The organism is Proteiniclasticum aestuarii (assembly GCF_017368455.1).
Classification (GTDB): Bacteria; Bacillota; Clostridia; order Clostridiales; family Clostridiaceae; genus Proteiniclasticum; species Proteiniclasticum aestuarii.
The window spans coordinates 113,488-171,158 of record NZ_JAFNJU010000003.1; the positions used below are offsets into that span (position 1 = coordinate 113,488).

The 57,671-nt window shown below is 43.4% G+C and carries 59 protein-coding genes and 1 tRNA gene (2 of these 60 only partly in view); 37 read left to right on the forward strand and 23 right to left on the reverse strand.

All coding sequences use genetic code 11. The features are described from left to right. From J3A84_RS05055 to J3A84_RS05080, 6 genes are all read right to left on the reverse strand, one after another. Positions 1–62: the 5' portion of a phosphatidylserine decarboxylase gene (locus J3A84_RS05055; protein ID WP_207598922.1), read on the reverse strand. The gene continues 826 nt to the left of window position 1, outside the view; only the first 62 of its 888 coding nucleotides appear in the window; the start codon lies at positions 60–62; its stop codon lies off the left edge, out of view. Then, a complete protein-coding gene (locus tag J3A84_RS05060; RefSeq protein WP_281069616.1) occupies positions 55–501 on the reverse strand; it encodes a nucleoside deaminase in 447 nt (148 codons plus the stop codon). Before J3A84_RS05060 ends, J3A84_RS05055 begins: the two co-directional genes overlap by 8 nt. Before the next feature lie 153 nt (positions 502–654). After that, positions 655–1,371, reverse strand: a complete 717-nt coding sequence (gene treR, locus J3A84_RS05065; protein ID WP_207598923.1) for a trehalose operon repressor — start codon at positions 1,369–1,371, stop codon at positions 655–657. Between the two features lie 29 nt (positions 1,372–1,400). Beyond that, on the reverse strand, positions 1,401–3,074 hold the full coding sequence (treC, locus tag J3A84_RS05070; RefSeq protein WP_207598924.1) for an alpha,alpha-phosphotrehalase: 1,674 nt from the start codon (positions 3,072–3,074) through the stop codon (positions 1,401–1,403). A gap of 47 nt (positions 3,075–3,121) precedes the next feature. Further along, entirely contained in the window at positions 3,122–4,366 is a 1,245-nt protein-coding gene (locus J3A84_RS05075; RefSeq protein ID WP_207598925.1) for a PTS transporter subunit EIIC, read from the reverse strand. 194 nt (positions 4,367–4,560) lie between these two features. Further along, complete coding sequence (locus J3A84_RS05080) at positions 4,561–5,832, reverse strand: HlyC/CorC family transporter (protein WP_207598926.1); 1,272 nt, start codon at positions 5,830–5,832, stop codon at positions 4,561–4,563. 155 nt (positions 5,833–5,987) lie between these two features. Between J3A84_RS05080 and J3A84_RS05085 the strand changes: the two genes are divergently transcribed. The 3 genes from J3A84_RS05085 to J3A84_RS05095 all read left to right on the forward strand — a co-directional run bounded on the left by J3A84_RS05085 (position 5,988) and on the right by J3A84_RS05095 (position 7,806). Further along, complete coding sequence (locus J3A84_RS05085) at positions 5,988–6,599, forward strand: guanylate kinase (protein ID WP_207598927.1); 612 nt, start codon at positions 5,988–5,990, stop codon at positions 6,597–6,599. Between the two features lie 93 nt (positions 6,600–6,692). After that, positions 6,693–6,911 carry a hypothetical protein gene (locus tag J3A84_RS05090; RefSeq protein ID WP_207598928.1) on the forward strand — a complete coding sequence of 73 codons (219 nt, stop codon included), beginning with the start codon at positions 6,693–6,695 and terminating at the stop codon, positions 6,909–6,911. Positions 6,912–7,065: 154 nt separating this feature from the next. Continuing rightward, entirely contained in the window at positions 7,066–7,806 is a 741-nt protein-coding gene (locus J3A84_RS05095) for an NlpC/P60 family protein (RefSeq protein WP_207598929.1), read from the forward strand. Between the two features lie 183 nt (positions 7,807–7,989). On the opposite strand, the gene J3A84_RS05100 is transcribed toward J3A84_RS05095, so the two are convergent. Further along, on the reverse strand, positions 7,990–8,991 hold the full coding sequence (locus tag J3A84_RS05100; RefSeq protein WP_207598930.1) for a Gfo/Idh/MocA family protein: 1,002 nt from the start codon (positions 8,989–8,991) through the stop codon (positions 7,990–7,992). A 236-nt stretch (positions 8,992–9,227) separates the two neighbouring features. On the opposite strand from J3A84_RS05100, the gene J3A84_RS05105 reads away from it, so the two are divergent. Beyond that, complete coding sequence (locus J3A84_RS05105; protein WP_207598931.1) at positions 9,228–9,596, forward strand: hypothetical protein; 369 nt, start codon at positions 9,228–9,230, stop codon at positions 9,594–9,596. A gap of 68 nt (positions 9,597–9,664) precedes the next feature. Here J3A84_RS05105 and J3A84_RS05110 read toward each other — a convergent pair whose 3' ends face one another. Both J3A84_RS05110 and J3A84_RS05115 read right to left on the reverse strand, forming a co-directional pair. Continuing rightward, positions 9,665–10,093 carry a YaiI/YqxD family protein gene (locus tag J3A84_RS05110; protein ID WP_207598932.1) on the reverse strand — a complete coding sequence of 143 codons (429 nt, stop codon included), beginning with the start codon at positions 10,091–10,093 and terminating at the stop codon, positions 9,665–9,667. A gap of 111 nt (positions 10,094–10,204) precedes the next feature. After that, the gene (locus tag J3A84_RS05115; RefSeq protein ID WP_207598933.1) at positions 10,205–11,074 is read right to left on the reverse strand and encodes a 2-hydroxy-3-oxopropionate reductase; all 870 of its coding nucleotides are present in this window, start codon (positions 11,072–11,074) and stop codon (positions 10,205–10,207) included. 207 nt (positions 11,075–11,281) lie between these two features. On the opposite strand from J3A84_RS05115, the gene J3A84_RS05120 reads away from it, so the two are divergent. The 5 genes from J3A84_RS05120 to J3A84_RS05140 all read left to right on the forward strand — a co-directional run bounded on the left by J3A84_RS05120 (position 11,282) and on the right by J3A84_RS05140 (position 17,035). Then, the gene (locus J3A84_RS05120) at positions 11,282–11,770 is read left to right on the forward strand and encodes a DUF4358 domain-containing protein (protein WP_207598934.1); all 489 of its coding nucleotides are present in this window, start codon (positions 11,282–11,284) and stop codon (positions 11,768–11,770) included. Positions 11,771–11,838: 68 nt separating this feature from the next. Next, positions 11,839–13,239 (forward strand): MBOAT family O-acyltransferase, encoded by a 1,401-nt coding sequence (locus J3A84_RS05125; RefSeq protein WP_207598935.1) that lies wholly within the window; start codon positions 11,839–11,841, stop codon positions 13,237–13,239. A 12-nt stretch (positions 13,240–13,251) separates the two neighbouring features. Beyond that, positions 13,252–14,373: a DHHW family protein gene (locus J3A84_RS05130; protein ID WP_207598936.1), complete on the forward strand. Its 1,122-nt coding sequence runs from the start codon at positions 13,252–13,254 to the stop codon at positions 14,371–14,373. Between the two features lie 108 nt (positions 14,374–14,481). Beyond that, positions 14,482–15,450 carry a DUF697 domain-containing protein gene (locus J3A84_RS05135; RefSeq protein WP_207598937.1) on the forward strand — a complete coding sequence of 323 codons (969 nt, stop codon included), beginning with the start codon at positions 14,482–14,484 and terminating at the stop codon, positions 15,448–15,450. A gap of 235 nt (positions 15,451–15,685) precedes the next feature. Continuing rightward, entirely contained in the window at positions 15,686–17,035 is a 1,350-nt protein-coding gene (locus J3A84_RS05140; protein ID WP_207598938.1) for an SH3 domain-containing protein, read from the forward strand. A gap of 109 nt (positions 17,036–17,144) precedes the next feature. Here J3A84_RS05140 and J3A84_RS05145 read toward each other — a convergent pair whose 3' ends face one another. Further along, the gene (locus tag J3A84_RS05145; protein ID WP_207598939.1) at positions 17,145–18,044 is read right to left on the reverse strand and encodes a M15 family metallopeptidase; all 900 of its coding nucleotides are present in this window, start codon (positions 18,042–18,044) and stop codon (positions 17,145–17,147) included. A 295-nt stretch (positions 18,045–18,339) separates the two neighbouring features. On the opposite strand from J3A84_RS05145, the gene J3A84_RS05150 reads away from it, so the two are divergent. From J3A84_RS05150 to J3A84_RS05180, 7 genes are all read left to right on the forward strand, one after another. Then, entirely contained in the window at positions 18,340–18,486 is a 147-nt protein-coding gene (locus J3A84_RS05150) for a hypothetical protein (RefSeq protein WP_207598940.1), read from the forward strand. 173 nt (positions 18,487–18,659) lie between these two features. Further along, a complete protein-coding gene (locus tag J3A84_RS05155) occupies positions 18,660–19,868 on the forward strand; it encodes an AI-2E family transporter (RefSeq protein ID WP_207598941.1) in 1,209 nt (402 codons plus the stop codon). A 223-nt stretch (positions 19,869–20,091) separates the two neighbouring features. Beyond that, entirely contained in the window at positions 20,092–20,931 is an 840-nt protein-coding gene (locus tag J3A84_RS05160) for a PRD domain-containing protein (protein ID WP_207598942.1), read from the forward strand. A 139-nt stretch (positions 20,932–21,070) separates the two neighbouring features. Next, complete coding sequence (locus J3A84_RS05165) at positions 21,071–23,059, forward strand: PTS sugar transporter subunit IIABC (protein ID WP_207598943.1); 1,989 nt, start codon at positions 21,071–21,073, stop codon at positions 23,057–23,059. Between the two features lie 187 nt (positions 23,060–23,246). Continuing rightward, positions 23,247–24,074 carry a Cof-type HAD-IIB family hydrolase gene (locus tag J3A84_RS05170; RefSeq protein WP_207598944.1) on the forward strand — a complete coding sequence of 276 codons (828 nt, stop codon included), beginning with the start codon at positions 23,247–23,249 and terminating at the stop codon, positions 24,072–24,074. Positions 24,075–24,278: 204 nt separating this feature from the next. Then, positions 24,279–24,875 (forward strand): general stress protein, encoded by a 597-nt coding sequence (locus J3A84_RS05175; RefSeq protein ID WP_207598945.1) that lies wholly within the window; start codon positions 24,279–24,281, stop codon positions 24,873–24,875. A gap of 741 nt (positions 24,876–25,616) precedes the next feature. Continuing rightward, positions 25,617–28,766: an ABC transporter ATP-binding protein/permease gene (locus J3A84_RS05180; protein ID WP_207598946.1), complete on the forward strand. Its 3,150-nt coding sequence runs from the start codon at positions 25,617–25,619 to the stop codon at positions 28,764–28,766. 680 nt (positions 28,767–29,446) lie between these two features. Here the strand turns inward: J3A84_RS05180 and J3A84_RS05185 are convergent. Then, positions 29,447–30,700 (reverse strand): serpin family protein, encoded by a 1,254-nt coding sequence (locus J3A84_RS05185; RefSeq protein ID WP_207598947.1) that lies wholly within the window; start codon positions 30,698–30,700, stop codon positions 29,447–29,449. Between the two features lie 481 nt (positions 30,701–31,181). On the opposite strand from J3A84_RS05185, the gene J3A84_RS05190 reads away from it, so the two are divergent. From J3A84_RS05190 to J3A84_RS05215, 6 genes are all read left to right on the forward strand, one after another. After that, positions 31,182–31,937, forward strand: a complete 756-nt coding sequence (locus tag J3A84_RS05190; protein WP_207598948.1) for a DeoR/GlpR family DNA-binding transcription regulator — start codon at positions 31,182–31,184, stop codon at positions 31,935–31,937. Between the two features lie 11 nt (positions 31,938–31,948). Next, entirely contained in the window at positions 31,949–32,887 is a 939-nt protein-coding gene (pfkB, locus tag J3A84_RS05195) for a 1-phosphofructokinase (protein WP_207598949.1), read from the forward strand. Further along, positions 32,887–33,330, forward strand: a complete 444-nt coding sequence (locus J3A84_RS05200) for a PTS sugar transporter subunit IIA (RefSeq protein ID WP_207598950.1) — start codon at positions 32,887–32,889, stop codon at positions 33,328–33,330. The genes pfkB and J3A84_RS05200 overlap by 1 nt, the downstream gene beginning before the upstream one ends. Before the next feature lie 34 nt (positions 33,331–33,364). Beyond that, on the forward strand, positions 33,365–34,726 hold the full coding sequence (locus J3A84_RS05205; protein ID WP_207598951.1) for a PTS fructose transporter subunit IIC: 1,362 nt from the start codon (positions 33,365–33,367) through the stop codon (positions 34,724–34,726). A gap of 185 nt (positions 34,727–34,911) precedes the next feature. Beyond that, positions 34,912–35,466, forward strand: coding sequence for a DUF6512 family protein (locus J3A84_RS05210; RefSeq protein WP_207598952.1), 555 nt, complete (start codon positions 34,912–34,914; stop codon positions 35,464–35,466). Positions 35,467–35,675: 209 nt separating this feature from the next. After that, positions 35,676–36,758 (forward strand): NAD(P)H-dependent flavin oxidoreductase, encoded by a 1,083-nt coding sequence (locus J3A84_RS05215; RefSeq protein ID WP_281069617.1) that lies wholly within the window; start codon positions 35,676–35,678, stop codon positions 36,756–36,758. Between the two features lie 113 nt (positions 36,759–36,871). Here J3A84_RS05215 and J3A84_RS05220 read toward each other — a convergent pair whose 3' ends face one another. After that, the gene (locus J3A84_RS05220) at positions 36,872–37,555 is read right to left on the reverse strand and encodes a metallophosphoesterase family protein (protein ID WP_207598953.1); all 684 of its coding nucleotides are present in this window, start codon (positions 37,553–37,555) and stop codon (positions 36,872–36,874) included. 76 nt (positions 37,556–37,631) lie between these two features. Beyond that, complete coding sequence (locus J3A84_RS05225; protein WP_207598954.1) at positions 37,632–38,885, reverse strand: MFS transporter; 1,254 nt, start codon at positions 38,883–38,885, stop codon at positions 37,632–37,634. Between the two features lie 573 nt (positions 38,886–39,458). Between J3A84_RS05225 and J3A84_RS05230 the strand changes: the two genes are divergently transcribed. Next, positions 39,459–39,662 carry a DUF1450 domain-containing protein gene (locus J3A84_RS05230; protein ID WP_207598955.1) on the forward strand — a complete coding sequence of 68 codons (204 nt, stop codon included), beginning with the start codon at positions 39,459–39,461 and terminating at the stop codon, positions 39,660–39,662. 501 nt (positions 39,663–40,163) lie between these two features. On the opposite strand, the gene J3A84_RS05235 is transcribed toward J3A84_RS05230, so the two are convergent. From J3A84_RS05235 to J3A84_RS05245, 3 genes are read right to left on the reverse strand one after another with little or no spacing between them, the layout of a single operon-like run. Continuing rightward, complete coding sequence (locus tag J3A84_RS05235) at positions 40,164–41,165, reverse strand: Abi family protein (protein WP_207598956.1); 1,002 nt, start codon at positions 41,163–41,165, stop codon at positions 40,164–40,166. After that, positions 41,143–42,321 carry a tyrosine-type recombinase/integrase gene (locus J3A84_RS05240; protein WP_207598957.1) on the reverse strand — a complete coding sequence of 393 codons (1,179 nt, stop codon included), beginning with the start codon at positions 42,319–42,321 and terminating at the stop codon, positions 41,143–41,145. The genes J3A84_RS05235 and J3A84_RS05240 overlap by 23 nt, the downstream gene beginning before the upstream one ends. A gap of 15 nt (positions 42,322–42,336) precedes the next feature. Further along, positions 42,337–43,053 (reverse strand): helix-turn-helix domain-containing protein, encoded by a 717-nt coding sequence (locus J3A84_RS05245; RefSeq protein WP_242694015.1) that lies wholly within the window; start codon positions 43,051–43,053, stop codon positions 42,337–42,339. 141 nt (positions 43,054–43,194) lie between these two features. Here J3A84_RS05245 and J3A84_RS05250 point away from each other — a divergent pair, with 141 nt between their 5' ends. The 12 genes from J3A84_RS05250 (at position 43,195) to J3A84_RS05305 (ending at position 49,470) form a co-directional block, all read left to right on the forward strand. After that, positions 43,195–43,401, forward strand: coding sequence for a helix-turn-helix transcriptional regulator (locus tag J3A84_RS05250; RefSeq protein WP_207598958.1), 207 nt, complete (start codon positions 43,195–43,197; stop codon positions 43,399–43,401). A 2-nt stretch (positions 43,402–43,403) separates the two neighbouring features. Next, entirely contained in the window at positions 43,404–43,649 is a 246-nt protein-coding gene (locus tag J3A84_RS05255; RefSeq protein WP_207598959.1) for a hypothetical protein, read from the forward strand. A gap of 119 nt (positions 43,650–43,768) precedes the next feature. Then, on the forward strand, positions 43,769–43,999 hold the full coding sequence (locus tag J3A84_RS05260; RefSeq protein WP_207598960.1) for a hypothetical protein: 231 nt from the start codon (positions 43,769–43,771) through the stop codon (positions 43,997–43,999). Between the two features lie 2 nt (positions 44,000–44,001). Next, positions 44,002–44,301, forward strand: a complete 300-nt coding sequence (locus J3A84_RS05265; RefSeq protein WP_207598961.1) for a helix-turn-helix domain-containing protein — start codon at positions 44,002–44,004, stop codon at positions 44,299–44,301. A 50-nt stretch (positions 44,302–44,351) separates the two neighbouring features. Beyond that, entirely contained in the window at positions 44,352–45,077 is a 726-nt protein-coding gene (locus J3A84_RS05270) for a hypothetical protein (protein WP_207598962.1), read from the forward strand. A 4-nt stretch (positions 45,078–45,081) separates the two neighbouring features. Next, on the forward strand, positions 45,082–46,443 hold the full coding sequence (locus J3A84_RS05275; protein WP_207598963.1) for a replicative DNA helicase: 1,362 nt from the start codon (positions 45,082–45,084) through the stop codon (positions 46,441–46,443). Between the two features lie 11 nt (positions 46,444–46,454). Further along, positions 46,455–46,628: a hypothetical protein gene (locus J3A84_RS05280; RefSeq protein WP_207598964.1), complete on the forward strand. Its 174-nt coding sequence runs from the start codon at positions 46,455–46,457 to the stop codon at positions 46,626–46,628. Between the two features lie 38 nt (positions 46,629–46,666). Next, positions 46,667–46,915: a cold-shock protein gene (locus J3A84_RS05285; protein ID WP_207598965.1), complete on the forward strand. Its 249-nt coding sequence runs from the start codon at positions 46,667–46,669 to the stop codon at positions 46,913–46,915. Between the two features lie 10 nt (positions 46,916–46,925). Beyond that, positions 46,926–47,171: a hypothetical protein gene (locus J3A84_RS05290; protein WP_207598966.1), complete on the forward strand. Its 246-nt coding sequence runs from the start codon at positions 46,926–46,928 to the stop codon at positions 47,169–47,171. A 12-nt stretch (positions 47,172–47,183) separates the two neighbouring features. Then, a complete protein-coding gene (locus tag J3A84_RS05295; protein WP_207598967.1) occupies positions 47,184–47,861 on the forward strand; it encodes a hypothetical protein in 678 nt (225 codons plus the stop codon). Positions 47,862–48,081: 220 nt separating this feature from the next. Continuing rightward, on the forward strand, positions 48,082–48,936 hold the full coding sequence (locus tag J3A84_RS05300) for a sigma-70 family RNA polymerase sigma factor (RefSeq protein WP_207598968.1): 855 nt from the start codon (positions 48,082–48,084) through the stop codon (positions 48,934–48,936). Between the two features lie 87 nt (positions 48,937–49,023). Then, complete coding sequence (locus J3A84_RS05305; protein ID WP_207598969.1) at positions 49,024–49,470, forward strand: hypothetical protein; 447 nt, start codon at positions 49,024–49,026, stop codon at positions 49,468–49,470. Here the strand turns inward: J3A84_RS05305 and J3A84_RS05310 are convergent. The 6 genes from J3A84_RS05310 to lgt form a co-directional block, all read right to left on the reverse strand. Next, positions 49,456–50,367 carry a hypothetical protein gene (locus J3A84_RS05310; protein ID WP_207598970.1) on the reverse strand — a complete coding sequence of 304 codons (912 nt, stop codon included), beginning with the start codon at positions 50,365–50,367 and terminating at the stop codon, positions 49,456–49,458. The genes J3A84_RS05305 and J3A84_RS05310 overlap by 15 nt on opposite strands. A gap of 406 nt (positions 50,368–50,773) precedes the next feature. Next, positions 50,774–50,848, reverse strand: a tRNA-Arg gene (locus J3A84_RS05315). Positions 50,849–50,971: 123 nt separating this feature from the next. Then, entirely contained in the window at positions 50,972–51,382 is a 411-nt protein-coding gene (locus J3A84_RS05320) for a hypothetical protein (RefSeq protein WP_207598971.1), read from the reverse strand. Positions 51,383–51,451: 69 nt separating this feature from the next. Further along, a complete protein-coding gene (locus tag J3A84_RS05325) occupies positions 51,452–51,886 on the reverse strand; it encodes a hypothetical protein (RefSeq protein ID WP_207598972.1) in 435 nt (144 codons plus the stop codon). Between the two features lie 255 nt (positions 51,887–52,141). After that, a complete protein-coding gene (locus tag J3A84_RS05330) occupies positions 52,142–53,572 on the reverse strand; it encodes a bifunctional metallophosphatase/5'-nucleotidase (RefSeq protein WP_207598973.1) in 1,431 nt (476 codons plus the stop codon). A gap of 153 nt (positions 53,573–53,725) precedes the next feature. Continuing rightward, entirely contained in the window at positions 53,726–54,514 is a 789-nt protein-coding gene (gene lgt / locus J3A84_RS05335) for a prolipoprotein diacylglyceryl transferase (protein WP_207598974.1), read from the reverse strand. A gap of 959 nt (positions 54,515–55,473) precedes the next feature. Between lgt and J3A84_RS05340 the strand changes: the two genes are divergently transcribed. Further along, positions 55,474–56,139 (forward strand): FtsB family cell division protein, encoded by a 666-nt coding sequence (locus tag J3A84_RS05340; protein WP_207598975.1) that lies wholly within the window; start codon positions 55,474–55,476, stop codon positions 56,137–56,139. Positions 56,140–56,204: 65 nt separating this feature from the next. Here the strand turns inward: J3A84_RS05340 and J3A84_RS05345 are convergent, their stop codons facing one another. Further along, positions 56,205–56,867, reverse strand: a complete 663-nt coding sequence (locus J3A84_RS05345; protein WP_207598976.1) for a VTT domain-containing protein — start codon at positions 56,865–56,867, stop codon at positions 56,205–56,207. Between the two features lie 390 nt (positions 56,868–57,257). On the opposite strand from J3A84_RS05345, the gene ord reads away from it, so the two are divergent. After that, positions 57,258–57,671, forward strand: partial view of a 2,4-diaminopentanoate dehydrogenase gene (ord, locus tag J3A84_RS05350; RefSeq protein WP_207598977.1) — the 5' portion only. The gene runs 618 nt beyond the window's last position; 414 of the gene's 1,032 nt are visible here — the first part of the coding sequence; the start codon lies at positions 57,258–57,260; its stop codon lies off the right edge, out of view.

The window sequence follows — 57,671 nt, forward strand, 5'->3', positions numbered from 1 at the left end:
CTTCCTCCTACCACCTGTTCCTCTTTCATTCGGTTCTCTTTTCTGTCGTATACTTCAATCATTTCGTCTAAGCTCCTTAAAAAAATTCCTGAGAAGGGCTTCAGAGGCCTCATCATGCAGCCAGAAAGCTTCCACATGATGATCTCTGGGGGGAAGGTCATTGATGGACAGAGCGCTTCCGAAGGCACCCTCACGGGGCTCGATGGCACCGATATAGACTTTTCTTATTCTTGATTTCCGGATCAGGGCGGAACACATGAGGCAGGGCTCCAGGGTCACATAGAGGGTGCAGCCCGTAAGCCGCCATGTACCGAGTTTTTCGGCCGCTTCTCTGATGGCCATGACTTCCGCGTGGCCTGAAGGGTCACTTTTTCCTTCCATGTGATTTCTTCCTCTGCCGATGATCTCGCCGTCTTTCACCACTACACAGCCCACAGGCACTTCATTTTCAGTATAGGCCTTTTTCGCTTCCAGTAGCGCTTCCTTGTAAAAATCCATCATTTCTCTGCCGCTCTTCCTTCCATGAACTGAGCTATGCTCATCAGTTTTTCCATTAGAATCATTGTAATGGAAGTTGGGGTTTTCCGCCACTAAAAGAAAAAGAAACCAGGAACCACATATGCTGTGATGCCTGGTTAGATTCTTTCCTACAGATCAGGGCCGGACTCTTCTTGCCACATCGATGAATCTGAACTTATCGGGACAGTGTCTGGACTGCGTGAACTGAAAAAGTTTCCCGGTTTCCAGATACACCAGCGAATTCACCACGGCCACCACGTCATAGTCCTGGAGATCCAGATTCTTCCGGTCCTCTTCGGTGGCTTTTTCTATGATGATTTCCTTGTGCGCATGTCCGATGGTAATGCCGAGTTCTTTCTCGAAATACTCATATATAGATCCTTTGCAGACTTCCTCTGTAAGCTCACCCACCACATCTTTGTAGAAGTAGTCCTTATCAAGGATTACTCTTCTTCCATCGATGACTCTCACACGGATGAGTTCCCAGATGTCCTTCAGTTCATTCTGTTCCACCGCGTGTACAGGGAAAGCCGATTCCTTCAGGAGCCGGAGCCGGACCACTTCTGTGTAATGGCTCTTCATGTTGGTGCGTTTCGCCATTTCCTTGAAACTGATGAGTCCTGCCACGGGAAAATCGAATCGGTTCATCTCAAGAACAAAAGATCCTTTTCCTTTGATTTTTCTGATATAGCTGTTGGCCGCAAGAAGACCGAGGGACTTTCTTACCGTATCTCTGGAAAGATCATAGGTCTCCATCAGTTCTTTTTCCGATGGGAGTCTTTCTCCCGGTTTCAGGATACCTTCTTCTATATCTTTCTGTATTCTGTTATATAGAGCTGAGTACTTTGCCATTTCATATCACCCAATCCATAATACCACGACTATTTATGAGGCTCAATGCTTAATACCATGGTTTCGTAAGGCCGTACTGAAATTTTACCATTGTCCCAGCTGAGACCATCATAATTTCCGAGGAGCACCTTGTAGTTTTCCGGCATGCCATCAGGCAGTCCGTGGTGTGCAGGGTCAAAATACACCTGTTCCGCATAGAAATTGCTGATTACGAGAACGCGCTTCTTATCCAGAGTTCTCAGATAGGAAAAGAGCTTTTTATGATTCTTGTCGACCATCTTGTAGGAGCCTTTCTGGATCACCGGATTTTCTTTTCTGAGTTGAATGAGTTTCTGGTAATAGGCAAAGATGGAGCTTTCATCCTTCAGGTCCCTTTCTGCACTGACGCCCTCCTTTCTGCTGAAGGGAATCCAGGGCGTGCTACTTGTGAAGCCATGTCCCTCGTCATCGTTCCATAGGATCGGTGTTCGGCCGTTGTCTCTGGATTTGGCCTGGAGAATCTGAAGGATCTTCTCTTCGGCAAGTCCTTCTTCCTTCAGGATATTGTAGTAGTTGGTGCTTTCCACATCCCGATATTCTTCGATTGACGTGAAATAGGCATTGGTCATGCCGAATTCTTCTCCCTGATAGATATAGGGTGTGCCTTTAAGCATATGAAGAGTCGTGGCCAGCATCTTTGCGGATTCTTTAGGATAATTTTCATCATCTCCGAATCTGGACAAGGCTCTGGGCTGATCGTGGTTACTGAGGAACAGGGCCATATTGCCCCCGTGCTCATCCATGCCGGACTGCCAGTGGTCGAAGATATCCTTCAGCTCCTGGAAATCGAAATCCATGAGCGACCATTTGTCGCCTTCATCGTAATCCACCTTCAGGTGATGAAAATTGAAGACCATGCTGAGCTCATCCTCATCGGGATGAGAATACCGGACGCAGTTTTCAAGGGTGGTGGAAGACATCTCACCGACGGTGATGGTGTCCTCCACTCTGCCGAAGCTTCTTCTGTTGAGTTCCTTGAGATACTGATGGATTTTCGGACCATCGGTGTAGAATCTTCTTCCGTCACCGATTTCATCATCCATGAATGAATCGGGTTTTGAGATGAGATTCACCACATCGAAGCGGAATCCGCTGACCCCTTTTTCCAGCCAGAAATTGACGATCCGGTACAGCTCTTCTCTGACCTCCTGGTTTTCCCAGTTCAGGTCCGCCTGGGTCCTGTCGAAGAGATGCAGATAGTATTCATCAAATTCGGGCACGTATGCCCAGGCATTTCCTCCGAATTTCGACATCCAGTTGGTGGGTGGACCCCCATCCTTTCCTTTTCTGAAGATGTAATAATCCTTATATTTCGGATCTCCTTTCAATGCCTTCTGGAACCATTCATGATGGGTGGAAGTATGATTGAACACCATGTCCAGCATGATGCCCATGCCTTTCTTCTTCGCTTCGGAAATGAGATGTTCCAGGTCCTCAAGGGTTCCGAAGGAAGGATCCACCTTGTAATAGTCGGCCACATCGTAGCCGTTGTCGTTCATTGGAGACACAAATACAGGAGTAAGCCAGAGGTAATCCACACCCAGTTTCTCCAGATAATCCAGTCTGCTCGTGATTCCAGGTATGTCCCCAAGGCCATCCCCGTTGGAATCCATGAAGGACTTCACATAGATCTGATAGATGACACTGTCGTTAAAATTCTTCAAGTTCTGTTCACTCCTTTCTTCCAGTTTCATTCGTTTATAAGTGTTTTTTAGAAATACTTCAGTTTAAAGTCCATCCCTTTTCCTTTAAGGATCCCCTTCTTGTCGAAGAAGATGGTGAGGACGAAGGGAACGACCACAGCGATGATCATGCACAGCACGAAGACCATAATGTATTTCGGCTGAATGGACAGGAAGCCTGGAAGACCACCGACACCGATGGAGTTTGCCATGACGCCCGAACTGACCGAAACGATGGCTGCGATGGCTGATCCGATCATGGCTGCCAGGAACGGATAGATGTATTTGATGTTGATACCGAACATGGCAGGTTCCGTGATGACCAGCGGCGCATAGAGGAATCCGAATAGACTTGCAAAGAGCCATCCGAATGCAGAGGTGAGACCACCATAAACAACTGTGGAGATGGCGTCGCCGATGACCCATCCGATGGGGCCCAGGACGATATGAGCAAGAAGCACGGTGGGCACCAGGGCAAAGAACGGCACGAGAATCATGGACAGATAGTCGGGCACGATCTTCTTGAAGAATTTCTCAAGATAGACAAGAGTGAATCCGGCCAGCATGGCAGGGATGACCTGAGCCTGATATCCGATCATATCCACCTTCGCAAATCCGAAATCCCAGAAAGGAGCTTCTGCTCCTCCGGCTACGCCATAGGCGTTCAGAAGCTGTGGAGATACCAGTGTGATACCCAACACGATACCGAGAATCTGTGTGGTGCCGAACTTTCTGGCCACGGACCAGGTGATGCCTACGGGAAGGAAGTGGAATATCGCTTCTCCGATGATCCAGAGGAAGTGATTGACACCAGCCCAGAACTGATACTGGGAGACGATGGTATCCTCTCCGCCATTTAGAATCGGAACTGCTTCAAGAAAATTTCTAAAACCTAAGATAAGACCTCCGACAACCAGTGCGGGAATAAGTGGAGCAAAGATTTCTGCAAGATTTGCCAGCAGTCTCTGAGCGAAATTCATGTTGCTCTTGGCGGACTGCTTCACGACATCCTTGGATACGCCTTCAATACCGGATACGGCCGCAAATTCATTGTAGAAGTTGGCCACATCGTTGCCGACGATGACCTGGAACTGGCCTGCCTGGGTGAAGCTTCCCTTCACGCTTTTCAAGGCTTCAATTTTCGGGATGTCGGCTTTTTTCGGGTCCACCAGAACAAAACGCATTCTGGTCACACAGTGGGTCACAGCGGAAATATTCTCCTTGCCACCAACGAGTTCGAGCATCTTTTGAGCATCTTCTGTGTACTTTCCCATGTTAATCCTCCTTTTTTCTAAGCCTATGCCACAAATTCTCGCAACTTGTACGTATAAGCTATATTACTAAAAATATAACCTGTACGTATAGGTTTGTCAATACGTTTACAGGAAAACCAGCGCATTATTTATAAAACGTTTACAACATGATAAAGGGTTCAGTTTCAATGAAAAAAGGAATCCCGGAGGATTCCTTACTGTGCTTGAGCGGGATTGGTCTTCATGATCATCTTGATTTTCTTGATGCGGTTCTTGTCCACTTCCTCCACGATGAATTTGATGCCATCTGTTTCGATGATTTCACCGTTTTCAGGGAAGGTGCCAAGGATGCCGATGAGATATCCGCCGATGGAATCGAATTCTTCTGATTCGATATCCGTTCCGATGTTGTCATTGAGATCGTCCAGACGATAGGAGCCTGAAACCATATATTCGTTTTTGCGGATGGTCTCGATATCGGTCTCCCGGTCTTCATCGAACTCATCATCGATCTCTCCGACGATTTCCTCAAGAAGGTCTTCTATGGTTGCGATACCCACTGTACCGCCATATTCATCCAGAATGACGGACAGATGGGTTCGCGTCCGCTTGAGTTCCTTGAACAGTTCTGGAATCCGCTTGAATTCATAGGCATAATAGGGTTCTCTGATGTATTTTCTCAGATCGAAGTTTTCCTTCTCTTCATCGGAAAGGAAGAGGAGATCCTTAACGTTGAGCACACCGATGATGTCATCGATGTCTTCCTTGTAGACGGGGAATCTGGAAAACTGTTCCTTCGTGATGATTTCCTTTATTTCCTCATAATCCGCTGCCACATCGATGGCGATGATATCGACTCTCTGGACCATGACGTCCTTCACCTGAAGATCTCCGAAGTCGAAGATGTTGAATACCATCTCCTTTTCTTCCTCTTCAAAAACGCCTTCCTCACTGCCCACATCCATCATGGTTTTCAGTTCAGCTTCTGTGACAAGGGGATGACCCTGGTTGATGTTTCCGCCGAACAGTTTGATGATGGCGGAAGCGATGCTGTAGAAAATGATGACGAGAGGGGTCAGAAGAACCATCAGAATACCGACTGGTCTGGAATAGGCCATGGCGACTTTTTCGGCATACTGCGTAGCAAATGATTTCGGGGTGATTTCACCGAAAATAATGACGACAATTGTCAGTATGGAGGTGGCAATTGCCGTTGCACCTACACCGAATCTGTTAATGGCAACAAGAGTAGCCAGGGCGGATGCAAAGATATTCACGATGTTGTTGCCGATGAGTAGTGTACTGATAAGCTTTGACGGGTTGTCAATGAGACGCAATGTTCTCTTTGCCCTATGGTTTCCTTCTTCCGCAAAATGTCTGAGCTTCATTTTGTTCACTGCAGTGAAGGCTGTCTCTGCAGAGGAAAAAAATGCGGAAAGAAAGACCAGTATGATCAGTAGAATAATCTGCCACGAACTCGGGTCCAAAATAAATCAACTCCTATAAATTTGTTGTTTTTCATGTGCTTAATAATAAGTAATTATAGCAAATAAACAACTAAAGATAAAATTATTTCAGAAATTTGGGAATTGATGGGGCAATAATGATAAAATATGTGAAAAGAGCAAAGGTGGTATGACTTTTGATATACATTATCATAGGACCATCCGGGTCCGGAAAAACGCTGGTAGGAGAATATCTGAAGGAAAAAGGAATACAGGAGCTGATTTCCCATACCACAAGAAAACCAAGACCGGGAGAAGTGGAAGGAATTGCCTATCATTTTGTGGAGGAGCCGGTTTTCCATGCCACAAAGAAAGTGGAGGAGAACTTCTACGCAGGGAACTATTATGGCGTGTCCCTGGACGAAGTCCAGAAGAAGACCAGAGCAGGAGATGTCTTCGCCGTCACCGATATCAACGGGGCAAAGGCCTTCAAAGAGAAGTACAGGGATGATGTGAAGGTGATCTACGTGGAAAGCACACCACGAAAACTGAGAGCACGGATGAAAAGAAGAGGAGACAGCAGGGCATCCATCCGGCGAAGAATCGATGCCTACAGGAAGAATAAGGAAGCAGGGCAGCGTTTCTATGCAGATGTGATATTGGATAATAATTATTCGAAAAAAACCCTCTCGGCAAAGGTGGACCATGCCTTAAAAGTACTTCATCACAGCCGAGGGAAAACGAAGAGAATGCTGAGGTCAACCAAGAAAAAGACTCAGAAGGAAATCTCGATGAACTCCCGAATCTGACAATATTTATCATGTGTTCGATAAAAGTTTAACCTCTGTTTACAATATGCAGGAAATATTCTGCTACCATGGTAGTAGATTGGAGGCGAAGTAGTGGTGGGTAGTTTTAGCAAGACCCTATTGTTCATGATGATGATAAGCGCTGGCCTGTCACAGACGGTGACTGCCAGTGAAGAAGTAGCACAGGCATCCATAGGAAATGCATCGGATGTCTACTTTCAGGCATTCTGCGCCGCCATGGCCACATTACTGGTGGTATTCGTGTTATGGGCAATCATATTCAGACCAAAATTTAAGAGTTCCGCAGAATAGATTTAAAGCTGAGTTAATAATCTTCCATTAGAATGAAGCCTGAGCAGTCAGGTTTTTCTTTTTTGCACAGGTTTTTCACATCACCGTGATATTCTGATGAAAACCGAGAAAGAACTGTTATAATGAAGTGAGTACATACCAACGGGTGAATGAATTGGAAGATAGATTAAGATTTCATGGCAATGAAAGAGTGAAAAGAATACAGGAAATCAGACGAAGAAATCGTCGCAGAAGAAGAATATGGCTGGGGCTTCTCCTCACGGTCCTCATTGTGGTCACAGTGACACTGCTGGACCGCAACGGTCTTTTTGAAATGTTCTTCAATAATAGAGTAAGCTATGCCGGAAACACGGAATATACGGAAATGGTATCGGAGGACGGAACGGCTTCCAGAGAGGATCTTGTTTCCTTATCACAGATTCTCATCAATCATCCCTTTGCGCTGGGGCAGGAGGAACTGATTCTGGGGAAACCCGCCGGGCCCATCGGATCCGGCGCTTTCGTGGACTGGGTTTTCTATAACCTTACAGGAGAAGCGCTCAGCGAGAAAAGCAGCGAAACAGGTCCTCTTTCCACCAGACTCTGGGATCAGTCCACTGCTGTCATGGAGTCGGACTTAGAAGTGGGAGACCTCGGATTCTCCATGGTACCGGAAGGCAGCAAAGTGAATCATGTAGGCATCTACATCGGCGAGATAAACGGAGAAAAAGCCTTTATTCATGCAGGCGGGGTGCAGTACAAGGCAGAAGGACTGGAAGAAGGCAGAGTGGTGATTTCTCTCAACAATACCTTGAAGAGAAACAATGTGGATATGCATGGCAGCAAATTTTCTCCCTCTGCACCATCGACCCAGTTCGTCTATTATAGAAGACCCAATATTGAATTCGTGAAGTAGAAGGAAGGTGTTTATTATGTACAAGAAGCGTGATATGATCACAAAAATCGTGGCCATCGTTATTCTACTAGGTCTGGTAGGATCCGTCTTTGCGGCGGCGCTGATCTAGAGAATTGAGACCCATGGAAGAAGCAGGAAAAGAGCGTCAATGGATGAGCTCTTTTCCTGCTTCTTTTGCATTTCTTATTTTCTGTAGGGTTCATCACCGGGAAAGGAGAGGCCGACCTGTTCTCTGGCTTCATCCATGACTCTGTGGACGGACAGGGCCAGATGTCTGTGATTGATGAGAGAAAAGGACCGTTTTTCCCGGATGGTCTTTGCAAACTCCAGAGCTTCATAGACCATATCCTCTTTCACCGTATCCGGCCTCAGAACTTCTTTCGTTCCATCTCTCAGAATTACCGTGATTTCCCGCGGGCTTCCGATTCTGTCGATGAGAATGCTGCCCTTCTCTCCCTGGATTTCCGAGGGAAGATGGGAATCACTGATCTTTGAGTACATTAGCGCTGCTTCCATGTCCTTGTACTGAAGGAGCATGGAGCCGGATCCGTCCACACCGCCATCTTCCAGAATCGTTGCCTGGGCTTTGACCTTCTCCGGTTCCCCGAAGAGATCCACCAGTGGATAGAGGCAGTAGATGCCGATGTCCATGAGCGCTCCGTTGGAGAACTTCCTCTGGAAGGTGTTCACTGGTTCTCCGGATTTGTGCCGGTCGTATCTTGAGGAATACTGACAGTAGATGCCGATGTATTTTCTGATTCTGCCGATTCTCTCGAGATTTTCCTTCAGCAAGAGATAGGCCGGCATGGTGAGGGATTTCATGGCCTCCATGAATACAAGTCCCTTTTCTTCCGCCAGGTTCATGACTTCCGTGAGTTCCATGGCATTGGATGCCGCAGCCTTTTCCACCAGCACATGCTTGCCGTGCTGAAGAAAGAGCTTTGCCTGGGGTGCATGCATGGAGTTGGGGCTGGCGATATAGACCGCGTCGATGAGGGTGGATGCGGCCAGCTTCTCGAGATCGGTGAAAATCATGACATCCTCGCCATGCTGCCTGGCAAGATGTCTGCCTTTCTCTTCCGTTCGTGAATACACTGCAGCAAGCTTCATCTCGTTGCTTCTTGCGGCTCCTTTGATGAATGCGTCTGTGATGAATCCTGTGCCTATGGTTGCGTATCTGATCATTAGGACATTCCTCCTTGACATTTGATATGCAGGAACCATGTCCTGCTATTTCTTTCATTATACATGAGGTGAGCATAAAGTCTGCGGTCTCATGGCGATATTACGGAAAAACCGGATTCAAAAAGGGACTACAAAGGGAAGAATTCTGCACCCATGGTTTGTTATTTTTTCACAGCAAGGTCACAAAGGGTTCAGAGTTCTATGATAAACTGAGTAAGTAAAGGAAGGTGTTTTTTATGGATCATTATGTGAAGATAAATTATATTGTGGACCTGCCTCTGAATGAAACCTTGAAGGGAAATTTTGAGCGGTATCTGGAAGATATAGGAAAAAGCAGAGAGGGCTATAAAAACTATCTCATGGAACAGTTTCTGAAGGATTCCGTAAGGGATCTGCTTGAAGAAATCAGAGAGGACTATAGAAACTTTGATGGTGCGTTTGTGCTGAATATGCGAAATGAGCGAATAAAGGGTATATTCAAGTCCTCCATGCTGGTGAAGGCATCCGTGGATGAACCTTTGAGAAGAAAGTTCTTTCAGCGTTTCACAGAGCTCACCGGCGGAGAAGATCTGAGAGTGGAGATCAATCTGAACTGCATGATATGAGGCAAAAAGGTCTGCAGCGCACAGGATGTGATGCTGCAGACCTTTCTGGCGCACTGGACCAGGCGGGATCACGAAGTAAGTTTCTTCAGGGAAAGAAGAAAAGCTTCATCATCTTCCGGAGTTCTCTTTCTGATTTTGGTATAGATTCGGCTGTTTTTTCGCATCTTCTGATTGACGTGTCTGCGGTCAAGAAGCGTCATGATGTTGTCGTTGTGAATGAGGAGCCCGTTCTGATTGAGAATAAGGGCTCCTTTGGAGAGCGCCATGGCAGCAAGGCCATAATCCTGTGTGATGAGAATGTCCTCTTTTCGGATCTTGTTGGCGATGTAATAATCCGCAGCGTCGCTGGAGATGTCCACTGTGATGATTTCCGCATAGTCGTCTTCGATGACATGGGCATAGTTCTTCACGATGGTCACAGGAATCCCGTTTCTTCGGGCATAGGAGACGGTGAGCTTCACCACAGGACAGCCGTCGGCATCGATAAAAATTCGCATATTCTGCTCCTTCCGTTTTTCTTCATTATACAGGAATTGAGGGAAGAGGATAAGAAAGAGACCGGAAAACAGCACCGGAAAGGCTTCATGGCTTTTCCGGTGCTGCAGAGTTTAGCTGATGTGATTTTCAAAATAGCGGAAGAGGGCACTATGGTCCTCATCTCCCATGCCGCTTTCACTGAGCTCCCGATACATGCCGATGATCTCTTCGGTCAGGGGCATCGGAATGTGGAGCTTTGTTCCTGTGATCAGAGCATTTCTCAGATCCTTGATATGCAGATCGATCTTGAATCCCGGCTTGTAGTCCTCCTTGAGGATTTTAGGAGACTTGCTCTCCAGCACTGCGGAACCTGCAGAGCCTCCTCGTATGGCATCCAGTACCTTAGTCAGATCCGTACCGGATTTTCTGCACAGAAGAAGTGCTTCGGAAAGAATCGCGATGTTACCAGCCACAATCATGTTGTTTGTAAGCTTGCAGGTGTTTCCGCTGCCCAGAGGACCGACCAGCACATAGGATTTTCCCATGGCTTCAAAAAGCGGCAGGGCTCTTTGGAAGTCCTCCTCTTCGCCCCCTGCCATGATGGCAAGGGTTCCGGCTATGGCGCCCAGGTCTCCTCCGGATACAGGAGCATCCAGCATATGGACGCCTTTCTCCCTGAGCTTTTCGCCTACTTCCACAGACACTTCAGGAAGGATGGAGCTCATATCGATGTAGAGGAGCCCTTCACTGGCATAATCATATACTCCGTCTTCCCCGATCATGACTTTCTTCACATCCGGGGAATCGGGGAGCATGGTGATGAGGGCATCCACTCCCACGGCAGCTTCTCCGTGACTGGATGCGGCTTCTGCGCCTAGAGAAACCAGCTCTTTCACAACCTCCTTGGAACGATTGTAGACCTTCAGCTTGTGTCCTGCCTTCATAAGATTCAGTGCCATGGGTTTTCCCATGATGCCAAGACCGATGAATCCGACTTTCATATCCTATCTCACACCTTTCATCAGAGTTTATATATGAATATTATACCATGAATTTTCCGGGAATTGTTTCCGCCCAAGATAAGCACCTAGGGAAAGAAATCATTTTGTCACTAGGGTGTAACAGGAATGTAACCATCTGAAATGACATCCTCTATATAATTCAGTTTGTGTCATGAATAAAAAAGAGAAAACAATTTGGAGGATAACATGAAGAAGAAACTACTGGGAATACTATTATCAGCAGTGATGGTGGTGAGCCTTGCCGCCTGCGGTGAAAAAAGCGAACCGGAAGAGGGTGGACAGGAAGTCAATGTACCTGTAAAGGAGATTGCAGACCAGATCCGTGAAGAGATTGAATGGAGCGCCATGCTTCTTCTGGAGGATGAGACGCTGCTTCAGTTCTACGAGCTGGATGCTTCCATTCTTGAGGAATATGATGCCAACATGCCCATGATGAATGTGACCACACAGGAATACTCCGTGTTCAAAGTGAAGGATATCAAGGACGTGGAAACAGTCGAGGCAGCCATCGAGAAGCGTGCTGAGGCGGTTCAGAAGAGTTTTGAACAGTATCTGCCAGACCAGTATGAGAACGCGAAGAACTACTACACGGAAACAAACGGAAAATATCTGGTCTTCGTCATTCATGAGAATGTGGAGAAAGCAGAAGAAATCTTCCAGGGATATTTCAAATAACACGCACCGGAAAAGCTTATATCTAGGTATAGGCTTTTTCTCATGATTGCAAGAGCAAGGAGTCTGCTATGGTTTTTTCTAGTGCCGCATTTATTTTCTATTTTCTTCCCCTGACCCTTCTTCTCTACCATATGGTTCCAGACCGCATGAAAAATGGGGTCTTGCTTGCCGTGAGTCTTTTCTTCTATGGCTTCGGTGAGCCGGTCTACATTCTCATCATGGTTCTGTCCATCTTCATCGACTATTTCAACGGACGTCTCATCGAAAAATACAGGCACAGGAAGCATCTTTCCAAAGTGTTTCTCGTATTATCCATCACAGCGAATCTGGGTCTTCTGGGGTTCTTCAAATATGGTGATTTCTTCATCGGAAACACCAATCTCCTGTTCGGAACGGACATGGAGCTTCTTTCCGTGGCTCTGCCCATCGGAATCTCCTTCTTCACCTTCCAGACCATGTCCTACAGTATAGATGTATACAGGGGAGAGATCAGTGCCCAGAAGAATTTCATCACCTTCGGAACCTATGTCTCCATGTTTCCGCAGCTCATCGCAGGACCCATAGTTATATACCGGGATGTGGAGAAGCAGCTGGAAAAAAGAGAAGCGGATTTTTCCCATCTGAAGGAAGGCATCCACAGATTCATACTCGGTTTGGCAAAGAAAGTGCTTCTTGCCAACAGCATCGGGGGGCTGTGGGAACAGGTGAAGATGATTCCGGTGGAGGAGCTCACTGTTCTCAACGCCTGGATCGGGGCAGCGGCTTTTTCTCTTCAGATCTATTATGATTTCAGCGGATATTCGGACATGGCCATCGGTCTTGGCAAACTACTGGGCTTTGATTTTCTTGAAAACTTCAATTATCCTTTTATTTCCAGAAGCATCACTGAATTCTGGCGAAGGTGGCATATCAGCCTCTCGAAATGGTTCAGAAACTACCTCTATTTCCCTTTGGGTGGAAACCGCCGAGGAAAATGGATCACCCTGAGAAACATCGCAGTGGTTTGGATGCTCACGGGATTCTGGCATGGAGCCTCCTGGAATTATCTGCTGTGGGGCGTATACTTTGCAGTGGTTCTGATCCTGGAGAAGACCTTTCTCGGCAAGATCCTTGAAAAATCAGGGGGAATCCTTTCCAGAGTCTACACCCTTCCTGTGCTCCTCATAAGCTTTGCCGTCTTTGCGCTGGAGGATCTTTCTCATCTGTCGGGCTACCTGATGGTCATGCTGGGCAGGGGAGCCTTTGCGGATATCTTCTCCCTGTATCTCGTAGACCGATACGCCCTGCTGTTTCTGCTGCTGGTCCTGTTTGCCACACCATGGCCCTACAGAACCTATCTTCAGTTTCTGGAAAGAAAAGGACATGCAGGAGATGTGGTATCCGCCATCGTCCTTCTGGCTCTATTCATTCTGTCTGCTGCCTATATTGTGGATGGTGCCTACAATCCGTTTCTGTACTTCAGATTTTAGGAGGAAGCGAAAATGAAACAGGAAAAAAAGAAAATGCTTCTGCTGCTGGTTCTGGGGATTCTTCTGATTCCCCTCGCAACCAACATCCTTTTTCCGTCCCGGAAATTTTCAGACCTGGAAAACAGAGTGCTGACCCAGGAAATCAGATGGGATAGGGATCTTTTGAAGTCAGGGGTCCTTGCAGAGCGGGTGGAAGCCTATGTACAGGATCAGTTTCCCCTGAGAGATCTTCTGATCAATCTGAAATCCGATGTGGAAGTGCTTCTGGGAAAAGAAGAGAACAACGGCGTCTATAAGGGGCAGGATGGATATCTGTTCAGAAAGCCCGGTGTATACAAGGAGAAGATCCTGTCGGATAATCTGAAAGCCCTTGATATCCTGTCTCAAAAGCTGGAAGGGAGCCTTTCTGTGATTCTGGCACCACCCTCCTCCATGGTGCTTACGGAGAAGCTGCCCGCATTTGTGAATGCGGATAAGGAAAACGCCTATTATGAACAGATCCTCAATACCTTCGGAGAAAGCCAGGTGGTGCCTGTGCTTCTGAAACTGCTGGAAAAGAACCAGGAGAAGGTCTACTTCAGAACCGATCATCACTGGTCACAGTATGGGGCCTATGTCGCCTATGAAGAGCTTATGCACACTCTTTCACTGGAACCTGTGGACAACAGCTCCTTTGCTGTGTATAAAACTTCCGGTTTTCAGGGAACCCTGTACTCCAGGTTCAGAGGAACCTTCATAGAAGGAGAAGACTTTGTGCACTATGAATCTGAAGGGTCGAGCTACCAGGTGGAGTTTGTCGCAGAAAACCGCCTGGAAGATGGGATTCTCTTCAGGGAGAACCTGAATACAAGAGACAAGTATAAAGTGTATCTGGATGGGAACTATCCGCTGATCCAGATCCGAAACCCAGAGGCCAGATATCAGGAAAAGGTCCTGGTGCTGAAGGATTCCTACGCCAATGCCATGGCCCCGTATCTTGCGGAAAGCTTCCAGGAAGTGCACTATATGGACCTGAGATACAATAATGCGTCTCTTTCAGACTATATCGAGCAGGAAGATTTCACCAGAGTGGTCCTTCTCTACGGTATGGACAGCATAGGAGAAGACCCGAATCTGAGAAAGCTCGGCTACTAGGTTGAGGTGAGAAGCCCTGGCCTGGGGAAGGAGAAGCTGTCAATATGGTTCTGAATCATGGTAGAATGAAAATAAAATGCATTGTCATGCTATGTGAGGAGTGGAATCATGGACTCAATAATTCGACCGGTAAAAAGAAGTCTGGCCTATGCCGCATTTGTGCTGCTCCTTCTCTTTCTTCTGTTTGCAGTGAATCAGACAGCGCAGATCTATGATCTGACCTACAGCATCAATCCCTATTTCGGGTATTTCACGCTGGTGCTGCTTATTATCCTTCTGGGTCTTTCGCTCATCATCCCACTGGTGGGCATTCTGAGTCTTCGCAGAAAACCAGAGGTGCCCAAGTCCCTGGAGGATCCCCTTTATCCTGTCTATCTGGAAACCCTGAAGAAAAGGCTGAGTGGAAATCCTTATCTGAAGGCCAGAGGGTTTGTGTTTGCAGAAGACAAGGAGCTCAGAGACGAGGTGGACAGAGCGCTGAAAGTGCTCGATGTGGAGGCGGGAAGGCTTGTGAGAAATGGTGCTTCATCCGTGTTTCTCACCACAGCCATCTCCCAGAACGGTGCTCTGGACAGTCTGTTCGTATTCACAAGTCTTGGAAAGATGATCTGGGAAGTGGCCCATATCTATAACCAGAGACCAGCACTTCGGGAAATCGTCTATCTGTACGGAAATGTCTTCGGCACTGTCCTCATGGCACGAAGCGTGGAAGATCTGGATCTCATGGATGACCAGCTGGAACCGGTCATCGCATCCATTCTCGGAGGAAGTCTTGGAAGTCTCATTCCAGGTACTGTCCATGTGACGAACATCCTGATCAATTCCATCACGGAAGGATCCGTCAATGCACTGTTGTGTCTGAGAGTCGGTGCCATGGCGAAAAGATACAGCGGAAGCGTCGTGGAAGTGGATAGAAAGCTCATCAGAAGATCCGCCTCCATAGAAGCCATAGGTCTTCTTGGCGGAATCATCAGAGACAATACCGCCGTGGTGGTCCAGTCCTTCGGAAAAGCGGCGAAGGGAGCCACCAGAAAGATTTTCAGACGGAAGCCTGATCCGGATCAGGATGAATCATAGAAAGAAGAATGTGGAAAGCTGCTGCGTGGTGAAGTGCTGGTTGTTATCGGTGCTGCTGTTCATGGAGGCTATAAAAATTTCACAATTGGAGAGTGCTGCCAAAAGCAGCCAGGAACAAGGGCTGCAGGAAGTGGCTCTTTTTTTGTTACCACTCTGTGTTCTATTATTTTCTTCTGGTGCTAGAATGATTAAACAGTAAACGTACGGACAGAAAAATTAGAAGGAGGCGTATACCATGAAAGCCGCAAATGCTTTTTGCAGGGTGCTTGTGTTCACGCTTTTCCTGCTGCTTTCAGCTGCGTTTTTGAGTCCACATCCAGGTCCCATCAGTCTGCCAACTGCGCAGAATCCGCTTATCGTAGAAGCTTCGGAAGTAAAGATCACTACAGCAAATCTTAATATGAGAACAGGTCCGGGTACAGGCTATGCAGTTATCACTGTGATTCAGAAAGGTTCACAAGTCACGGTGAATGGATATTCCGGAGATTGGGCCAAGGTCACCTACAGCGGTAAAAACGGATATGCTCACAGCAGTTATCTGAAAAACGAATCCAGCACTGTGCGATATACCACGGCGAATCTCAATATGAGGACAGGTCCAGGCACATCCTATGCAGTGATTCTGGTCATCCCCAAAGGAGCAGAGGTCATAGTCACCGATACGAGCAGCACATGGTACAAGGTGAGCTATGCAGGAAAGAGCGGCTACGCCAGTTCCAGTTATCTCACTGCCACTGCAACCTCATCCGCTGAGCTTCCTGTACGATATACCACGGCAGATCTGAACCTGAGAACAGGGCCTGGAACCTCCTATTCCATCATTCTCACCATGCCGAAGGGATCAAAGGTATCCGTACTGGATACGAAATATGCCTGGCCGAAAGTAAGATACGGAACCCGGGAAGGTTATGCCAGCCCATCCTATCTGTCCACCACACCACCGGGTGAAACGGCTACAGGAGCACCTGCGGCGGCCATTCGCAAGGGCAACGTGAGCTCCTCCACGAAAAGAATCGCACTGACCTTCGACGATTACGGAAGCGCAGCCCAGATCCGTTCGATACTTTCATCCCTGAAGAGCTATGGCGCAAAAGCGACCTTCTTTCCCAACGGTGATTTTGTAAAGAATAATCCTTCCCTGATCAGAGAAATCACGGCTGGAGGGCATTCCGTGGAAAGTCATACCTATGCCCACAAAGATCTGACCACCCTAAGTGATGCCCAGATAAGAGAACAGATCCGTCTGGCGAAAAATGCCATCTACAGTGTGACAGGGAAATATCCGTCGATGGTGAGACCGCCCTACGGCGCCTATGATACAAGAACCAGAACCATTGCAGGTGAAGAAGGGGTGAGATACTTTGTTCTGTGGTCCGTGGATACCAGTGACTGGGCCACGGTGCGTGACGGAGTGACCATCACCACGGATTACGTCATCAATACGGCCGTGAATAATGCGTCGCAGAACGGAATCATCCTGATGCACATGCATTCCAGTAAGACGGTTTCGGGTCTTCCCACCATATTGAAGCGTCTGAGAGATGCAGGATATCAGTTTGTCACGGTGAATGAGATGGTCAACTAAAGGTCAGGGTACGCCTGTGCTCTCCTTCGGGAGAAGAACATCAGAAATAAACAGGTACTGGAAGAGATGCTCTCTGGCGTCATCTTCTGGTACCTGTTACGATATTCAGCTAGTTGAATACAGCAAAATCAACATCCAGCAGGGGATAGGTTCTGCTCTTGTCATCAAAGTGCCACCATTCGCTGGGAAGACCTTTGAAGCCCGACTCCTCCATGATTCGGGTCAGATACAGCATGTTTTCTCTCGCTTTTTCACTGCTGCCCTGATAGTTTCTGGAAGCCTTCTCCGAAAAATCATCATAGTCTGTAGGCATCTCCAGTACATTTCCCTGGAAATCCTCCAGGGTGACGTCTACGGAAGCGCCTCTGTTGTGGATGGAGCCTTTGGAAGGGTCTGCCACGTATCTCGGGTCTGGAACCAGATTCCAGAAAATATCCTGGACCGATCTGGGTCTGTATCCGTCCCAGATCCGGATCCGGTAGCCGTCTTTTTCGAAGCGCTCATTGGCGATTTTCAGCTTGAGGGCCGTCTCCAGGGCGAGCAGGGCAGGTGCGTCTTCCGGATAGACTCTCTGACCGGTGAAGTTGTCGTCTGTGGCATACTTCAGGTCTATGGAAAGAGAGGCGTCGATGTCCATTACCCTCACAAGACCTTTGTAGACGAAGAGTTCTCTCTTTTCTTTTTCGCTTCTGAGCGCTGCGGAAAGTTTCAGGTTCTCCTCTTTCAGGGTCAGGCTTTGCTTTTCCTTCTCCTTCAGTGTTTCATTCAGCTCGCTGACTGTATTCTCCAGCTGCTTCTTTTCCGTACTTAGTTTTTCGTTTTCTGAGGTGAGCACCTTCAGCTTCTCACCAAGCTCTTCATGAGACGTCTGAAGGTATTCCAGTTTCTTCTCCGCAGAGGAAGAAGACCTGTTTTCCTTCAGGATCACTGCAGCTGCGGCAACAAGAAGAATCAGCAGAAGGGTAGCGATGATATAGGGTACTCTGCTGGTTCTGTTCGTATTTTTCAACTCAAATCATCTCCTTCGAGGTTCTCTATTAAGTATGATACGACTCTGTAGTATTATATGAGGCTGGACTATTCAATAAATATATTATTTTTTTCTGAACACTATTGCTATAGGATACTGTTATTTGGTATAATTTCTAATTGTTGCAATATATTTTGCTTGAGGGGTGAAAACACCTATACATTTCTGGATGTTCTATTAACATTTAAAGATATCTATAGTATAATAGTAACTGACAGAGTGATTTGATTAAACATATAGTAGCAAATAGAAACTATAAAAAGGAGACAAAACGATGAAGAACAAGAACGAAAAGACAAAAATATTATTCACCATGCCTGTTGAACTGAAGGAAGAGCTTTCCAAGGAAGCGGAAGCGGATTTCAGATCACTGAACAACTATATTCTCTGGGTGCTTCTGAACAGAAACGAAAAGAAGTAGAATAGATAAGAATGGATTGAGGGAAGAAATTCTCCTCAATCCGTTTTTATTTGCTGTGAATGGAGCGTTTCATGAATCCCTGAAATCTCCTTATATTTGCCTTAATATTAGGACTGATTTAAGTTTATGGCTTATACTTAAGGGAGTGAAAGTGTCTGGAGGCTGTAAAACAAATGAAAATAGACTGGAATTCCAAATATAACACCATCGCTGCCTATGCATTCATCGTTCTGTCCTCGGTGATTCTGTTCTTCATCATCCTGTCCGGACTGAATGGGTTCACCAGAGCGGTGGGAAACTACATATCTGTGCTCTATCCCTTCCTGTATGGATTTGTCATCGCATACATTCTCAACTTCTTCATGACCTTTGTGGAGAAGCAGATGAACAGGACAGCCATGAAGGATGAAAAATATGACAGGTTGAGAAAAGTCGTGGCTTTGATTTTCTCCTACATCATCGCCATCGCATTCATCGGGCTGTTCTTTGCAGTGATTCTGCCTCAGCTCATTTTAAGCATCACAGGTCTTGTGATGGAGCTGCCCCGATACATCGGGGACATCAGTGAGTACATCAACGAATTCACGGAAATCTACACCTTTGATCCCAGAGTGGTGGACTTCATCAATACCAGATGGAATGAGCTGGGAGAATCCATCAACAATCTGGCTGTGGGACTGCTGCCTGCAACCATAGGCTTTATAAGAAATACGGCCACGTCCATCTGGAATGTATTCCTGGGGATCATCATTTCACTGTATATGCTTTCAGACAAGAAGAAGTTCATTTCCACAGGGAAGAAGATGATCTATGGACTCCTGAAACCTTCTGCGGCCAGAAGATTTCTGGAGCTTCTGGGCAGAACCCAGAAAATCTTCAGCCAGTTTCTGGTGGGAAAGGTCCTGGATTCCATCATCGTGGGTATCATCGCATTTCTAGGACTCAGTCTCTTTAAGATGCCCTATGTTCCCCTGATCAGTTTCATCATCACCGTGACGAACATCATACCCTTCTTCGGGCCGTTTATCGGAGCGATTCCGTCGGTGATCATCATATTCTTCGTCTCACCCATCAAAGCGGTCTGGTTCCTTGTGTTCATCCTGCTTCTTCAGCAGCTGGATGGGAATGTCATCGGACCGAAGATCCTGGGTGAATCCATGGGGATCTCCTCTTTCTGGATTCTGTTTGCCATTCTTGTGGCAGGCAAGATCATGGGGGTCACCGGACTGATTGTAGGTGTGCCTCTCTTTGTCCTTGTCTACTCGGTGGTCAAGGAGATCATCGAATCCAGACTGAAACAGAAAGGTCTGCCGGAAGAGACGAAAGCCTATGAGAAGGAAGGATATGTGGAGCCTCTGGAAACACCGCAGGAAAACGGATAGATAGAAAAAAGATCACTTCGGGAAACAGCTGAAGTGATCTTTTCATATAGGACATCATCCGAGTGGTATCCTTATGGTCATTTTCTCTATCTGCAGGTTCCCTGTCGCCTTTCAATGACCATAAGACCAGAAGTCCTATGACTCTCATAGTCAATTCATGTTGACAAGTGCCAGATGTAATTATAGAATCAGATATGCTGAATCTATCCAGGGAGGGATATGCATGAAAAGCTACATGGTGAAGAAAACCTTTAATAACAATGCAGTGCTTGTGACATCAGAGCAGATGGAGTATATCCTCATCGGGAAAGGCATCGGATTCAACAAGAAAAAAGGCTCCATCATCTTCGAGTCTAATCTCATCGAAAATGTCTTCATCCATGTGGATGAGACCAACCGAAAGCAGTACGAGCATCTGCTGGAAAATGTCGATGAAGAGATCTTCAAAGTGGTGGAGGAGATCATTCAGATGGCGGAGAAAGAGCTGGGAGAGAAGCTTCATACGGATATTCATTTCGGTCTCATCGATCACATCAATTTTTCGCTGAACAGAATCAGAGAAGGCGTGGAAATCGTGAATCCTTTTCTGCTGGAAACCCGTATGCTGTATAAGCGGGAATACGCCATTGCGGAAAAAGCCGTGGAGATCCTGAAGAAACGCATGGATATAGAGATGCCGGAGAGTGAAATCGGCTTTATCACCTTTCATATCCATGGCGGCAGAATGGGCGGACGAAAAGGGGATTCTCTTCAATACGTGAAAGCCATCAATAAGGTGATTCCCTATATTGAAGACAAGCTGGGACTGACGCTGGAGGAGAATTCCTTCGACAGTGTAAGACTGGTGTCGCATCTTCGAGGACTTATTGAACGCTGCACCAGGGAAGAGACCATCGAGAATCTTCTTCTGGAGAGGATGAAGAAGGATTTTCCTTTCGAGTATAAAATTTCTGAAAATATTGCCTTGATTTTGAAGAAGAATATTGGTATAGTGGTTCCAGAAAATGAAATCGGGTACATCGCCCTTCATCTTTACAAATTAAATCACACAAAACTGCATTAACGTGTAACTGATTCGATCAGGCATGAGTTTATACTGAAGGACAAGCTCCATCCAATAAGGATGGCGGTCTTTTCTTTGAGTATGAATTCATGCCTTTTATATTGCCCGATTTCAGAAAAAATTGTAGGAGGAACAATCCATGTCTAAAAAATCCAGTAAATCCGGGGGATTCTTTGCAGTCCTTCAGAAAGTCGGAAAGTCCCTTATGCTTCCTGTATCTGTGCTTCCAGCAGCAGGTCTTATGGTTGCTCTGTCCCGTATCATCGAACAGCTTGTAGGTGTTGAGGCTCTGGCTGAGAGTCCCGTACTGAGCGTGTTTGTCGATGTCCTGTTCAGCGGAGGTCTCATCGTGTTTGAGAATCTGCCCCTGATTTTTGCCGTTGGCGTGGCCATCGGATTCACTGCCGGTGAGGCGGTATCCGGTCTTGCTGCCGTGGTAGGATATGTGGTGCTGATTAAAGTGCTGGACATCATGTCCATTGCCCAGAACCTGACAGACCCCATCAACATGGGTGTATTCAGCGGTATCATCATCGGTATCATTGCAGCAAAGATCTACATGAGATTCTATAAGACCAAGCTGCATCCGGTGCTCGGATTCTTCGAAGGAAAGAGACTGGTCCCCATCATCATGGTGGTGGTTTCCATTCTTCTTGGTGTAGCCCTAGGATTCATCTGGCCTCCGATTCAGGATGGAATCAACAGCTTAGGACAGATGGCCATCGACGCGGAAATCTTCGGATTCAGACTGGGTGGAGCCATCTACGCTTTCGGTAACAGAGCGCTGATTCCAACAGGACTTCACCATGTGTTCAAGACTCCGTTCACCACACAGTTCGGAACCTTTACAGCAGCAGACGGTCAGGTCTATGTGGGTGAAATCGCAAGATTCTTTGCGGGAGACCCCACAGCAGGAGCCATCACTGCGGCGGAATACCCGCTGAAGATTTTCGGACTGCCAGCGGCAGCTCTTGCCATCTATTTAAGAGCCCTTCCTAAGAACAAGAAAGCCATTGGTGGTGTCATGCTTACAGCTGCGCTTACCTCCATCATCACAGGAATCACTGAGCCCATCGAGTTCGCATTCATGTTTGTGGCGCCCATCCTGTACGTGGCGCATATTTCTCTGGCCTTTGTGGGGGGAATGCTGATGAATCTCTTCCAGGTGAGACTGACAGAGACCTTCACCTCCTCTCTCATTGACTATATCGTAAGTATCTCCACAGGAAATGCAGGAAATCCATGGGCGCTTCTGCCAGTGGGAATCGTCATCGGACTTGCTTACTTCTTCGCCTTCTACTATCTCATCAGGAGATTCGACCTGAAGACACCAGGAAGAGATGAAGAAGAAAGGGATAAGGCATCCGTACCGGTCACCGAGAAAGCATTGGAAGTTCTGAAGGCTCTTGGAAACACTGAGAACATCAAAGCCATCGATGCCTGCATCACAAGACTGAGACTGGAAGTCTACGACACGAAGAAAGTGGATAAGAAGAGACTGAAGGATCTGGGTTCACCAGGGGTCATGGAAGTGGGCAGCACAGGAATACAGGTCATCTTCGGAACAGCTGCGGAAGGCCTGAAAGATGAAATCAAGGCCATCATGGAAAATCCTGCGGAAGTCATGGTGGTGGAATCTGCTGCGGTTTCAGAGTCAGCAGTGGAGAGAACAGGGAAGGAAACCATCATGACCTCTCCGATGAAGGGAAAGCTTCTGGATCTTACGGAAGTACCAGATGCCCTCTTTGCTGAAAAGATGATCGGAGATGGATTTGCGGTAGAGCCTCAGGAAGGGTATGTGGTCTCTCCTGTGGCTGGCGAAATCGCTCATATCTTCGAAACCAATCATGCTCTTGCCATCATTACAGATTCCGGTCTGGAAGTGCTGCTGCACATCGGAATCGACACCGTGAAGATGGAAGGCAGAGGATTCACAAGACTGGCTGAAATCGGACAGAAGGTGGAAAACGGAACACCGCTCATGAAGTTCGATCTGGAACTGGTCAGAAAAGAAGCCAAATCCAGCATCACGGAAGTGGTCGTGACCAATATGGACATGGTGAAGGAGATGAAGATCATCGCCTCCGGTGATGTGACGCCTTCCGATGATGTGCTGATTGTAAGATAGAAAGCTCCTATTCCCAATGAATCAGGTCGCTGCCGTAGAAGGTTGTGGCCTGATTTTTCTATGGGAAGGAAGCGGATTAGGAGTATAATTAATTAGGAAAGAATGATAAGGTGATGAAACAATGAAAATGACATTGAAACTTTGAAGTGATGAATGCTTCTTAAGCTTAGGAAAGGAAAGGATCAGATTGGATATCAGAAAAATAACACTTTTAAGCGATGTGGATGGAACACTTCTGTCCAGTGACGGGAAAGTATCCGTGAAGAACAGGGAGGCCATCCGAAGCTTCATTGAAGCAGGAGGCCACTTCGGCATCGCTACGGGCAGAGGACATATCAATGTGCTGGGCTTCATAGAAGGGGTTGCGATCAACGCACCCTCCATTCTCTATAACGGCTCCATGCTCTATGACTTCACTGAAAAAGAAGTTCTGAGCAGTGAGGCGCTGCCCGTGACAAAGCTTTCTGAAGCCATCAGATGGATTCAGAAAGCCTATCCGGGCATCATGATACACATCTATACGCCGGATACCTGTCATCTGGTTTCAGAGGAGGTGCATGCGGATGAGAAGATTCTTTCCGATCATCAGCCGGCTGTGTTTTCAAAGCTGGAGGAAGCCCTTCAAGAGCCATGGATCAAGGTTCTTCTGGCAGGGGAGAACAGTGAGCTCAAAGAAATCGAAAAGAGACTGGAATCAGAGCTAGAAGGCGAGATGAGATGGGTCTATTCCGCCGACATCTATCTAGAAATCCTTCCTCTGGGCGTTTCCAAAGCATCCATGCTGAAGAGACTGAAGGAGATACATGGAGAAGACCATCACATCATCGCGGCAGGTGATTTCTACAACGATCTGGAAATGATCAAGGCAGCTGACTATGGCATTGCCATGGGCAATGCACCGGATGAAATCAAGGAAGCGGCAGACGGAATTGCGGTCTCCAATGATGAGGATGGAATCGCATGGATCATTGAGGCTATCCTCAGCGACGAGCTGGAGGAGCGTGCCGGGAAATAATTGGGACAGGGAGCGTTCAGCCTTCTTTTTAGAAGGGTGGAACGCTCTTTTTCTATTCGATTATGAAAAAGTTATGAAGCTGTTCAGCAAACTTTTCCATAATATTCTTCCAGTGTTCAATATCTGGTCATTCTGAGTTTGAAAATTGCCATTACAATGGCTGTAATACTGAAACACGGAAGATACAGGAGGTAAGTAATTATCATGAAACGAATAGCTGGTATATTCAGCAAAGAAACTCAAGCGCTGAGAGCCATAGAGCGATTAAGAACCGATGGATATCGTGACGATGAAATATCCGTAATCACCAGTGACAAGGAGAATTATGATCGCCTCTCCAGAGTGGTAGGGGACGATGTGATGAGCAGTACGGATATCAAGGCAGAAAATGCAGGAGAAAAGGCGGCATCAGGCAGTGTCATCGGCGGAATCGGAGGATTCCTGCTGGGACTGGGTGCCATGGCCGTTCCAGGCGCAGGACCAGTTCTTGCGGCGGGACCCATTGCGGGAGCCATAACAGGAGCCGTAGCAGGTGGAACCATCGGCGGTGTGGCAGGTCTTCTGACCGATTATGGTATTCCTGAAGAGGAAGCAAGGCAATATGAAGAACGCATCACCGAAGGAGACATCATGATTCTTGTGGACGATGATGAGGAGAGAAGAGAAGCGGTCTATGACAACTTCTATGAGAACGAAAGCTATATCCGGGACGGATACAGAAAGGGAGATCCGGGGCTCAATCTGGATGAAGACAAGGTGGACTTAAATGATCCACTGAATGATCCTAGAAGATTACTTTAACAAGGGATGAAGAAAGATGTTCATACAATAGAGGGAGAAAGCCACGTAGCTTTCTCTCTTTAAGCTAGAAAGCAGATGCAAAAAAGTTGCATCTGCTTTCGTTAAGTGTTACCGGGAATCCAGATTTTTACTCAGGTTTATTCGTATGGGGATTTGAAGAGGAGAACATGGAGACTTAATTCTTGTTAGGAGCCTTTGGGCTGTATTCTTCTCACAATCACTTGATAGGATCATAATTCACATTTAGGGGGGCAGTTCTGGGTTTGTAAATTAAATCAAAAGGAAAATTATATGGCCTAAAGCGTTTTGAGGAAGACTGCAAGAAACTGCTCGTAAAGATTTACATTCAAGGTAAGCATTGGGCTAATAGATTATCTTAAGAATGCGATGCATCTGGGCCTAATTCTTAAGGAGTAAAGGGAAAATGCAAGACAATTCTGAAAGTTAAGCTGTTAATAAGTCTTTGAAGTTACAATTTACATATAAAACAATGTTAGAACATTAGAGTAGCTGCCATTAGAATTGGCATCAATATTTAAAGGCTTAATATCAAATGATTTCATGCATTTTTTTACAATGAAACAAGTTGAATATAAATCACTAAATAGCACTTAATAAGGGAAAGTAGTCCAGCTATTGAATAAAATCTATGTAAGTTGATTTTCGTCTGCTAAAGGTTTGTCGTTCCATTGACCGGTAATCCGCTCCAATTCAGAAGAAAAAATAAAGAAAGGTGTAGAGATGCTAGAACTTAAAAATATAAGAAAATTTTATCGTACAAAAGATTTTGTCCAGAATGCCTTAAATAAAGTTTCCGTTTCATTTAGAGATAATGAGTTTGTTTCAATATTAGGAGCTTCGGGGTCTGGTAAAACCACTATGTTAAATATTATTGGAGGACTTGACCGCTACGATGAAGGTGACGTAATCATTGAAGGCATTTCTACTAAGAAATATAAGTCTGCTGATTGGGATGCATATCGAAACAGTCGTGTCGGCTTTATTTTTCAAAGTTACAACCTCATTCCCCATCAAACCGCTTTAGCAAACGTTGAGCTAGCTCTGAGATTAAGTGGGGTATCGGCAAATGAACGGAAAAAACGGGCCATTGAAGCATTGGAAGAAGTGGGTCTAGGCGATCATATCCACAAGCGACCGACACAGTTATCTGGTGGACAAATGCAAAGAGTGGCCATCGCACGAGCCTTGATCAATGACCCGGAAATCATACTAGCAGATGAACCCACAGGTGCACTAGATAGTACAACCGCTGACCAGGTGATGGACCTATTAGTTGAAATTGCAAAAGATAGACTCATCATCATGGTCACCCATAACTCAGAGCTAGCAGATAAGTATACTAATCGTATTATCCAGCTTAAAGATGGGATGATTATTGGCGATACAAATCCTCATACAATTAAGACTAAGGATGCATCCATAGTGGCTAAAGCCAAAAAGACGAAAATGTCCTTTTTAACAGCGGTTTCACTTTCTGTTAGCAACTTGCTGACAAAAAAAGGTCGAACAATTATCACAGCTGTCGCAGGCTCCATCGGAATTATTGGAATAGCCTCCATACTCGCTTTAGCCAGTGGTATCAATAATTATATTGATAGCGTCGAAGAAGAAACAATGAGCGCTTTCCCTCTAAGTATCGACTCTTCAGGGATTGATATCACAAGTTTTTTAGGTGGCGAAGGAAATGCTGACGAAAATACGACAGAAGTACCTTCAGAAACCATTCCAGAGCCTGCTAAAGATGAGCAAACCCAAGAAGCTGAAAGACCAGTAGATGAAGTTCCCATTTTAAATACGGTGACGTCACTTTTTTCTTTTCAAAATAAAAATGATTTAAGAAGCTTTAAAGAACATTTAGAAACAAATCAAAGCGAAATTGATCCCTACGTTAAAAACATTCAATATAAATATGGGATCACACCCCAGATTTATTTAGAGAATGAAGCTGATGCTGTTCGACAAGTAAACCCTGATACAGTTTTTTCTCAATTTAATTTTGGTAGTCCAGCTGGACTGGATTTAATCTCAGGAGCAGCTGATTTTGGGAGGCAAAACTTTAACGAACTCCCTGGTGATATTTCACTATTTGAAGACCAATACGATGTCCTTGAAGGCAAATGGGCCACAAAAATCAATGAAATCGTGGTTGTCTTAACAGATAGCGGTTCACTCACTGATACAACCATGTACGCATTAGGTCTCAAAAATCGAGAAGATTTGAAAAATTTGTTTGAGAATTTCGCAAATGACGAAGATATCGAAGTGGAAGAAGATAAGAAAGATAAAATTAATTTTCAGGAAATAATGGATGTGACCTTTAAATTAGTGAATCCAGCTGAAAAGTACACTTACGATGAAAGTTTTGACCTTTGGGTTGATCGGTCAGAGGATAAAAAATATATGGATGCTGTGATTGAATCTGCCTTGGAATTAGAGGTTGTTGGAATCGTAAGAGCTAATCCGGATACGAATAACCCTGTCCTCTCTTCAGGACTCTACTATTCTTCTGAACTAACTCAATATTTAATTACAGAAGCTGCACGCTATGATATCGTGCAGCAACAGATAGAAGACGAAGAATTAAATGTCTTTACTGGGAAACGTTTCGATGATGAAGAAGAATTCGTTCCTAGTGAACTCTTCAACTTAGAAGATTTCATTACTGTGGATCAAGAAATGATTCAAAACGCCTTTAGCTTTGATCAGTCCGCACTTAATATTAACTTTTCTAATTTCAATATTAATGTGGATGTGTCGGACTTACCTGCTTTAGAATTAGATGTGCTTGCTGAGAGTATTGCAACACAAGTTAATATACCTGTAGAAGAGATCCAAGTCATTTTAGTCTCAGTACTCCAAGACTTTGTAGCGACTCAAAATGAACAACAGGTTACAGAACTCGGGGACTGGGTTGCTAACTTTGAAGTTTACATTCAAAGTGAAGAAGTACAAGCTCAACTAATCCAAGACTTCGAAAAGGTGAACAGCGATGCAAATATTACGCAAACCTTGGTTGATATTGTACAGAATTACTTTACAACTTACATCAGTACCAGCTTCAATCAATTAATCGGCAAGGTGCAAGCTGATGTTACTAGACAGTTCCAAAGAGAAATCGGGAACTTAGCTGGCAATATTCAAAATGCTGTGAATTTTGATACCAATGCATTGACAGATGCTTTCCAATTTAACATTGAGGAAGATGAATTGTTTAATCTGATTAGTAGTTTTGGCCAACGGGAACAAATTAGCCGAAATTCGAACTTAAATCTCTTAGGTTATCGTGATTTGGATGATCCTACTTCAATTAATTTATATCCAAAAGATTTTACCACCAAAGAAAGTGTAGTGAAATTCATCGAGGACTATAATACAGAAAAGATTAATGCAGGCGAAGTGGATAAAGTTGTTAATTATACTGACTTAATCTCTGCAATCTTGTCTTCAGTGACAACGATTATTGATACGATTTCATATGCTCTTGTGGCCTTTGTTGCAATATCACTGGTGGTTTCATCCATTATGATTGGTGTAATTACTTATGTATCCGTACTTGAGCGAATCAAAGAAATTGGAATTTTACGAGCAATTGGCGCAAGTAAAAAAGATATTCGACGGGTATTTAATGCCGAGACGTTAATCATTGGTTTTGCTGCTGGCACCTTTGGGATTTTAGTCACTTATGGAATCAGCATTATTGCAAATATTATCGTCTATAATCGATTTAATATTACAAACATCGCAAATTTAGAACCTACAGCAGTAGGAGTATTAATTGGTATTAGCATGTTCTTAGCCTTTATTTCAGGTTTAATTCCTTCTTCATCGGCTGCTAATAAAGATCCAGTAGAAGCTTTGAGAAGTGAATAATTGCACAATGAAATACGAACCGAAAAGACTCTATACTCATATTATAAAGTGCTAAATAACCTCTCATGCTGCTATTTACTATAGCCAATATGAGAGGGTTTCCCTAGCGACACAACATCAGATGAAAATTGCTCCTTTTTAGCGATATGAATAATTATGCTTTTGCTAGGTTAAGCCGAATGTGATTATTGAATAAAGCCAAAGGGCTTTACTACTTCAAGAAAACTGTAAAGAAGTAAAAGGAGGGTGAATCCAGGATACAGAAAAGGAGATTCTGGCATGAATCTGGATGATGACAAGGTGGATCCCAATGATCCGCTCAATGACCCCAAAAGGCGACTTTAGAATAAGGGATTATGAAGGATGATCAGACATAAGATGGGTAGTCCATCAGAGAGGGAAAAAACTATGTAGCTTTCTCTCTTTAATATAGAAAGCCGATGCAATTTTTTGCATCGGCTTTCGTATAGTCTAGTTACATTATTTTTTCTTTTTCAGTTCCCTCATGATCAGAGCGGAGAATCCAATCAGATACGCAGCAAAAGGTATGAATCCTACAAGGACACCCTTGGTTTGTTTCTTCAATTTATTCACCTCTTGAAATCATCATAGCCCAATGAGATAAAAACCAGATTAAATCTCTTGAACGCAGGAATCGGATCATTAAGATCTATGCAGACCTATTCAACAAATAGTGTGGTACCGATAAAGAGCGGAAGGTAGCTTTCCTTATCCACGATGAGATACAGGAAAGGTCTGTCGAGATAGACGCTCTTGGGCTCTTCTATGGCGGCGGATTCTTCCGATACTTCCACCACGGTGGCGGCGCCGGCTTTGGTTCCCTTCTCATCCACTTCGATTTTGGTCTTATGGATGACTCTGCTGATATATAGATTGCCCTCTGCCGTGCCCAGGTCTTTAAGATCGGCCTTTTGCTCATCAAAGGCGTCCACCATGCCCATGCTCTTCAGGATATCGGACATTTCCACAGAGTACTCTGTGGTGAATTTTGGCATCATGGTTTTCACTTCAACATTTTCCGCATTCTTTATGAGGCTCTGCAGCTTTTCGCCTGTGAGACCTGCAATATAGGCAGAAAGATGAAGATCTTCTGGTGGCAGCATGGCCACAAAGGCATACTGCCCGCCGGCGTAGTCTTTGATGAAGCCTTTGGCGCCGTCATCCTCGATATAAAGATGCTCTTCGGAATACATCATATCCGCTCTCTGGATGGTGCCGTCATCGGCAGTGAAGATGTCTTCTCGGATACTGCTTTCGTTGTAGATGGTCTGCCATTCTGCATCAAAGGAAAGGGCGTTGATGAGATACATGACGGCTTCGGCTGGAATCTGATCCAGAATATCTACGATCATTCCGTCGGTTTCCTTTTCCACCCAGTCATTGATGGCTTTCAGTGTGCTTTCATCGAAGGGAGATCTGTAGACCCCTGCTTCATAGTAGTTGGCGTTGGTCTGGAGAAACTCCTTGTTCACTTCGATTCTTCCACCTTCTCTGAACCAGATGGAGTTCGCCATGCTGACCTTCAGTTTGTCTTCGTCAGGAAGGTTCCTCATATAGAGGTTCATGAGCTGGTTGATCTTCTCTCTGGGCAGCCCGAAGACCGCCTCCATTTCTGCCAAGGTGTTCTCCCTGGCGCCGTTTGCCGTCATGCCCAAAGCTGAAAGGGCGGATACGGGAGAAATCAGGGTGTTCTGGCAGAGAAGATTCATCTTGAAAAGTTCCAGTGAAAAATCCATGGCAGCGATGTTGTCTTCTTCGATATAGGCATCAATGGTCTCGGCGGACCCCGGTCTGATGTCCTTCATGAGATCATCTCCAGCTGCGGAAGCCTTCTGGCTGCATCCGGTGAAAGTGAAGACCATTATGCCAAGGAGCAGTGTCGTCAGGATTGGTATCAGTCTCTTCTTTTTCATTTTTATCCCCCTCGATTCTCTGGTTGTTCCTGTACCTTCGGGCAGAAAGGCTATTCTGATAATACCCCTAGGGTGTATGGAAATCATTTAAGCATTGTACCCCAAAATAAAAGTGAATTCAATAGCTGCTGTTCAATAGATAAAATGGTGCTGATGAAAATCGATGCTCCTATGACAGAAGCACGGATCTTTTTACTTTATTCCATCGTACTATCATTTTTCTAATGGATGGTTACAATAATGAGACTTTACTTTCGGATAAGGGAAATGTCTCTGCGCATTTTCGTGCGGGCTCCTGCATGAAATGATATGATGGAAGTATATCATGGGCTTTTATGCTCATTTATGATTGAATTAAATGCAAATATTTTATGAAAACGTATTGACTTCTCATAAACGAGTATATATAATGCAATTAATGAGCATAATCGTTCAAGATTAGTTATAAATGAGCAAAATATTATAAAAAGGATGATTGATTATGTTTGCAGAAGAAAGACAAAGAAAAATTATCGAGATGATGGAGGAAAGTTCAAGCCTGAAAGTGGCAGAACTGGCAGCACATTTTGACGTATCAGAGTCCACCATCAGAAGGGATTTACAGGAACTGGAAGAACATCAGATTCTCAAGAGAACCCATGGAGGAGCAGTCAGTATACAGAAGAGAGGGTTTGAGCCTACATTCAAGGAGAAGAAAGAGGAATTCTCTCATGAAAAGAAGAGGATCGGTGAACTGGCGGCGGAGCTTGTAGAAGACGGCTACAGCGTGATCCTTGATACCGGAACCACCACACTGGAGATCGCCAAGAGAATCCGAAACAAGAAGATCACAGTGATCACGAATTCTCTGGATATCGCAGAAGAACTCAGTGAAGTGGAAAACATCGAACTGATCATGACGGGTGGAACCCTTCGAGGAAACACCAGAGCCATGGTAGGGTACCTTACAGAAAACACACTGAAGAATTTCAGGGCTGACATCGCCTTCATCGGGGCCAATGGAATCACCGGAAAAGACGGAGCCACCACACCGAATCATGTGGAAGCCATGACGAAGCGGGCCATGATCGCTTCTGCCAACAGAGTGTATCTGGTTGCAGATACATCCAAGTTCGGAAATGTGAGCTTTGCAGTCATCACACCGGTAAATCAGATAACTGGAATCATCACAGCTGGTGAGATGAATGAAGAGACAGCACTCGTAGAGAAGAATAAAGAGATTGAAATCGTAAAATAGGAGGCGTTTCCATGATCATCACAGTAACACTGAATCCTGCCATGGATAAGACCATGGTGATTGATGGAATAGAGATCGGGGAAGTCAATCGAGCCGATTCCATAAGAAATGACATCGGAGGAAAGGGCATCAATGTATCGAAAGTGCTGAAGTCCTTCGGAACAGATACGCTGGCCACCGGATTTCTTGGGGGCATGATAGAAGAACCGTTCCGTAAGGAACTGAATCGTATGGGTATTAAAGACCAGTTCATTTCCATTCAGGGAAATACAAGAACCAACATCAAGCTTGTAGACCGGAAGAATGAAACCAATACAGACATCAATGAACCTGGTCCGCTCATCAGCGGTGGGGAAATTGAAAAGTTCATCGGTTTCTATAAGGAGACGGTGAAGAAAGGGGATATAGTTGTTCTCGCAGGTGGTCTTCCGCCTAATATTTCTCAGGACCTCTATGGAAGACTGACCAGAATGGCAAAAGATAAGGGTGCCCTTGTGGTCATCGATGCGGAAGGCGAACCCCTGAAGCATGCACTTGTCGAGCTACCTGATATGATCAAACCCAATGAGAAGGAGCTTGCATCCTATCTAGGAAAAGCAGTTCTGACGGAAGAGGAGATCGTGCAGGCTGCCCGGTCCCTGGTGGAAAAGGGTATCCAGAAAGTGCTGGTATCAAGAGGGGAAAAAGGAAGTATATTCGCCACAGAAAGGTCCGTCTTTATGGGTATAGGGCTTGAGGTAGAGGTGAAGAGCACGGTTGGTGCTGGAGATTCCATGGTTGCTGCACTGGTCTTTGCGGAGAAGGAGAAGCTTAGTGATTCTGAAACCCTAGCCCTTGCCCAGGCCACTGGAGCTGCTGCAGTAGCGACAGAAGGAACAGAGGCCTGTACAAGAGAAGATGTGGAAAGATACCTGGCCGATGCCAGAGAGAAAATAAAGGAGGTAAGATAATGACGACCAAGGATATGTTTTCAAGAGAAAGAGTCACGTTCAACTTAAAATCAGAGTCTAAGAAAGAGGTGATCGATGAGCTCATCGATATTCTTATTGCCGACGGTAAAGTAAACGACAAAGAAGCTTTCAGAGCAGCTGTTCTTCATAGAGAAGAAGAGTTCTCAACAGGAATCGGTATGGGCATCGCGATCCCTCACGGAAAGAGCGATGCTGTCAATGAGGCATCCATTGTGTTCGGAAGAAGCGATGCCGGCATTGATTATGAAAGTATGGATGATCTTCCTGCGCACCTATTTTTCCTCATTGCGGTCCCAATGGAGTCCAGCGACCTGCATCTGCGTGCCTTGAGTGAGATTTCAAGAAATCTCATGCACAAGGAAATGAGAGACCAGCTCATGAGCTGCCAGACCTATGAAGAGTTTATCAACGCATTTAAATAAGTGAACAAAAATAAACGATAAAGGAGCAGATTCTATGAAAATTATTGCTGTTACGTCTTGTCCAACAGGCATTGCGCATACCTATATGGCAGCTGAAGCCCTTCAGATCGCTGCCAAGGAAATGGGACATGAAATGAAAGTGGAAACCCAGGGTTCTGTAGGTGCGGAAAATGTGATCACGGAAGCGGATCTCCAGTCCGCTGATGCGGTGATTCTAGCCATCGATACCAACATCGACAAGTCAAGATTCCAGGGAATTCCAGTGGTGGAGGCATCTGTGAAGGATGCCATCAAGGATGCGAAAGGTCTCATTACTAAAGCGCTGGCAGCCAAGCCCGTTTCTGCCAGAGTGGACTATGCAGAGGAGATGAACGGAAACGGAGGCAAAAGCAAGAGCGGAATCTACAAGCATCTCATGACCGGCGTTTCCTTCATGATCCCATTTGTGGTCGCAGGAGGACTGCTCATCGCTTTCTCCTTCGCTTTCGGTATCCATGCGGCGGATGAAGAAGGAACTTTAGCTGCAGCGCTCATGACCATTGGTGGTTCCGCTTTCGGTCTTATGGTTCCGATTCTAGCCGGATATATCGCCTACTCCATAGCGGACCGACCTGGTATTGTTCCTGGTATGGTTGGGGGAATCATCGCCAATTCACTGGGAACCGGATTTTTAGGTGGACTCATTGCTGGTTTCCTGGCTGGATATGTCATTCTTGCAATCAGAAAAGTCATCAAGCTGCCCAAATCCTTTGAAGGACTCATGCCTGTACTTATACTACCTGTCATTTCCACACTGGTTGTCGGACTTATTCTGATCTTTGTTCTGGGTGGCCCTGTGAAATCCATCAATGATGCGATGCTTGCATGGCTCGATGGCATGAGTGGTGCCAATGCAGTAGTCCTAGGTGGAATTCTGGGAATCATGATGGCTGCTGATATGGGTGGACCGATCAACAAAGCGGCTTACACCTTTGGTGCAGCGACCATCGCGCAGGGAGAACCTTCGGGAGTCATGGCTGCGGTTATGGCAGCTGGTATGGTTCCACCACTGGCCATTGCACTCTCCACTGTACTGGCGAAAAACAAGTATACGCTGGAAGAAAGAGAAGCCGGTAAGGCGAACTGGGCACTGGGTGCTTCGTTCATCACAGAAGGAGCGATTCCTTTTGCGGCGGCGGATCCGCTGAGAGTCATTCCATCCATGATGGTGGGTTCAGCGGTTGCTGGTGCACTGTCCATGCTCTTTGGCGCAACCCTTGCAGTGCCTCATGGAGGAATCTTCGTTCTGCCGATCCCCAATGCGGTAGGCAATCTACCCATGTACATTCTCGCGATTGTGGTGGGCTCTGCAGTGGGTGGACTCATGCTGACAGCACTGAAGAAGAAAAAAGCATAGATCGTATCATCAATGAAGAACTGCATCTGAAGAGATGCGGTTCTTTTTCCATGGAGTAGAGATGATGAAGTGAAATCATAGGAGAGCATTTCCGTATTGTTATTGGAAAAATAATAAATTGGAGAAGAAAAATATATATCTCATGAGTACTATGAAAGTACAGATAGAGAAAGGAGATGGAACGCATGGGTATGTATATCCGAAGCGAAGGAACAGAGTACTCCGTAAGGTTTGTCAGGGTCTATCATTTCATCGGTATTTTTCTGATTCTACTCATCGCCGGACCACTTCATTTCGCCTATGAATGGTCGGGTGAGAATTTTTTCGTCAGCCTGGTGGCTCCTGTCAATGAAAGCATCTGGGAGCATCTGAAAATGGTCTACTGGCCTACACTCTTGTGGTGGGTTCTGGGATACGCATTGTTCAGGAGAAGAAGCAGGCTTTCCGGTATGCGCTGGGGACAGTCCATGGCTGTCAGCATCATTTTCGGGATGCTGGTCATCGTGCTCTGGTATTACACCTGGGCGGGAGCCTTCGCCATTGAAGCTTCCTGGATCAATTTCTCGTCCATGGTCAGTGTCGTCATCGGACAGCTACTGGCGATCCATGTCTATCGGGTGGCAAAGCCCAGATGGGTCTACTTTGTGCCTGGGATGATCATTGTGGTCAGTCTGGCATTCATGTCGGGGTTCTTCACCTATTATCCTCCGGCTCTGCCGATGTTTGTGTCGCCTTATTAAGTCTGAGACAATCTCCAGAGGTATTGAATAAGAGAAGTAGATCTCCTGGAGCAGCCCGTCATGAGGCTGAGGTGGGGGATCAGTTATAAGCGGTCCAGGATTTTGCCTGGATAGATGATCCAGGGTTGATTCTTAATTATCTCTTAATATTTTGATTATCAAAGTATACATCTGTATAATGGAGGTATTGAAAAATTGGAGGTAGGAAATTGAATATATTAAATCATCTACGCATCGGAAACCTGGTCGCTAAATGGCCGATCATTCAGGGAGGGATGGGGATTGGCATATCTTTGTCTGCTCTTGCAGGAGCTGTAGCAAAAGAGGGCGGCATCGGAATCATTTCAGGTGTGCAGATCGGATATAGAGAAGCGGATTTTCAGAAGAACAATCTGGAAGCGAATAAAAGAGCATTAAGGGAAGAAATCCGAAAAGCGAGGGAGATTGCGCCGGAAGGGATCATCGGCGTCAATCTGCTGGCGGCCATGACAACCTATGACGAACTGATCCGCACCGCCATCGAGGAGGGCATCGATCTTATCGTGACAGGAGCAGGACTTCCTCTTGATCTTCCTAAAATGGTGGAAGGCACAGAAACGAAAATCGCACCAGTGGTCTCCTCCGGAAAAGCCGCAAGACTGATTTCCAAAGTCTATGACAAGAAGTTCGGTATTCCTGCGGACATGTTCATAGTGGAAGGTCCTCTGGCAGGGGGACATCTGGGCTTCAAGAAAGAGGTCATGGAAAGTGAAAGCTATATGGACCTGGAGGACATCCTGAAGGAAGTGCTGGAGGCAATCCGGCCCTTCGAGGAAAAGTATGAGGTGAAGATCCCGGTGGTCGTTGCCGGCGGAATCTTTGATGGGAAGGACATTGCGCATTATCTTCAGCTGGGTGCGTCAGGAGTGCAGATGGGCACCCGATTTGTCGCCACGGAGGAATGCAATGCGGACCTTGATTTCAAAATGTCCTATGTCCATGCCAGGGCGGAGGACATCAGGCTAGTGAAAAGTCCTGTGGGCATGCCTGGAAGAGCCATCAGTAATTCCTTCACAGAGAAAATGGATGCGGGGAACATTCCCGTGAAGAGATGCTACAACTGCCTGATTCCCTGCGATCCGAGAACGACTCCATACTGCATCTCTGATGCGCTCATCCATTCGGCGGAGGGGACAGAAGGCCTGATCTTTGCAGGGGCCAATGCCTTTAGAGTCAATGAGATCATCTCTGTCAAGGAGCTTATGAGAAAACTCATTGAAGAAACCAGAGATCATATGGATTCATGTAATTAGATTGGAGATCAGAGCTGATTCAGAACGAATGAACCAGATAATAAGGAGCATCAGGAAGACTTCTCAAAGTTTTCCTGATGCTCCTTTAGCATACATGATATATGGATTTCATACTATTTATCGGTTTCCAGGACAAGTCCGTTCTCATAGAGCTGCGTCACATTGTAAGGATAGGTGTTCTCCTGGTGGAGATGCCCGAAATACCAGTGGGTATACTCGGTTTTGTCCATGACCTCCTGAAGAAAGAGATTCAGTTTCAGCTCGGGTGCATGATTGGGGAAGATCATGTTCATGATTTTTTCCGGGGCAGCATGGGTAATGATGTAGTCCACCTGGAAATCATGCGCTTTGAGGTTCTTTCTGGCTTCCTCGAAATCCTCCTCGGACGGAATCTCTTCTTTCCACCAGGAAACCCCTTCTTTCCGAAGGAACTTATCGATGCTGTAGCCTCCACCCATGGTGAAGAAAGTGCGGTTTTCGATGGTGAAGACCTGGCCCCTCATGAGATGGAGGATGTTTTTTCTGATCCGATGGATTTTTCCTCCATGCCACATTTCTATGGGATAACTGTTTAAGACATCGAAATTCTCATGGTTTCCGTCTATGAAGAGGATGGTGAAGGGGAGGTGCTCCAGGTAATTGAGATTCTCCTCCTCAGCCTTGTTCATTCTGAAAAGAAATCCGAAATCACCCGCAACCAGAAAACAGTCCGCTTCCTTAAGTTTACCGATCATGGGTGTTTTTTCCTTTGTAAATCGTTCAATATTGCCATGTACATCACCGGTGATATAGATCATATAGACCTCCTTCGGCTATCAGAGAGCCTTTGAGAAAGTAATCTGACAAAAAATACCTGAATCTGTGTTTCTTGCATCACTGGAAATCCTGTTCATGGTAGTTCAGGAGTCGTTTATTCCTGTAGATGAACAGTGATTGGATGATCATGAGCATTCCTGTAACGGCTAAAATGCTTTCTATTGAAACCACTTCAGCCAGTGGTCCATATAGAAGCATGCCTAGAGGCATCATCATGGATGATGCACTGATCAGGCTGAAGACTCTGCCCAGTTTGTCCTCGGGAACATTCTCCTGAAGGAGCGTGACTATCGGTGTATTGAAATAGGGAATAACCAGTCCGACGAATACCATTGAGGAAATATACAGGAAGAACTGGTTTGTCAGTCCCATAAAAAGTGTAAGAAGCCCGAGAACAGTCAGCGAAACGGAGAAGGTCCGGACTTTATTATGAAATCCCTGCCAGATCGCAATGAGGAAACCACCGAGAATGGTACCGCCAAAGAATGATACTTCATTTAGCGTGAGCCTCCAGTATTCCTCTCCATAGCTTCTTGCGACAAGAAGAGGGGTAAGCATGGCCACCGGGGCGACAAGAAAACTGAGGATAAGCTGAGCAAGGATGAGTGATGCGATAAAACTGTTTCCGATGGCATAGCTGATTCCGTTTTTGAGATCGGATAAATAGTTTTGTTTCTCTTCGGATAAAGCCTGCTTGTGTGTCGGGACTTTAAGAATAAGAAGAAGTACTACTGCAGATAATGCGGTAGCGACGTCGATGAAAAATATTGCGGGAAGGTCTGAGTAGGTCAGAAGAAGTGCACTTAAGGCAGGAGAAAGAAGCATCATGATGGACTGTACACTGGAGTTTATGCCGTTCACCTTCATGAGCTTTTCTTTTGGGACGATTTGTGGAAGCATGGCGGATACTGCTGGTGTCTGGATCCCCGCTCCGATGGATCGAATGAACGAAACGATGAACAGCGCCTCAATTCCTCTGTATCCTGAGAGGAAGATCATAGCCAGTATGAAGGTTGAAGTTGCGATTCCAAGGTCCGACAGTATAATCAGTCTCTTTCGATCATATCGGTCTGCCCATACACCCGCAAAGATCGATATGATGAGCTGAGGCATGAATCCGAATAGAGTCGACAGCGTGAGCATAATGCCTGAATTTGTCGTCAGCGTTATATACCACATGATGGCGTACTGGACCAGAGACGAACCAAAAAGCGAAACGGCCTGACTGGAAAGAAATACTACAGTGTCTCTTTTCCAATGCGGAGGAAGGGGTTCTATCTTTTCTGGTATCTGATCTGTTTCTTTAACCATATAGATTACCTCAATTGTGTTTACTGGTTTCATTATACTTAATGCAGGAAATCAGATTGTAAATAAATGATGAATAATCATTACACTAAGTATCAGGTCCAGACGTCCGTAAAAGTGTAGGAGGCGTCCTGGCCAACGTATCCTTCTATTGGGTGGTCTTTGAGGCAGGAGATCAGGAACATCGGTGATAGTCAGGAGCAGAAGGGGCTTTATTGCTCAGTGCGCTGACGGGGCACTAGGATTATTTTGATGCTGCGATGAATGAAACAAACGGTGCTGATACAGATGTTGCGATGGAGTATGTTGATATTGTATAATGAGGAATAGTTTTATTGCCGGGGCAACTGGTGTTCAATCAGCTAACAGACTATCAGAATTATGAAGCATTATCTTTATAGTCGTTTTAATGTAGTATTATGGAATTCTAATAGCGAAGATTGTCTGCATTTGGAGGACCTAAGATAAAATCCTGTGATAGCTGGAGTGGCTTCTGCAAACAGCTCAATATCGTTGTTGCGAAATGCACTTAGACTTAAGTGATCAAACTATCAATATAATATAAAGGAGAAAATCATGATTAAAGTTTGCGAACATTGTTCAAACATAAATATCGAACAATTAAAGAAAGCCGTTGGTGAAGATATTGTTCAAGTAGGTTGCATAGATAAATGTGCTGCATATGAAACTGAAGCATATGGTTATGTTGATGAGGAACTTGTTGTTGAAAACAACACAGAAGAGTGGATCAAAAAAGTCTCAAATAATATACGTAGGTAACAAAACTGCTGCAGCAAATCATTCTTGAAATTGGCCGAAGCGATGGACCGCAATCACGATAAGAACCTGCCGGTCGTTCTATTCGGTCAATGACCAGATGAGAATTCAAAAAACCCTCTCAAAGTATTATCATTATATAATACTTTGAGAGGGTTTTTTCTATCCATGTAACCATGGGAAAATGCTATATGGTACCCTCAGCGGGAATAATATATCACATATATATGCATTTTGGATAATGGGAATAATGGGACTAAAGCCTTGCAAACCAATGTGAACAGAGATTTATTATATCTTGATGCATAATGATAAAATAGGGCATAATTGAATAAAAGTGTGATGTAAAGTGTGATGTAAATTGAAAGTTGAGACACAATTCATGTGCTAAATATTAAAAGAGAGACCGTCGCAACAGTCTCCCTTAAGTGGGTTCCGAGGAAGCACCACCGCAATTCAATTTAACAACACTATTTTATCATGAAAAATATTGCTTGTAAATGGTCATTGCTGCATTGCTTTAATGAGTTTTGACTTAGTATCAGTTCCTAGAATACTATTAAACACGTCAACTGGGACTGCTTTTCTTAATTTTTCAACTTCAATTTGAAATTGTCTTAATACTTTTGTGATTTCAGATTTATGGAATTTCAATTTTTTGAGGATCAAGGCAGTAAGAATCATATAATCGGTGATTGTGCCAAATTGAACATTTTTACTATAATTTATCCCGCTCTCAATCTCCATAAAATTTTTGAATCTTCTTGAGGGGTTATTAGTCATAAATCTACAATCAAATATTGCGGAATTATGAGCAACTGCATTACGGAGATCTTTAAGCAAGAAAATGATATCCTCTGGGAGGCGGCTGCTATTATCTATTGATGTGTAATGTATATTCATATCCTTTGAATATTGTATCCTTGCATCTTTGTTCATTGTTTTTAGAAACATACCAAACTGTCCTAAAGTAATTATCTCGAAAATAGCCCATAATGGTACTGGTTTATCCTTATGGTGGTAATGCTCAATCATTCTCAATCCACTTTGGTATCTATCACTGATCGTTGAGTAGAGTGTGTTTCGTAAATCTAATCTCAATTTCAGTGTTTTTTTATATTCTTTATCTTTTGGAGTATATTTTTTGTAATCATCAAGTAGACACTCATAAACCTCAGAAAAATTCTCAGAGCATAGATTAATACATGTTTCTAACGCTCTGCTTTTGAAAGCGGTTTCTATATGCATCAGATGAGGATACAGGATGCTTTTTATGTTCATGTCAAAACTGTATATTGCTAAGATCTCATCAAAATTAGTATATGCTATTTGTTTACTTGGATTACCGATATATTTATAACCTTTGTATCCATGGTAATATCCAATATTCAGTAACTGGGTCTTCTGAGTGCTGCCTTGGATGCTTATACCTTTATTGTCTCTCATATATTTCATAAGTGCATTTACACTTTTTTTCTTAGTCCTATTGTTTGTGTTTTTCATCATCATCTTTCCTCATAAACAGATTATCAAGTAGATCAGCGGTTTTTGTTCTGGTCTTTGGCATTACTGAGGCATAGGTATCCATTGTAGTTTTTACTGATTTATGACCTAGTCTCTCAGATATTACTTTAATATTCTCTCCATTATTTAATAATATTGTAGCATGAGTATGTCTCAAATTGTAAGGAGGCATTTCTTTAATGAGCAGATCTTCAATCTCATCTGAGGGATAACCATCCTTGATGAGATTGACTTTTTGTTCTTTACGCAGTTTGTTCAGATATTTATTGAACATAGTCCGGAAAGTATCAGGAGAACTCATTGATCCGGATCTCTTAGTTATAACAAAATCATTACGCTTATTAAAGCTAGTCCTTAATTTATGATCAATTAAAGCATTTGTAAGTGCTTGAGGGATGGTGATTACTCTCTCAGATAACTCTGTTTTAAGTATATCAGTTAATACAAGTTCTTTTGATTCTTTATCGTTGATTACCTGAGCGTTTATTTCTATCAATCTATTATCTAGATCAATCTTTTTCCATTGTAATCCCATCAATTCAGCTGGTCTCATTCCTGTCATACTCATTATGTATACAGGGATATATAGCCAGTTGTTTTTTGTGTATTCCAGAAATGCTGTAAGCTCCTCAAATGTCCAGTATGAAATTTTATTTTTCTTTACAGACTCTTTTTCGATATCTGTAGGTAAATAGGAAATTAGCTGTAGTTTTATAGCGTATCTTAAAGCGTTTGAGAGTGTTTCCATGATTTTTTTCTTAGTTGAGGGTTTCAAGCCTTTTTCCGTGAGTTTATTGTAAAAATCCTGAACAACGGATGGTGTTAATTTATACAGAGGTACATGCCCCAATTCAGGGATTATATGATGATTCATTCTTGATTTGGTGTTATAGCTCGTGTTAATACTTTTTTTTGATCCAATATCCTCATACCACTTATGCATGAAGTCTCTAAGCAGCATCCTACTGTCTGTTACGCTGATTCCTTTTGATCTCAGTATCAATTGTTCAGATACCCATAATTCAGCCTCTTTTTTACTCTTAAATGTCTTAGATGGTCTAACGGGTTTACCATGGCCATCTTTACCTAAATATACAATTGCCTGTATTCCATATGCAGTTTCTCTGTATGTAGCCATGATCTCACCTAACCTTTACTTAATCTCTTTCTCTCTCTTAGTCATATTTTTGATTTTCTCTATTAATTCATCCAAGTCGCTTTGATCAATATTTACAGATGGATGTTCATACTTAATTGTTCTAATAGTGCTCCATGCTTTGTATTTTAAGTACTCGAAATTTCTAGAGGGATGACCTAATTTATAGTATTTTTCTATGCTTGAAGATCCACCATCTCCACCCTCAAACCATTTTACTTGAAACTCCTCGGTAATTGGCTTGTTATTGTTTGATTCCAATTTACTTGAGTACTGAACTATTGATCCTAATACTGAGTTAATCATGCTAACAAATAAATACTTTGTAACTTCGTCATCAGAATAAAAAACATCTAAAGCGGTTTTTTTAAGGGTTTTATCAAAACCATAGTGGTTAAATATTAGTTTAAAAAAAGAGTATGCAGGTTCAATAACTCCGGAATGTATATCTATAGTTTCGCCTGTTACTATCGGTAATTTTGAGCTGTCTAACCATGGATGGCCATTAATTACATCAACGTTCTCCCCTAATAATTCATTGACTTGCACATATAGAGCATCCGCTAATTTTTGTATCAAATCTATACTGGGATTATTCTTTTTTCCTAGTTCAATCATCTGAATATATCCGGTACTTACACCTGTAAGTTCTGCAAGTTCTCTCTGGGTTAGTCCACGTTGCTTTCGGAATTTTTTCAAATTTTCCTTAATCATATTCTCACCTCAATTCATTATACTCCATTAGATTAAAAAAATAAATACTATAGTTTGTCTTTTTACTATTGACACATACCAATAGTTGGTGTAATCTTACGTTAAAGATATACTATAGTTTGCGCGTTGGGAGGTGAGTGTATGACACCAGGAATGAAAATTAAAATTGCAAGAATCCAAAGACACAAAAAGCAATACCAGTTTGCGAGAGAGCTAGGAATTTCAAGAGAGTACCTGAGATTGATTGAGTCTGATAAGGCAAAGAATCCAAGTACTGATCTGATGAAGAAGATTGCAGAGCAGCTTGAAACAAAAGTTGGAGCATTATTTTTTGATGAGGAGGTATAAACATGGATCATATTCTAGAGAGAATTGAAGTCTTTTATGAGATCTATCTTGATGAGTACCTTGATGAACAGGAAAGGAATAATCATAGCAATCTTTCTGATAATCCCGTATACAGAGATTTAAAGGTGATCATAGCCTCTATGAATCCTTTAAGGGAATATCTTGGGCTATCAAGATTGAAGCTGAATCAGGAGGTTAAGAGCGGCCTTGAGAGGAGAGTTGAGTTAAAGTGCATTTCACGAAAATAGAAAAAATAATGATCAGGTTGGCAGAGCTTTTCTATATTGTCGGAGGTGTTTTGATATTAGCAGCAGGAATCTTTTACGCATATAAATTTCTATAACGTTTTGTTTTGGAGGGATAAGTAATGGATAAAAAAGTATTAATGAATAAGGTTGCAGCTCTTGATGATAAGCTTGAAAATCTAAAATCTATGTCGCGTGTAATGTTAGGAGTCAATCTTGGTATAAGACATGGTGAGTGGGATCCAAGAGAATTTGACTCAGCTATTGATTGGATAACATGTGAAATTGAGCAAAGTGTAGATTGCTGCTCTATATTGACTCAGGAGATCCAAGGACTAGTTGAGGAGGTGTAACCATGAATAATGAAATTCATAGAGCTTTGTACAGCACAGAGGATCTAAGCGAAATGTCAGGTCTACCATTAGAGACTATTAGAGGGCTGTACCGTAAAGGTGAAATAGCAGGTCAGAAAATAGGAAAGAGGATATTTTTCAGTGCTGATGAAGTGCAGCGGATCCTACAAGTAGATGATAAATCAGCAAGATATAAGCATCTAACTGAGATCAGAACACTGGAAATTGAAAATCAGTCTCTGAGGAATCAGATTAATGCTCTCAAGGGCATACTGGCATCAGCATCATCAATTCTTGAATAGTTTGAAGAATAAACATAAGAGGAGGTGAGAGCTGATGATGGGCAAGGATCATGGCTGTATCTATGGCAAATAGTGGATGGATAAAACTGCATAGAGAGTTATTAGATAAATCAATATGGCAGACATCAACATCAGATCAAAAAGTAATAATGATCACCTTGTTACTTATGGCAAATCACAAGGCTATTGAATGGGAATGGCAAGGCAAAAAGTATGTTGTGCAGCCAGGGCAATTCATAACAAGTCTTCCATCTATCACAAAAAAATGTGGCAAAGGTATCACCATTCAAAAGGTAAGAACTGCGTTGCTGCGTTTCGAAAAATACGAATTTCTAACATCCAAATCAACAAACAAGAACAGACTTATAACCATTGTAAACTGGGACTCCTATCAATCTGATGAAGAAAATCAACAGGCAAAACAACAGGCATCTAACAAGCAGTTAACAGCTAACAAGAATGATAATAATGAAAAGAAAAATATATACTCTGATGATTTCGAGACATTTTATAAAGTGTATCCAAATCCTAAGGGTAAAGCTCAGACATATAAGAACTGGAAAAAGGTAATCAAGCAGCATGATCCAAATGAAATTATTGAGTGTGCTAAGAGATATCAGAGATCATTAAGACCAGATACGGAAAAAGCCTATATTACCACAAGCTATAATTTCTTAGGCCAAAAGCAGGCATATCTTGATTATTTACAAGGCTCAGAAAGAGATCAGAGACAGCGAGAGCATATAACCAGAGATATTTTTAGATTTGAGGAGTGAGTAAATGGACAAGTATACATCAGTAAACAATGAAAACCAAATACTTGGGATCATAATGATGGACTCATCCCTCATGGCCATTGCTCTCCAATATGGAGTCCATAAAAGTATGTTCAGAAATAGGATCAATCAGAACATATACGAGAGTATGACAGAGCTATATAGCAATCAGACAGGTATAGATATTACTACTTTGGTTTCAATAAGGGATGAGAAGTTGCTTGGAGGCATCTCATATCTATCAGGATTGATTTCATCAGTATATAGCAATCAAGGGTTTACGGATTACATAAAGATACTGATTAATAATTACCAGAAAGACCAAATCAGAGAGTTAGGACAGTACATAACAAAAAGAGCAGATCAGGAAGAACCACAATCAATCATTACTGAAATCCAAAACAAGACATTAGATCTGCTCTCCATATCGGCATCGGGGAAAAAGGATAAGGCTCAAAGATACGCAAAATATGCAGAGGATAAATATAAGGCATCAAAGGGAGAGATTGAACCGAACATTAAGACTGGATTCAGAGATATTGATACTCATGTTGGAGGATTCAAGAGAGGTAACTATATAACTTTATTCTCTGGATCAGGAATTGGAAAAACAACTTTTGCCATCTCACTGGCTTTAAGTATTGCAAAGAAAAAATACAAAGTAATATATTTCACTATTGAGATGACAGAGACTGAGATCATCGACAAACTGCAATCTCAGATACTTGAAATAGACTATAAAAAGATTACACAAGCAGCTCTGACAGAGGATGAGATCCATAAGATGGATGTAACAGCGAATAGATTACTGAATCTTGATTTAACAATAGAGGATGAGATTACAAGCTCTGAGGAGCTGATAAACCAGATACTATTTAAATCTTTGAAGAATGAGGTTGATGTTGTCATTGTTGATTACCTGAATTTATACATAGGATCCTCAAGTGTCGGAAATACTCTATCAGAAAAATTAGGACAATTAGCTATTGATCTAAAAAAACTTGCACAAAGAAATCACATCTGCATTATCGGATTAGCTCAGGCAAACAGATCAGCAGAGCAGAGGATTAATGAGGACAATCCAGAGTCATTTTTGCTTAGTAAATTTGATATTCAGGATACGAACAGGGTATTTCAGCATAGCAATGTTGTTATAGCTCTAGCAAGAAATGAAAAATTGGATGATCCATTGCATAAAGAAAAATTGCATGAACAGGGATTACTCAATTACAGCTCCAAAGACCTGACAATAAATCCAGAACTGATGATGCTGCAAGTATTAAAAAATAGATCAGGAAGTAAAGCGACTATCCCATTAAAGTACCAAGGGAAATATTCAAAGGTATCTGACTTCCCTAGGATATGAGGAGGTGAACCATGAATCAATTATCTGAGCAGATTATGAGAGTTAAGTGTCTTTATATGGCATCCGATAATAAGGCCTTAAAAAGGCTAATAGGAGCTATTATGGCAGGGGATAATATCCTTACTGAAGATGATCAGAGGAAAAAGGACAAGAATATCAGTATTAAGGGAGATCCGCCTCAGTAAATAACGTTAATAATAAATAAAAAGGAGAGGTGTAAAAATTGGAGAGTGAAAGAAAAAGAGGTATCATTGCAAAAATTTTCCATGACAGAGGTTATGGTTTCATCAATCAAAGTGATGGAAAGTCAGTTTTCTTCCATATTGGAGATCTTGATGGAGTATCCTTTGACAGTCTCTATGTAGGGCAGCATGTTGAGTATAATCCAATTCAAAAACCAAAAGGATTTACAGCGAATGATTTGGAGATCATTGATGGTGTAATGGAGGTGAGTAAAGAGAAATGGAGGTGAGTAAAGAGAAATGGTAAAGAAATTCCAGATGAGAGAGGTCAAGGAGTTTGATCCGATTGAGTATTATGACAAGAGGATTGAAGAAGTCCAAAGAGATAAAGATCTGAATCTGATCCAAAAGACAATGGTAACAAAGTATCTTGAGACCAGAAAAAAGATGATTATGAAGTTGAGTGTAAGAGAAAAAAGCAACAGACAAGAGGCGATAAGAACAAAGGCAGGAAGAGAAAAACAGTCCGAAAATAAGATGATTTAAGGAGATAGAGATATGAGATTAGGTAAGAAAGATGATTCAGCCATGATCCAGGAAGATAAAAAGGTTAAAGAGGCAGCTAAACTGAAACTGACATTTGAAGAAGTTGTATCAGGCAAGGATCCTGTATTTCAGGAGTTACTAGATAAGTATAATCAGGAGGTCAAACGTGCAAAGCATGTTAGAGAAAATTTATCTAAGAGATCTGATGAGATAAAAATAGCAATTCATGAAAACAAGACGAAGGATAATAAGGATGTGGATCTCTCTGATGTATCTAAAGTATTAAGTCATGATTCAATGTTGGATCCTCATCAAGCGAGAAAGTTAAAGAGACTTAGTAAAAAGTCATATGCGAACGATAAAAATGTTCTTGTGGCACGATACAACATACTGACGTATATAAAGCAGTACCTTGAGGATTATGACAAGAGAAATGTTGCAATGTATGATGAACTGAGGAAAACTATGGAGTCAAATAGAAAACATGAGAAAGAGCTAGAGACTCGGATTGAAGAGCATGAGCAAGTTTTCGGGAAACTGTCATCAAGAATAGATATGCAAGTGTGTATGTCACACTACTCGCCAATCAGAGAAATTGAACAAAGGCCAAAAACCAAGGTTTTGGGAGGGAAAACGCTTAGTGCAATAAAACTAAGCCTCTCTATACTTGAAAATTCAATCAATAAATAAGGTGTTTTTCATAAATTTTCCCTAACCCCCCCATTATGCGAGCTGAGAGAGAAATCTCTCTTGGCTTACCCCCTCCTCGTTTCCTGGTTCCCCTAAAAAATCTAATTTATTTACCCCGGGGGTATATTAAATAGTGGGTGATATTACAATTACTGAATTTGTTTAGGGATGGATTTTATTCATCCCTATTGTTTTAGCAGCAATTAAGGAGGAATACTTCTTGGATCAGTTTGATTTCTACAAACTAAATATTTCTGATGTCTTGGTTGATGATCCTGAGATCAGTAATGAGCAGCTCATGATAGAGTATCTAGATGGTGATGATGCAGCAAGAGAGAAACTTATATTAAGAAATACTGGATTAGTCCGTATGATTGTGAACCAATACAATCCTCCTGGATCTATAGGTTCATTGGATGAGGATCTCATGCAAGAGGGAATGATTGGATTAATACAAGCAATAGAAAAATATGATCCATACCTCAGCAATGCCTCAAGATTCAGCTCCTATGCTGTAATATGGATTAAAGCTACAATTTCAAAGTATCAGCGTAATAAAGCTAGTATGATCAGAGTACCGAGCTATAAGTATGATGACTATCAGAAACTCAAAAGTATTATAAAAACCATAGAGGGCAAGATTAATAGAGAGCCTAAAATGTTTGAGATATCCAAAGAGGCAAAGATGGATATTGATAAAGTTCAGAACTTAATTGTGTTGTTCAGTAAGATTGACTCTCTGGATAGACCTATCAGCTCAGATGATGACAGCTTTACAATAGGAGATCTAATCTTGGATTATGATGATGCATACTTGGAGGTAGAGTTAATAGCGTACAATGATTGGTTGAGGGATGAAATAAACAAAGGACTCAATAAACATCTGACTCTGTTAGAAAATAATGTTGTGAGACTTAGATATGGATTGGATGATTATAATGAGATGCAACTTAATCAGATATCAGAGATCCTGGATCTTACAGTCAATCAGGTTTACACAATCCTATTAAATGCATTTACAAAGCTGAGAAAATCATCATGGTATGTGAGGATGAAAATTCAATGTGATTATTGACGAATGATCATTTTTTCTAACTGATTGTTTAATACTTACTGAGATTAGTTTATAATTAATTTAATCAGTTTTAGGAGGTGTAATTATATGTCTATTTCAGATTTTTTAAATAATTGTATAGAATCATTAATGGAAATATTCCGTAAATACTCTCCAGTGATAGTACCAGTATTAGTATTAGTAATTATTGTTATAATTAACTCTATCAACTCTTTTGTAAACGTCAATCAGATTTTACTCCACATCCCAAGCATTTCGGGCACTTTAGCTGGTTTTTTATTTACATTTTTCGGTATATTTACAGCTCTACCGGATAACAATTTTATCAAGGTATTAAAATCCAATGGGTATATGAAAATTATCCACATTACCTTGATTACTGGAATTTCCACACTTTTAGTATCTATGGTACTCAGTATATTTGGTGTGCTTAGTTACCTTTCAATATCACTCTTCATCGTTGGAGTATCCGAAACTATGCTTGCATCGTTTTATTTATTTATTGTAAGTACATACAGCTCAAAATCTAAATGAATCTGCAATTGACTCTGTAAGTGCATCCTTGATTTTAGCAAAGTCAAGGATGTTTTTTAGATGCTTTCGATCTATGTCAATTTCGACTTTTTTTCGCAAAATTGATGTTACAAAATCAAACTCGAATAACTCTTCATCTTCTCCGTATCCTTGTATTTCAAATTTAGAAAAATTTCTTTTTATGTACTCACCTTCTTCAAATTTATTCTTTGCTTCAATACTCAATGGTTGCATTCTATATTTTACATCTACGCTACACTCAATCATATTTGTACTAGATAAATTATACGTGTCGTGTAATGATAGAATTTGACTAACTGCTTCTGAATTGCAGCCAAATTTAATACTGAGATTAGATAGATGGTGGGTTTTTTTCAATTTGTTGTGTATATTAAGATCTAATGTAGGAGATATTTCAATACAATATTGTGAATCGCTCATCAATCCACTCAAAAATATGGTTATTGTATCAATAAACTTTGGTGCTCGTGAATTGAATAATGTAGCTACTCTATTATATCTAAAATCCATCACAAAATATGTGTAATTATCAATTTCTATTTTTATATCATCACTAACACTACTAGTTGAATCATTCTTAGTATCGTTCTTTTTTGTGAGATCTTTATCTTTAGCGCTTTTGATAACCTTTTTAAGAATGCCATCTTCCACATGCTCTCTGTTACTCATAATAACAAAGGCTTTATTGTCATGTACCTCTAAGAAGCGAATAAAGACTCTTTTTCCAGATTTATAAGGAATAGGATATTCCTTGCCCAGTTCTATTTTCTTTACTAATGCAGAAAAATAATCATTAGAAATATCTTCAATTTTTTTATCGTGAGTCATAAGATCTAATGTATAATTTATATCCGAAAATTCAACTCTTTTAATCATAAATCCTCCTTTATAGTTCAGTCAATCTAATACAACTATAACATTTAGAACACATGCATAACAATATAGAATATTATAATATATATTTATAAGTTGTAAACAAATAGTTTCAATAAGACTTGCGTATTTAACTGTATTAATATCGAAATCTGACCATAAATCGGGGGCTGAGGTTGATTTAATGTCTTATGAATACTAATTATCATTAAAAATAAAAAAGCCTTACAGAGGCGATTAAGAGCCTTTGCAAGGTGTTATAAATGATGAATTTATATGTTTTTTTATGATACTACTTCTCAAATATGCTGAGAAACAATTCTGAAAATAAAAGTGTGATTTAAAGTGTGATTTAGGGGCGTTTAGATTCAGTGAAAGTGTTGATTATCAATGGGTTTCGTAATATTAATGGTACCCTCAGCGGGAATCGAACCCACAACTAGCCCTTAGGAGGGGCTTGTTATATCCATTTAACTATGAAGGCTTGAACAATAGTTATTGTAATATATTCAGAGAATGAAGTCAATGAGACTGAGCATGCAATGCAGCTAATTAATGCTTCAGATGAGCAGAGAGGACAGCGATTCTGCTGTCCTCTTAAAAGTATCTACTCTTCATATTCCAGTGCTTTGATGACTTCTCTCATTTCCTCTGTTATGGGGAAGATGGGTGAATTATCATCCGAGGTGTCCTGATTCTCCACAATCAGGACGGCGGCATCTTCACTGAGTGTATGGGTATGCCATACACCTTTTTTCACGTTGTATCCTTTGTGCATTTCCATGGGCACTTTGATGATCTCACCAGGCAGATCTCCTGTCCCGGCGGAATACAGATTGCAGCTGCCGCTGATCAGCACAAATACTTCGTCCGTTTCAAGATGCTTCTGCATGTTTTCAATCTTCTCAGGGATGAGATCATTGCAGAATCTCAGTACGGCTACTCTCCAGGATTCGAAATCGATGATGGGTTTATAGCAGGAATCGGGAAAAGCGACCTTTTCAATATGCTCATTCATGTTGTAACTCCTCGTATAATATATTTGATTATCTGGTGTCTGATTGTTATATGACGGATTAGTCAAGTGTCACTCCTCGATTTTCTGGATGGTGAGACTGTACTTCTTCAGGACCTCAGGGCTGATCTCCTTGTCCACCTCGATGATCTGATAGAGGATTTCAGAGCCTTCCATTTTGTATTCAAGTAGCTTTCCGCCTACAGATGTTCTGAAGTTCGTGTAGGTATAGAAATGTCCGCCACCGGAGACTCTGTATTTCAGACTCTGAGATTCAGTTGAAATTCTTCTTTGCAAGGAAGTGCTGTTCGTTGCCGAAAGGAGCACCTTTTTCTCTTTGAGTTTCTCCAGATTTCCGGTCAGAAGAGCGTCAATGAGATAATGCGCCTGCTCTTTTGTAAGGTCTTCAAGGGGCCGGTTCAGCTTATAGCTTCCATATTGCTTCAGAAGATCTGAAATCTTAAGTCTCTGCAGTTTTGTGCTTTGCTCATTTTTCCAGCTGTTCATGAATACACTCCTCGTGTAACCTATCGTGTTCAATCCACATCTTATTGATTCTGCAGGTTCAAGGGCAGTTCGGGATGATCCGGTTAAGCTTCAATGAAGGCCCGTGCAGATTTTTCGTTTAACTTCTTATATCCATTATTATACAGAATTATCGGCAAGAATCACATCAGATTTATTTTTTCAGAGTCAATCTCATACCTGAAATTGAAGAAGGGAGAGTGGAGTGAAACTGAGTCAACAGCTAGTGATGAGCTGTTAAATCAGCACATAGGTGTCTGCTTCATAAAGATCGAAGGTCTCCTCCTTCAGGAAATGCTCCATTGCATCGATGGCTTTCAGGGGAAGCTTCTCATGATTTCTTCCGTACTTTTCCGGAATGCCCTGATTGGTGACGTAGCATGCCTTGTACACTTTGTCCGGATCGAGCTTCTCTTCTCCCACAAAGAACGCCTGAATTCTCTGCCCATTGGGGTTCTCCACTTTGAAATAGACCTTTATGCCCAGTGCTCTTTTCACATAGCCGCCCATCTGATCCAGTGGAGACCTGGAATAGGTCTTTTCCAGGTTTTCCTCGATCATATCCTGAAGCTCTTTTCCGGTGAGTTCGCAGATGGATACCGGTGGATTCACCGGAATGATCTGATGAAGATCTCTTCTTGTCACAGGTCCCGCATCCACCGGAGCACCATAACGCCATCCGTTGGAGAAGGCCATTTCAGCACCGGTTTCCTTTAAGAGGGAGGACAGGAGCAGGTTGTCCATGGAGTACTCCAGGCTTGTACCTCTGTGCAGAATCACGCGGGTCTTTCCCACGGTTTCATCAAGGAAGTCCCGGTGTGGAGCCAGGACATTCTCGATGTGCTTCTTTGTTTCCTCATGTTCGGGAATGTCCTCGGAGACATCCAGCAGATTGTGTTTCACATCAGTGACTTTCCCCTGGTCCAGAGTCAGATCCAGTTTGCCCAGAAAGGATCCGTGGGAGCCGGACTGGATGAGCAGGGCATCCTTCACCTTCACCACTTCCTGGATTCTGTTATGGGTGTGCCCGCTGATGAGAACATCCACTCCATCTATTCTTGTGAGAAGCTCCATGTCCTGGGGGAACCCCAGATGAGAAAGAACAACCACAAGCTCCGCGCCCTTTTGCCTCACCTCTTCAATATACCCTGGAAGTTCTTCCAGTCCGTTGGTGAAATAGAGTCCTTCGCTGAAATGCTTCGGCATGGTCTTGTCGATGATGTTGCAGGCGATGCCGATGACAGCAACCTTGACACCGGAAATCTCCTTGATCATGTAGGGCTTCATATACAGCCCACCCGTTTCCTTATGATAGACGTTGATGGCAAGAATGGGGTAGGAAAGTTCCTTTTCACGCTCTTTCAGCACATCCGGCCCATAGGCGATGTCCCAGTGGAAGGTCATGGCATCAAGGGACAGGTCATTCAGCAGGGGAACCAGATCCGCACCTTCTGATTCCACCGCCTCATAGGTTCCGTGAAAAGTGTCTCCGTTGTCAAGAAACAGGATTTCTCCTTTTTCCGCTCGGATGGAATCGGCAATGGTTCTGATTCGGGGAAGGCCACCGGCTTTCGCCAGTCGGATTCCCTTATCGTCATAGTAGAGCTCGTTATGAAGATCCAGATAACCGTGCAGGTCATTCATCTGGAGGATCGTCAGATTTTTCATGAATTCTTTCACTCCTTCAAAAATTAGGATTGTCTTTATTATAGGAGATATTTGTTGACGTTCTGGAGATATTCTTTGAATAAGCTGTGGCAATAGAAAAGAACTCCGCCCTTCGGCCGAGTTCTCAAATGATATTGCTTTTGATTGTCTCTCTTAATCGGACAGATTTGCTGCTCTTTTCCGGGTGATATAGATCATGACGACCCCGAAAATGATGGAGGCCACAGATATCAGCTGAGCCTGTCTCATACCCAGGAACATGAGGCTGTCTGTTCTCATGCCTTCGATGAAGAATCTACCGATGGAGTACAGGATGAGATAAGCATAAAATACGATACCGTGGTCATGCTTTCTCTTCTTTCCGAAGAGGATCATCAGTGCGATGAAGCACAGGATATTCCAGATGGATTCATAGAGAAAGGTCGGATGGTAGTAGGTACCTTTAATGAGCATACCTTCCTGGATGAAGGCAGGGAATCTGGATATGAACTCCTGGGATACGGGCCCGCCGTGGGCTTCCTGATTCATGAAGTTCCCCCAGCGTCCGATAGCCTGTCCAAGAATCATGGCAGGTGCAGCCGCATCGACCATGTCCAGAATCTCCGTAAGCGACTTCTTCTTCACTTTCTTGTAGATGAAGACGCCAAGGGCTGCGCCCAGGATTCCACCGTGGATGGCAAGGCCACCGCTTCTGAAATCCAGCATCTCCATGAACGTGTCATACTGGTCCAGTTCAAAGATCACGTAGTACACCCGGGCACCGATCAGTGCCAGAGGAAACGCGTAAAGGAAGGCATCGGTCACATCATCAAAGCTGACGACGCCTTTGCTTCGTTTGCTGTTATAGTAGAGAACGACAAATCCCGCCAGTACACCGATGGTGATGATGACACCGTACCACATGATGGGAATGCCGAATATTTCAAATGCTGTTGAGTCCATATTGTTTACCTCGCTGATTTTTTTCTCCCATTATAACATATACTCTTTTATTGTACTCTTAACTTCAGAGGAAAATCACGAAGTTTCAGCATGAAATTGAAATGTGAATCAAGGAACCCCGTTTACCATCAACGGTTTAGGGAGTTTACCAGGTGTATTTTCGTGGTATAATTTTCAGCGCTTTTAGTACCAGCCATTCTGTTTCAGGCTGACCACGATTTTCGGGATGAGCAAGAATGCATCAACCCTGGAATCCGTTTATAATCAACGGTTACGGGATTTATCCATCAGAAAACACTGCAATGGCTTGGGTGCCGCGTCATCTGCTTTTCCCTGATATCGACGTTGACTCCTTGAGTTGCGGACTTTGACAGTTCAAAGGCTATCGGAACGATGGAAACCCTCATATCAAAGGCTTTCAGGTGTTTCTTTCCGGTTTCAACCTGTTGTACACACATTGTTTCCCGTGAGGTTTGTGCCTCTATTGTCCTATATTCCCGGTTCCGTTTTTTACAGCAGCGCATGGTAGAGCATGAAATACAACTTGATTATCGTTTTCCCGCGCTCTGCCGTGAAGCGCAGAGTTTCAGCGGAAAATCAGAAGACCATGGAGCCGGAGTTCTTGTGCACCAATGGCTTGAGTAGTTATTCGATCGTTTTTCTCTGGTATTTTTTTCAGCGTCTGTAGTACCAATCATGCCGTTTCAGTTTGTGGGCAAAGGCCGCTGCTCCGGCCACAGACCACATCAGTGCATTTCCCGGGAAATCAAGCAGAAGGAAAGAGCTCATCCTAAAACGCCAGTGCTTCCTTCAGAGCATGATATTCTGCTGAAAGCCTGACTGCAATGCTTTGAAGGTGCAATTAAAGTTGTGAAATCATCGGTTTGTCATATATTATGGTTTAAATTTGATATAATAGAATAACAAGACAGAAATAAAGTACCTGGGAGGAATGAAATATGAGAAAAAACATGCTGAGAATTCTGGCGATCCTGATGGCGCTATCTTTACTGGTGGCCTGCGGAAATCAGACCGATGGAGACCTGGAAGCACTTAAAGGTGATATAACGAAGCTCGAAGAGAAGCTTGCAACGGTGGAAGCGGACAATGCAGAGCTCATGGAAGAGAACGAAGCGCTGAAAGCGGAAATAGAAGCACTGAAATCAGGAGAAACACCTGAAGAACCCGTTGATGAGAATCCGATGGAAGAAGAAGAGGAAGAGCTGCCGATCTTTGGCGCAGAAGAAGATGGAACCATGATTCAGGCTTCCACCATCGTCGTGAAGACGGACGAGCCTCTGATCAACAAGATGAACATGATGGGTCAGGAGCTGGGAGAAGCGGTCTTTGGTGGACTGACTATGGAAGCGGTTGAAATCAGGGAAGAAGACGGCAAGGACATTCTCTATGTGGACCTGAAGGAAGAGGAAAATGCGGATCCAAGCTGGGTCTATGACTACTTCCAGGGTTCCACGGGCGGGCTGGTTACAGAAACGGCGCTGACGGAAACATTCCTTCAGAGAGAATATGGTGGTATCTGGATCGATGGTGTGCATTTCACGCTGAACGGAGAAACCATAGAATATGACCATGTACCAAACCTCAGAGAGACCATCCTGAGATAATACGAGAACACAAAAAGAATCACTGCGGGTAGATATGCTACCTGCAGTGATTCTTTTCTTTGGTGCTATTTCCTGGCGGAAGCCCGGAATCTGTTCCGGATGAAGAAAAAGGCTGCGGGAATCATTGAAATGATGAAGATGATGGCCATCAGATAGATGAATCGTCCATCGAGAAAATCCATGTTGCCCATGAAATACCCGATCATCACATAGAGGGAAGTCCAGATGGCATTTCCCATGAACATGAAGAGGGATATGTCCAGAAAATTGACGTCTGTGAAGCCTGCGGTGAAGGGGGTCAGTGTACGAGCGATGGGGATGAATCTTGAAATGAGAAAGGCTCTTCTTCCTTTGTTGGTGAAGAAGTTATGAACCTTTTCAAAGTTATCCTTGTTGATGAATTTAAACAGAGACCGGTCCTCGTATTTGCTTCTATGATACTTCCTGCCTAGAATCTGACCGATCTTGAAATTCAGCATGTCGCCGAGAACCGTGGCGAGAAAAAATCCTAAAAGCAGTGCCAGGATATTCAGGTCACCTGTGGCACCGAAGGCACCGGCACCGACCAGCAGGGAATCTCCAGGCAGGATGGCCAGGACCACTGCACCGGTTTCCAGAAATATGATGAAAAACAGAATGGCGTAGGCGCCGATACCGAAAAAATCGATCAGCTCTACTATGTGCCCATCCAGATTCATGAAAAATTCGATGATCTCTCTAATGTCCATAAAAAACTCCTAAAAACTGTTCTTGATACCATTGTACGAAAAAAAAGTGCTCTGTTGGTGGACTTTTCTTTAAAATATTCTGTCATTTTATTGAAGTCTTTTTTTTCTGTAGCTTCCTGGACCATGCTAAGCAGCATGAAAGGGAATGTGAAATGAAGATAAACAGAAGTTCGAACTTTTTGAGGGGTTACAAAAGAGCGGTTTATTTGCTATTCTATAATCAGATGAATAAAAAGGTTTACATTGCATAAACGGTATATCAATCAATAACACTTGATATTAATACATAATTACTCATAAATATTATTGATGAGAAAGTGGAGTTCCTTGTGGCTCCACATTCTTGACGCTTATGCTGACGTGAATCTGCATGAAGGAGGAATAATCTGAATGAAAAAAATCAAAGTTGTCCAGTGGGGATTAGGAAATATGGGTCGAGGCATGGTGGAAATGCTGCTCACCAAAGAAGGAGTACAAGTGGCAGGTGCCATCGAAAAAAGAGTGACCGAGAAGGTGGATCTGGGCACTTTCCTGGGAAAAGAGGTTCTGGGCATTCCGGTTCACAGCGATGCGGAAAGGCTTCTTGATGAAGTGAAGCCAGATCTGTGCATTCTTGCCATCAATTCCTTCGCCAAGGGTGTGGTGGAGGAGATCCGTCTTCTCACGAAGAAGAAGGTCAATGTCATCACCATAGCGGAAGAAATGGCCTATCCCTATGTGACGGAGCCCGCTCTTTCAGAGGAGATCCACAAAATGGCAGTGGAAAACGGCGTCACGGTCATGGGCACGGGCGTGAATCCGGGC

What these genes read in the sequence shown, in the direction of transcription:
- J3A84_RS05060 (WP_281069616.1), bottom strand. Translation starts at nt 501, where the DNA reads ATGATGGATTTTTACAAGGAAGCGCTACTGGAAGCGAAAAAGGCCTAT.
- treR (WP_207598923.1), bottom strand. Translation starts at nt 1,371, where the DNA reads ATGGCAAAGTACTCAGCTCTATATAACAGAATACAGAAAGATATAGAA.
- J3A84_RS05075 (WP_207598925.1), bottom strand. Translation starts at nt 4,366, where the DNA reads ATGGGAAAGTACACAGAAGATGCTCAAAAGATGCTCGAACTCGTTGGT.
- J3A84_RS05100 (WP_207598930.1), bottom strand. Translation starts at nt 8,991, where the DNA reads ATGATCAGATACGCAACCATAGGCACAGGATTCATCACAGACGCATTC.
- J3A84_RS05105 (WP_207598931.1), top strand. Translation starts at nt 9,228, where the DNA reads ATGGATCATTATGTGAAGATAAATTATATTGTGGACCTGCCTCTGAAT.
- J3A84_RS05110 (WP_207598932.1), bottom strand. Translation starts at nt 10,093, where the DNA reads ATGCGAATTTTTATCGATGCCGACGGCTGTCCTGTGGTGAAGCTCACC.
- J3A84_RS05115 (WP_207598933.1), bottom strand. Translation starts at nt 11,074, where the DNA reads ATGAAAGTCGGATTCATCGGTCTTGGCATCATGGGAAAACCCATGGCA.
- J3A84_RS05120 (WP_207598934.1), top strand. Translation starts at nt 11,282, where the DNA reads ATGAAGAAGAAACTACTGGGAATACTATTATCAGCAGTGATGGTGGTG.
- J3A84_RS05125 (WP_207598935.1), top strand. Translation starts at nt 11,839, where the DNA reads ATGGTTTTTTCTAGTGCCGCATTTATTTTCTATTTTCTTCCCCTGACC.
- J3A84_RS05130 (WP_207598936.1), top strand. Translation starts at nt 13,252, where the DNA reads ATGAAACAGGAAAAAAAGAAAATGCTTCTGCTGCTGGTTCTGGGGATT.
- J3A84_RS05135 (WP_207598937.1), top strand. Translation starts at nt 14,482, where the DNA reads ATGGACTCAATAATTCGACCGGTAAAAAGAAGTCTGGCCTATGCCGCA.
- J3A84_RS05140 (WP_207598938.1), top strand. Translation starts at nt 15,686, where the DNA reads ATGAAAGCCGCAAATGCTTTTTGCAGGGTGCTTGTGTTCACGCTTTTC.
- J3A84_RS05150 (WP_207598940.1), top strand. Translation starts at nt 18,340, where the DNA reads ATGAAGAACAAGAACGAAAAGACAAAAATATTATTCACCATGCCTGTT.
- J3A84_RS05155 (WP_207598941.1), top strand. Translation starts at nt 18,660, where the DNA reads ATGAAAATAGACTGGAATTCCAAATATAACACCATCGCTGCCTATGCA.
- J3A84_RS05160 (WP_207598942.1), top strand. Translation starts at nt 20,092, where the DNA reads ATGAAAAGCTACATGGTGAAGAAAACCTTTAATAACAATGCAGTGCTT.
- J3A84_RS05165 (WP_207598943.1), top strand. Translation starts at nt 21,071, where the DNA reads ATGTCTAAAAAATCCAGTAAATCCGGGGGATTCTTTGCAGTCCTTCAG.
- J3A84_RS05175 (WP_207598945.1), top strand. Translation starts at nt 24,279, where the DNA reads ATGAAACGAATAGCTGGTATATTCAGCAAAGAAACTCAAGCGCTGAGA.
- J3A84_RS05180 (WP_207598946.1), top strand. Translation starts at nt 25,617, where the DNA reads ATGCTAGAACTTAAAAATATAAGAAAATTTTATCGTACAAAAGATTTT.
- J3A84_RS05185 (WP_207598947.1), bottom strand. Translation starts at nt 30,700, where the DNA reads ATGAAAAAGAAGAGACTGATACCAATCCTGACGACACTGCTCCTTGGC.
- J3A84_RS05190 (WP_207598948.1), top strand. Translation starts at nt 31,182, where the DNA reads ATGTTTGCAGAAGAAAGACAAAGAAAAATTATCGAGATGATGGAGGAA.
- pfkB (WP_207598949.1), top strand. Translation starts at nt 31,949, where the DNA reads ATGATCATCACAGTAACACTGAATCCTGCCATGGATAAGACCATGGTG.
- J3A84_RS05200 (WP_207598950.1), top strand. Translation starts at nt 32,887, where the DNA reads ATGACGACCAAGGATATGTTTTCAAGAGAAAGAGTCACGTTCAACTTA.
- J3A84_RS05205 (WP_207598951.1), top strand. Translation starts at nt 33,365, where the DNA reads ATGAAAATTATTGCTGTTACGTCTTGTCCAACAGGCATTGCGCATACC.
- J3A84_RS05210 (WP_207598952.1), top strand. Translation starts at nt 34,912, where the DNA reads ATGGGTATGTATATCCGAAGCGAAGGAACAGAGTACTCCGTAAGGTTT.
- J3A84_RS05220 (WP_207598953.1), bottom strand. Translation starts at nt 37,555, where the DNA reads ATGATCTATATCACCGGTGATGTACATGGCAATATTGAACGATTTACA.
- J3A84_RS05225 (WP_207598954.1), bottom strand. Translation starts at nt 38,885, where the DNA reads ATGGTTAAAGAAACAGATCAGATACCAGAAAAGATAGAACCCCTTCCT.
- J3A84_RS05230 (WP_207598955.1), top strand. Translation starts at nt 39,459, where the DNA reads ATGATTAAAGTTTGCGAACATTGTTCAAACATAAATATCGAACAATTA.
- J3A84_RS05235 (WP_207598956.1), bottom strand. Translation starts at nt 41,165, where the DNA reads ATGATGAAAAACACAAACAATAGGACTAAGAAAAAAAGTGTAAATGCA.
- J3A84_RS05240 (WP_207598957.1), bottom strand. Translation starts at nt 42,321, where the DNA reads ATGGCTACATACAGAGAAACTGCATATGGAATACAGGCAATTGTATAT.
- J3A84_RS05245 (WP_242694015.1), bottom strand. Translation starts at nt 43,053, where the DNA reads ATGATTAAGGAAAATTTGAAAAAATTCCGAAAGCAACGTGGACTAACC.
- J3A84_RS05250 (WP_207598958.1), top strand. Translation starts at nt 43,195, where the DNA reads ATGACACCAGGAATGAAAATTAAAATTGCAAGAATCCAAAGACACAAA.
- J3A84_RS05255 (WP_207598959.1), top strand. Translation starts at nt 43,404, where the DNA reads ATGGATCATATTCTAGAGAGAATTGAAGTCTTTTATGAGATCTATCTT.
- J3A84_RS05260 (WP_207598960.1), top strand. Translation starts at nt 43,769, where the DNA reads ATGGATAAAAAAGTATTAATGAATAAGGTTGCAGCTCTTGATGATAAG.
- J3A84_RS05265 (WP_207598961.1), top strand. Translation starts at nt 44,002, where the DNA reads ATGAATAATGAAATTCATAGAGCTTTGTACAGCACAGAGGATCTAAGC.
- J3A84_RS05270 (WP_207598962.1), top strand. Translation starts at nt 44,352, where the DNA reads ATGGCTGTATCTATGGCAAATAGTGGATGGATAAAACTGCATAGAGAG.
- J3A84_RS05275 (WP_207598963.1), top strand. Translation starts at nt 45,082, where the DNA reads ATGGACAAGTATACATCAGTAAACAATGAAAACCAAATACTTGGGATC.
- J3A84_RS05280 (WP_207598964.1), top strand. Translation starts at nt 46,455, where the DNA reads ATGAATCAATTATCTGAGCAGATTATGAGAGTTAAGTGTCTTTATATG.
- J3A84_RS05290 (WP_207598966.1), top strand. Translation starts at nt 46,926, where the DNA reads ATGGTAAAGAAATTCCAGATGAGAGAGGTCAAGGAGTTTGATCCGATT.
- J3A84_RS05295 (WP_207598967.1), top strand. Translation starts at nt 47,184, where the DNA reads ATGAGATTAGGTAAGAAAGATGATTCAGCCATGATCCAGGAAGATAAA.
- J3A84_RS05305 (WP_207598969.1), top strand. Translation starts at nt 49,024, where the DNA reads ATGTCTATTTCAGATTTTTTAAATAATTGTATAGAATCATTAATGGAA.
- J3A84_RS05310 (WP_207598970.1), bottom strand. Translation starts at nt 50,367, where the DNA reads ATGATTAAAAGAGTTGAATTTTCGGATATAAATTATACATTAGATCTT.
- J3A84_RS05320 (WP_207598971.1), bottom strand. Translation starts at nt 51,382, where the DNA reads ATGAATGAGCATATTGAAAAGGTCGCTTTTCCCGATTCCTGCTATAAA.
- J3A84_RS05325 (WP_207598972.1), bottom strand. Translation starts at nt 51,886, where the DNA reads ATGAACAGCTGGAAAAATGAGCAAAGCACAAAACTGCAGAGACTTAAG.
- J3A84_RS05330 (WP_207598973.1), bottom strand. Translation starts at nt 53,572, where the DNA reads ATGAAAAATCTGACGATCCTCCAGATGAATGACCTGCACGGTTATCTG.
- lgt (WP_207598974.1), bottom strand. Translation starts at nt 54,514, where the DNA reads ATGGACTCAACAGCATTTGAAATATTCGGCATTCCCATCATGTGGTAC.
- J3A84_RS05340 (WP_207598975.1), top strand. Translation starts at nt 55,474, where the DNA reads ATGAGAAAAAACATGCTGAGAATTCTGGCGATCCTGATGGCGCTATCT.
- J3A84_RS05345 (WP_207598976.1), bottom strand. Translation starts at nt 56,867, where the DNA reads ATGGACATTAGAGAGATCATCGAATTTTTCATGAATCTGGATGGGCAC.